This is a genomic window from Photobacterium carnosum, assembly GCF_021236965.1.
GTDB classification, from domain to species: Bacteria; Pseudomonadota; Gammaproteobacteria; order Enterobacterales; family Vibrionaceae; genus Photobacterium; species Photobacterium carnosum.
In genome coordinates this window covers 1-57,671 of sequence record NZ_WMDN01000015.1, presented here as the reverse complement: position 1 = coordinate 57,671, position 57,671 = coordinate 1, and the positions used below count along the sequence as shown (strand labels likewise).

61 protein-coding genes are annotated in these 57,671 nt (G+C 35.7%); 24 read left to right on the top strand and 37 right to left on the bottom strand.

The window, feature by feature from the left end; all coding sequences use genetic code 11:
* The first annotated feature begins 144 nt into the window (after positions 1-144).
* Positions 145-1,452: an EAL domain-containing protein gene (locus GLP24_RS14000; RefSeq protein ID WP_101767463.1), complete on the top strand. Its 1,308-nt coding sequence runs from the start codon at positions 145-147 to the stop codon at positions 1,450-1,452.
* Between the two features lie 139 nt (positions 1,453-1,591).
* Here GLP24_RS14000 and GLP24_RS13995 read toward each other — a convergent pair whose 3' ends face one another.
* From GLP24_RS13995 to GLP24_RS13970, 6 genes are all read right to left on the bottom strand, one after another.
* Positions 1,592-2,740 (bottom strand): hypothetical protein, encoded by a 1,149-nt coding sequence (locus tag GLP24_RS13995; RefSeq protein ID WP_101767462.1) that lies wholly within the window; start codon positions 2,738-2,740, stop codon positions 1,592-1,594.
* Positions 2,740-3,870, bottom strand: a complete 1,131-nt coding sequence (locus GLP24_RS13990; RefSeq protein ID WP_232616178.1) for a hypothetical protein — start codon at positions 3,868-3,870, stop codon at positions 2,740-2,742. The genes GLP24_RS13995 and GLP24_RS13990 overlap by 1 nt, the downstream gene beginning before the upstream one ends.
* 151 nt (positions 3,871-4,021) lie before the next feature.
* Positions 4,022-4,903, bottom strand: coding sequence for a hypothetical protein (locus GLP24_RS13985; RefSeq protein WP_101767460.1), 882 nt, complete (start codon positions 4,901-4,903; stop codon positions 4,022-4,024).
* A 126-nt stretch (positions 4,904-5,029) separates the two neighbouring features.
* Positions 5,030-5,782 carry a hypothetical protein gene (locus GLP24_RS13980; RefSeq protein WP_101767459.1) on the bottom strand — a complete coding sequence of 251 codons (753 nt, stop codon included), beginning with the start codon at positions 5,780-5,782 and terminating at the stop codon, positions 5,030-5,032.
* A gap of 552 nt (positions 5,783-6,334) precedes the next feature.
* On the bottom strand, positions 6,335-6,727 hold the full coding sequence (locus GLP24_RS13975; protein ID WP_101767458.1) for a hypothetical protein: 393 nt from the start codon (positions 6,725-6,727) through the stop codon (positions 6,335-6,337).
* A 143-nt stretch (positions 6,728-6,870) separates the two neighbouring features.
* Positions 6,871-7,512, bottom strand: coding sequence for a hypothetical protein (locus tag GLP24_RS13970; protein ID WP_101767457.1), 642 nt, complete (start codon positions 7,510-7,512; stop codon positions 6,871-6,873).
* Between the two features lie 1,719 nt (positions 7,513-9,231).
* Here GLP24_RS13970 and GLP24_RS13965 point away from each other — a divergent pair.
* On the top strand, positions 9,232-10,812 hold the full coding sequence (locus tag GLP24_RS13965) for a hypothetical protein (RefSeq protein ID WP_101767456.1): 1,581 nt from the start codon (positions 9,232-9,234) through the stop codon (positions 10,810-10,812).
* A gap of 298 nt (positions 10,813-11,110) precedes the next feature.
* On the opposite strand, the gene GLP24_RS13960 is transcribed toward GLP24_RS13965, so the two are convergent.
* The 6 genes from GLP24_RS13960 to GLP24_RS13935 all read right to left on the bottom strand — a co-directional run bounded on the left by GLP24_RS13960 (position 11,111) and on the right by GLP24_RS13935 (position 16,461).
* Complete coding sequence (locus GLP24_RS13960; protein WP_101767455.1) at positions 11,111-11,365, bottom strand: hypothetical protein; 255 nt, start codon at positions 11,363-11,365, stop codon at positions 11,111-11,113.
* 233 nt (positions 11,366-11,598) lie between these two features.
* Positions 11,599-11,844, bottom strand: a complete 246-nt coding sequence (locus tag GLP24_RS13955; protein WP_101767454.1) for a hypothetical protein — start codon at positions 11,842-11,844, stop codon at positions 11,599-11,601.
* 105 nt (positions 11,845-11,949) lie between these two features.
* Positions 11,950-12,408, bottom strand: a complete 459-nt coding sequence (locus GLP24_RS13950; protein ID WP_101767453.1) for a hypothetical protein — start codon at positions 12,406-12,408, stop codon at positions 11,950-11,952.
* Positions 12,409-12,589: 181 nt separating this feature from the next.
* Complete coding sequence (locus GLP24_RS13945) at positions 12,590-13,108, bottom strand: hypothetical protein (protein ID WP_101767452.1); 519 nt, start codon at positions 13,106-13,108, stop codon at positions 12,590-12,592.
* Between the two features lie 44 nt (positions 13,109-13,152).
* On the bottom strand, positions 13,153-13,587 hold the full coding sequence (locus GLP24_RS13940; protein WP_101767451.1) for a hypothetical protein: 435 nt from the start codon (positions 13,585-13,587) through the stop codon (positions 13,153-13,155).
* A gap of 348 nt (positions 13,588-13,935) precedes the next feature.
* Positions 13,936-16,461: a competence protein CoiA family protein gene (locus tag GLP24_RS13935; protein ID WP_232582799.1), complete on the bottom strand. Its 2,526-nt coding sequence runs from the start codon at positions 16,459-16,461 to the stop codon at positions 13,936-13,938.
* Positions 16,462-16,934: 473 nt separating this feature from the next.
* On the opposite strand from GLP24_RS13935, the gene GLP24_RS13930 reads away from it, so the two are divergent.
* The 3 genes from GLP24_RS13930 (at position 16,935) to GLP24_RS13920 (ending at position 19,633) form a co-directional block, all read left to right on the top strand.
* Positions 16,935-17,372, top strand: a complete 438-nt coding sequence (locus tag GLP24_RS13930; protein ID WP_144043135.1) for a hypothetical protein — start codon at positions 16,935-16,937, stop codon at positions 17,370-17,372.
* Between the two features lie 249 nt (positions 17,373-17,621).
* Positions 17,622-17,948, top strand: coding sequence for a hypothetical protein (locus tag GLP24_RS13925; RefSeq protein WP_232577718.1), 327 nt, complete (start codon positions 17,622-17,624; stop codon positions 17,946-17,948).
* Positions 17,949-18,454: 506 nt separating this feature from the next.
* Positions 18,455-19,633, top strand: a complete 1,179-nt coding sequence (locus GLP24_RS13920) for a tyrosine-type recombinase/integrase (protein ID WP_101767446.1) — start codon at positions 18,455-18,457, stop codon at positions 19,631-19,633.
* Between the two features lie 79 nt (positions 19,634-19,712).
* On the opposite strand, the gene GLP24_RS13915 is transcribed toward GLP24_RS13920, so the two are convergent.
* A complete protein-coding gene (locus GLP24_RS13915; RefSeq protein ID WP_101767445.1) occupies positions 19,713-19,907 on the bottom strand; it encodes a hypothetical protein in 195 nt (64 codons plus the stop codon).
* Positions 19,908-20,198: 291 nt separating this feature from the next.
* Between GLP24_RS13915 and GLP24_RS13910 the strand changes: the two genes are divergently transcribed.
* The gene (locus GLP24_RS13910; protein WP_101767444.1) at positions 20,199-21,023 is read left to right on the top strand and encodes a hypothetical protein; all 825 of its coding nucleotides are present in this window, start codon (positions 20,199-20,201) and stop codon (positions 21,021-21,023) included.
* A 79-nt stretch (positions 21,024-21,102) separates the two neighbouring features.
* On the opposite strand, the gene GLP24_RS13905 is transcribed toward GLP24_RS13910, so the two are convergent.
* Together GLP24_RS13905 and GLP24_RS13900 are read right to left on the bottom strand one after the other, a co-directional pair.
* A complete protein-coding gene (locus GLP24_RS13905; protein ID WP_101767443.1) occupies positions 21,103-21,528 on the bottom strand; it encodes a hypothetical protein in 426 nt (141 codons plus the stop codon).
* A 106-nt stretch (positions 21,529-21,634) separates the two neighbouring features.
* A complete protein-coding gene (locus GLP24_RS13900; protein ID WP_232582798.1) occupies positions 21,635-22,567 on the bottom strand; it encodes a hypothetical protein in 933 nt (310 codons plus the stop codon).
* 319 nt (positions 22,568-22,886) lie between these two features.
* Between GLP24_RS13900 and GLP24_RS13895 the strand changes: the two genes are divergently transcribed.
* Positions 22,887-23,354 carry a hypothetical protein gene (locus tag GLP24_RS13895; protein ID WP_101767441.1) on the top strand — a complete coding sequence of 156 codons (468 nt, stop codon included), beginning with the start codon at positions 22,887-22,889 and terminating at the stop codon, positions 23,352-23,354.
* Here the strand turns inward: GLP24_RS13895 and GLP24_RS13890 are convergent.
* From GLP24_RS13890 to GLP24_RS13875, 4 genes are all read right to left on the bottom strand, one after another.
* Positions 23,351-24,664, bottom strand: coding sequence for a tyrosine-type recombinase/integrase (locus GLP24_RS13890; RefSeq protein ID WP_232577720.1), 1,314 nt, complete (start codon positions 24,662-24,664; stop codon positions 23,351-23,353). The two genes, GLP24_RS13895 and GLP24_RS13890, sit on opposite strands and share 4 nt — an antisense overlap.
* Positions 24,665-24,666: 2 nt before the next feature.
* The gene (locus GLP24_RS13885; protein WP_101767440.1) at positions 24,667-25,503 is read right to left on the bottom strand and encodes a DNA adenine methylase; all 837 of its coding nucleotides are present in this window, start codon (positions 25,501-25,503) and stop codon (positions 24,667-24,669) included.
* Positions 25,504-25,615: 112 nt separating this feature from the next.
* Entirely contained in the window at positions 25,616-26,581 is a 966-nt protein-coding gene (locus GLP24_RS13880; RefSeq protein WP_232567734.1) for a LytTR family DNA-binding domain-containing protein, read from the bottom strand.
* Positions 26,582-26,594: 13 nt separating this feature from the next.
* Positions 26,595-27,716, bottom strand: coding sequence for a hypothetical protein (locus GLP24_RS13875; protein ID WP_101767438.1), 1,122 nt, complete (start codon positions 27,714-27,716; stop codon positions 26,595-26,597).
* Between the two features lie 315 nt (positions 27,717-28,031).
* On the opposite strand from GLP24_RS13875, the gene GLP24_RS13870 reads away from it, so the two are divergent.
* Together GLP24_RS13870 and GLP24_RS13865 are read left to right on the top strand one after the other, a co-directional pair.
* A complete protein-coding gene (locus GLP24_RS13870; RefSeq protein WP_144043134.1) occupies positions 28,032-28,511 on the top strand; it encodes a hypothetical protein in 480 nt (159 codons plus the stop codon).
* Between the two features lie 107 nt (positions 28,512-28,618).
* A complete protein-coding gene (locus tag GLP24_RS13865; protein WP_101767436.1) occupies positions 28,619-29,626 on the top strand; it encodes a RecA family protein in 1,008 nt (335 codons plus the stop codon).
* A 107-nt stretch (positions 29,627-29,733) separates the two neighbouring features.
* Here GLP24_RS13865 and GLP24_RS13860 read toward each other — a convergent pair whose 3' ends face one another.
* Positions 29,734-30,246 carry a hypothetical protein gene (locus GLP24_RS13860; protein WP_144043133.1) on the bottom strand — a complete coding sequence of 171 codons (513 nt, stop codon included), beginning with the start codon at positions 30,244-30,246 and terminating at the stop codon, positions 29,734-29,736.
* 301 nt (positions 30,247-30,547) lie between these two features.
* Between GLP24_RS13860 and GLP24_RS13855 the strand changes: the two genes are divergently transcribed.
* A complete protein-coding gene (locus tag GLP24_RS13855; protein WP_101767434.1) occupies positions 30,548-31,057 on the top strand; it encodes a hypothetical protein in 510 nt (169 codons plus the stop codon).
* Between the two features lie 454 nt (positions 31,058-31,511).
* On the opposite strand, the gene GLP24_RS13850 is transcribed toward GLP24_RS13855, so the two are convergent.
* Together GLP24_RS13850 and GLP24_RS13845 are read right to left on the bottom strand one after the other, a co-directional pair.
* A complete protein-coding gene (locus tag GLP24_RS13850; protein WP_101767432.1) occupies positions 31,512-31,949 on the bottom strand; it encodes a hypothetical protein in 438 nt (145 codons plus the stop codon).
* Between the two features lie 78 nt (positions 31,950-32,027).
* A complete protein-coding gene (locus GLP24_RS13845; RefSeq protein WP_101767431.1) occupies positions 32,028-32,426 on the bottom strand; it encodes a Ter macrodomain-binding protein MatP in 399 nt (132 codons plus the stop codon).
* Between the two features lie 138 nt (positions 32,427-32,564).
* On the opposite strand from GLP24_RS13845, the gene GLP24_RS13840 reads away from it, so the two are divergent.
* Positions 32,565-33,527, top strand: coding sequence for a hypothetical protein (locus GLP24_RS13840; RefSeq protein WP_101767430.1), 963 nt, complete (start codon positions 32,565-32,567; stop codon positions 33,525-33,527).
* 114 nt (positions 33,528-33,641) lie between these two features.
* Here the strand turns inward: GLP24_RS13840 and GLP24_RS13835 are convergent, their stop codons facing one another.
* From GLP24_RS13835 to GLP24_RS13820, 4 genes are all read right to left on the bottom strand, one after another.
* The gene (locus tag GLP24_RS13835) at positions 33,642-35,246 is read right to left on the bottom strand and encodes a hypothetical protein (protein WP_101767429.1); all 1,605 of its coding nucleotides are present in this window, start codon (positions 35,244-35,246) and stop codon (positions 33,642-33,644) included.
* Positions 35,243-35,779, bottom strand: coding sequence for a hypothetical protein (locus GLP24_RS13830; protein ID WP_101767428.1), 537 nt, complete (start codon positions 35,777-35,779; stop codon positions 35,243-35,245). Before GLP24_RS13830 ends, GLP24_RS13835 begins: the two co-directional genes overlap by 4 nt.
* Positions 35,780-35,907: 128 nt before the next feature.
* Positions 35,908-37,944, bottom strand: a complete 2,037-nt coding sequence (gene dinG, locus GLP24_RS13825) for an ATP-dependent DNA helicase DinG (protein ID WP_232577721.1) — start codon at positions 37,942-37,944, stop codon at positions 35,908-35,910.
* 378 nt (positions 37,945-38,322) lie between these two features.
* Positions 38,323-38,715 carry a hypothetical protein gene (locus GLP24_RS13820; RefSeq protein ID WP_101767426.1) on the bottom strand — a complete coding sequence of 131 codons (393 nt, stop codon included), beginning with the start codon at positions 38,713-38,715 and terminating at the stop codon, positions 38,323-38,325.
* 129 nt (positions 38,716-38,844) lie between these two features.
* On the opposite strand from GLP24_RS13820, the gene GLP24_RS13815 reads away from it, so the two are divergent.
* On the top strand, positions 38,845-39,219 hold the full coding sequence (locus GLP24_RS13815) for a hypothetical protein (RefSeq protein WP_101767425.1): 375 nt from the start codon (positions 38,845-38,847) through the stop codon (positions 39,217-39,219).
* Between the two features lie 64 nt (positions 39,220-39,283).
* Here GLP24_RS13815 and GLP24_RS13810 read toward each other — a convergent pair whose 3' ends face one another.
* The 4 genes from GLP24_RS13810 to GLP24_RS13795 all read right to left on the bottom strand — a co-directional run bounded on the left by GLP24_RS13810 (position 39,284) and on the right by GLP24_RS13795 (position 42,744).
* Entirely contained in the window at positions 39,284-39,715 is a 432-nt protein-coding gene (locus GLP24_RS13810; RefSeq protein WP_144043132.1) for a hypothetical protein, read from the bottom strand.
* A gap of 718 nt (positions 39,716-40,433) precedes the next feature.
* On the bottom strand, positions 40,434-41,852 hold the full coding sequence (locus GLP24_RS13805; protein ID WP_101767422.1) for a hypothetical protein: 1,419 nt from the start codon (positions 41,850-41,852) through the stop codon (positions 40,434-40,436).
* Positions 41,839-42,150, bottom strand: a complete 312-nt coding sequence (locus GLP24_RS13800; protein ID WP_232577722.1) for a hypothetical protein — start codon at positions 42,148-42,150, stop codon at positions 41,839-41,841. Before GLP24_RS13800 ends, GLP24_RS13805 begins: the two co-directional genes overlap by 14 nt.
* Positions 42,151-42,213: 63 nt before the next feature.
* Positions 42,214-42,744 (bottom strand): hypothetical protein, encoded by a 531-nt coding sequence (locus tag GLP24_RS13795; RefSeq protein WP_101767420.1) that lies wholly within the window; start codon positions 42,742-42,744, stop codon positions 42,214-42,216.
* Between the two features lie 169 nt (positions 42,745-42,913).
* On the opposite strand from GLP24_RS13795, the gene GLP24_RS13790 reads away from it, so the two are divergent.
* Positions 42,914-44,347 carry a DUF945 family protein gene (locus GLP24_RS13790; RefSeq protein ID WP_232616177.1) on the top strand — a complete coding sequence of 478 codons (1,434 nt, stop codon included), beginning with the start codon at positions 42,914-42,916 and terminating at the stop codon, positions 44,345-44,347.
* 52 nt (positions 44,348-44,399) lie between these two features.
* On the opposite strand, the gene GLP24_RS13785 is transcribed toward GLP24_RS13790, so the two are convergent.
* Positions 44,400-45,122, bottom strand: coding sequence for a hypothetical protein (locus GLP24_RS13785; protein WP_101767418.1), 723 nt, complete (start codon positions 45,120-45,122; stop codon positions 44,400-44,402).
* A 63-nt stretch (positions 45,123-45,185) separates the two neighbouring features.
* Between GLP24_RS13785 and GLP24_RS13780 the strand changes: the two genes are divergently transcribed.
* The 5 genes from GLP24_RS13780 (at position 45,186) to GLP24_RS13760 (ending at position 47,685) form a co-directional block, all read left to right on the top strand.
* Positions 45,186-45,581 (top strand): hypothetical protein, encoded by a 396-nt coding sequence (locus tag GLP24_RS13780; RefSeq protein WP_101767417.1) that lies wholly within the window; start codon positions 45,186-45,188, stop codon positions 45,579-45,581.
* On the top strand, positions 45,581-46,063 hold the full coding sequence (locus GLP24_RS13775; protein ID WP_101767416.1) for a lytic transglycosylase domain-containing protein: 483 nt from the start codon (positions 45,581-45,583) through the stop codon (positions 46,061-46,063). Before GLP24_RS13780 ends, GLP24_RS13775 begins: the two co-directional genes overlap by 1 nt.
* Positions 46,060-46,392: a hypothetical protein gene (locus GLP24_RS13770; RefSeq protein WP_101767415.1), complete on the top strand. Its 333-nt coding sequence runs from the start codon at positions 46,060-46,062 to the stop codon at positions 46,390-46,392. Before GLP24_RS13775 ends, GLP24_RS13770 begins: the two co-directional genes overlap by 4 nt.
* A gap of 118 nt (positions 46,393-46,510) precedes the next feature.
* Complete coding sequence (locus GLP24_RS13765) at positions 46,511-46,810, top strand: H-NS family histone-like protein (RefSeq protein WP_101767414.1); 300 nt, start codon at positions 46,511-46,513, stop codon at positions 46,808-46,810.
* 77 nt (positions 46,811-46,887) lie between these two features.
* Positions 46,888-47,685, top strand: coding sequence for a hypothetical protein (locus GLP24_RS13760; protein ID WP_101767413.1), 798 nt, complete (start codon positions 46,888-46,890; stop codon positions 47,683-47,685).
* Positions 47,686-47,780: 95 nt separating this feature from the next.
* Here the strand turns inward: GLP24_RS13760 and GLP24_RS13755 are convergent, their stop codons facing one another.
* The 6 genes from GLP24_RS13755 to GLP24_RS13730 all read right to left on the bottom strand — a co-directional run bounded on the left by GLP24_RS13755 (position 47,781) and on the right by GLP24_RS13730 (position 52,661).
* A complete protein-coding gene (locus tag GLP24_RS13755; RefSeq protein WP_167388497.1) occupies positions 47,781-48,395 on the bottom strand; it encodes an Lcl C-terminal domain-containing protein in 615 nt (204 codons plus the stop codon).
* Positions 48,388-50,283, bottom strand: coding sequence for an Lcl domain-containing protein (locus tag GLP24_RS13750; RefSeq protein WP_101767411.1), 1,896 nt, complete (start codon positions 50,281-50,283; stop codon positions 48,388-48,390). The genes GLP24_RS13755 and GLP24_RS13750 overlap by 8 nt, the downstream gene beginning before the upstream one ends.
* A 307-nt stretch (positions 50,284-50,590) precedes the next feature.
* Positions 50,591-50,869 carry an HU family DNA-binding protein gene (locus GLP24_RS13745; RefSeq protein ID WP_101767410.1) on the bottom strand — a complete coding sequence of 93 codons (279 nt, stop codon included), beginning with the start codon at positions 50,867-50,869 and terminating at the stop codon, positions 50,591-50,593.
* Positions 50,866-51,423: a hypothetical protein gene (locus tag GLP24_RS13740; RefSeq protein ID WP_101767409.1), complete on the bottom strand. Its 558-nt coding sequence runs from the start codon at positions 51,421-51,423 to the stop codon at positions 50,866-50,868. Before GLP24_RS13740 ends, GLP24_RS13745 begins: the two co-directional genes overlap by 4 nt.
* Positions 51,423-51,956 (bottom strand): metal-dependent hydrolase, encoded by a 534-nt coding sequence (locus tag GLP24_RS13735; protein WP_101767408.1) that lies wholly within the window; start codon positions 51,954-51,956, stop codon positions 51,423-51,425. Before GLP24_RS13735 ends, GLP24_RS13740 begins: the two co-directional genes overlap by 1 nt.
* A 51-nt stretch (positions 51,957-52,007) precedes the next feature.
* Entirely contained in the window at positions 52,008-52,661 is a 654-nt protein-coding gene (locus GLP24_RS13730; protein ID WP_101767407.1) for a hypothetical protein, read from the bottom strand.
* Between the two features lie 512 nt (positions 52,662-53,173).
* On the opposite strand from GLP24_RS13730, the gene GLP24_RS13725 reads away from it, so the two are divergent.
* From GLP24_RS13725 to GLP24_RS13700, 6 genes are all read left to right on the top strand, one after another.
* Positions 53,174-53,953: a recombinase RecT gene (locus GLP24_RS13725; RefSeq protein WP_101767406.1), complete on the top strand. Its 780-nt coding sequence runs from the start codon at positions 53,174-53,176 to the stop codon at positions 53,951-53,953.
* Between the two features lie 21 nt (positions 53,954-53,974).
* Positions 53,975-55,063, top strand: coding sequence for a recombinase RecT (locus tag GLP24_RS13720; RefSeq protein ID WP_101767405.1), 1,089 nt, complete (start codon positions 53,975-53,977; stop codon positions 55,061-55,063).
* 87 nt (positions 55,064-55,150) lie between these two features.
* Positions 55,151-56,131, top strand: a complete 981-nt coding sequence (locus GLP24_RS13715) for a recombinase RecT (RefSeq protein WP_101767404.1) — start codon at positions 55,151-55,153, stop codon at positions 56,129-56,131.
* A 77-nt stretch (positions 56,132-56,208) separates the two neighbouring features.
* The gene (locus tag GLP24_RS13710) at positions 56,209-56,505 is read left to right on the top strand and encodes a hypothetical protein (RefSeq protein WP_101767403.1); all 297 of its coding nucleotides are present in this window, start codon (positions 56,209-56,211) and stop codon (positions 56,503-56,505) included.
* Positions 56,506-56,577: 72 nt separating this feature from the next.
* The gene (locus GLP24_RS13705; protein WP_101767402.1) at positions 56,578-57,147 is read left to right on the top strand and encodes a hypothetical protein; all 570 of its coding nucleotides are present in this window, start codon (positions 56,578-56,580) and stop codon (positions 57,145-57,147) included.
* Positions 57,148-57,217: 70 nt separating this feature from the next.
* Positions 57,218-57,671: DUF2913 family protein (locus GLP24_RS13700; protein WP_232577723.1), on the top strand; the 454-nt coding region annotated here is incomplete at its 3' end.

Sequence of the window (57,671 nt, the reverse complement as noted above, 5' to 3'; positions counted from 1 at the left end):
AAAGATAGTATATGGCTCAAAAATCCGACTTCAAGCGTTTTCCTCTTACAATTTTAAAAAAAATGTAGTCTCTTTTAAGACATACTTTATTAAGTATATATACTGCATAAAACCCCATTAACACTTTTAAGGAGCTTTATTATAGTGGTTCTTCAAAAATTCAAGCTTTACGAAGAGTTAACGGCGCGAATAGATAAAGGAAAAGAGTTTTATTTGGTCATTGTAGACGTTATTGATGCTCATCTTCATAAAGATATATTAGGCGATCTTGTTTTTACATCAGTTATGAATGATGTGGCATTGTGGGTTTTACAGTTGGCTCATAAATCTATGAAAAATAAAAACATCATGGCATTTGAGTATGGTTATAGTCAAATTGCACTTATTTGTTCTGGTCAAACGAACCCACACATCAGAGCTAAATTTCAAACGTTATTAGAATATGGTTATTGTCATTCAACTACGACAATATCTCATTTATTTAATGTGTCATATAAAGTTGCTATTTTTAATGAACAGAGTGATATAAGCGCCCAGGAATTACTTGAAGATGTAGAGCCACCGAAGCCATGTAACTCAACGGATGAAGAATTTAATAGTGAGAAATATACCTTCTCAAAATTAGACTTACTTAATGCCATGAAAAATAATGAGTTAGAGCTTTGGTTTCAAACGAAAGTAGATCTAAAAACGAACAAAGAAATGGGGGTTGAATCATTACTCAGATGGCGGCATCCAGATTATGGGGTTCTCTCTCCTGTAGATTTTTTATATTGGTTTAAATTTTACACACTTCAATGCGATTTAGATAAGTGGGTTATAACTACGGCTTTTAATCATTCGCAGACATGGGTAGCAAAGGGGGAAATGACACAGATTGCTGTAAATATTGATGGATCATCGTTAAACCAACGTCACTGTAATTTAGTTGATTTTATACGTGAGAGCGCCGCAATTTTCAAGATAAGACCTGAACTCATTGAATTCGAGATTGTTGAAACTCAGGTTATAGAGAAAAATTCTAAAATTCATCATGCGTTGATGGATATATCATCACAAGGTTTTAGTATTGCTATCGATGATTTTGGTACTGGGACATCCAATATTAATTATTTGATGTATCTACCCATTAACACCATCAAATTAGACCGATTTTTCTGCACTAATCTTAATTATCAAGATTTAGATATACGATCAATTTTAAAATTAGAATCTAGAAAAAGCATTCCTAGAGTCATAATAAAAAAAGCACTTGCCGCCCATAAATCCATGAATCAAACGTCATTATCAACGTTAACCCGCTCGACTGTGGATTTATTGCTTTGTACGGACCATAAAATCGTAGCTGAGGGGATAGAAACTCATGAACAAGCAGTGATCATGCATTCTCTTGGCTGTGATATTGGGCAAGGGTATTACTTTGGTTATCCGGAGCCAAGAATAAAAGGATAGCCATTATATATTAATGGTCTAATGCTATTGCCATTCGTGGATGGGGTAGCTGCCAATTAACTTACAATAAACATATATTAATTATGTTTATTGTAAGCGAATGACTACATTGTTATTCAGATACACCAAAAATAGACATCTAATCAAGCAAAGATTGCTTCTTACCTGAGTTATCAATTAGACCATCAGAATTATTGTTCTTACCTTCTCGATAACTCCATTGGTTATTGCATTCATTAGCCAAGTAAGGGAACGTGCGAGCTATCCGTCTCATTACTAGATCAAAATAATCATCATGCAGACGTTTAGCTAATGCTCTGTCATTTAACTGATATGCCTGACTATAACCTGGGATATTGTGCCTAATAAAGTTTGTGAGTAGCCTTTTTTGTCGAGACACGGACATCGCTGACCAATCTTCACCGTTATCCATATAAAATTGTTTTGCCAATATTTTCCAAAAGCTTAGGTCTTCAATGGGCAACGGTTTATCTAACATATTAAGAATTTCACATAAGTCTGACTCTACAAGCTGGTGATCACTGCTCTCATGATTAATATATTCCAGCATGAACTCATCAACGAGTTTTGTTGGTATATCCCAAAACACTTTTATAACATCACCCGTATTATCGTATGTTACTGGTAATTCTCTATTTTTGTGTTTCGTATTTTTAGGTAAGTAGAGTGGTGTGGACTGATTATATATCGCTAAATTTTCGTAAAATGCTTTGGCGTCCTTTTCGGGATAATTGTAATATTTAATTAAATTTTTTACGTTAAATCGAACGACTTCACACGCTTGGAATAAAAATACAGAACTTTCTTTCACCACGTTTTTAGCTTTAAATGCTGGCAGTTCTAATTCGAGGATGAGTTTACTAATAACGCAAGGTAACTCTAACCGCTTATTAACCCCTCTAAAAATGCGCAAGGTAAAATCATCAACGATCCAATCGCTTGTTTCTTTACAACATCTAAGTTCGTTTATATGCTGTGATATATTTAGCACTCGGTGTTGATTGTCAATATTGGCGACTGGCTGAGTTAAAAATAGACCATACATACATTCCGATATAGATGTTGCAACAGAATGACGTTGTGAATAATCTATAATTTCTGGAGAGCTTTCCGCTTGGTGTTTTTCCATCATGAACAAAACACTCTTAGCGGTTACAGGTAAACCCATATCTTCTAACAATTCTCTCTCTCTATCAGTACACAGTTTATCTTGTACTGATTGCAATATTTTATCTTGATACTTTTGTCTTTGTCTTATTTTAGCCATTAATAATAGACCTCATCAAAGCGGTGGTTCAACTGACGTACACACTCACCAGAGAGGTATGGGAAGGTGCGGCCGATCCTTCTTAGTAACGCGTCAAATGCGATGTCATGTAACTCAGCGGCTAATTCACGGTCTTGAAGGGTGTAGATCTGAGTGTAACCACAGTAACTATGTCGGATAAAATTAACTATATGCCGTTTTTGAGTGTCAGCGTTTAACTCATGCCATTTGAAATTATTATTTTGACGGTTGTACCACTCTCCGCACATTGCACGCCATAATGATAATTTACTAACTGGTAATGGGCGGCTAATGACATTTTGGATTAATTCAATCAAATCATTTTTATCTAACAAATCATGATTAATCATCTTCAATTCGTCGGGTACATCCCAACAGACACTTTTTATACTTCCATTTTCTTTGTTTTGAAGATAAGTGATCGGTGTGACCTCATGAGGGGGCATACCAGTATAATTAGTATCATCGACAGGCATATATAATTTGATATTTGGGAGGCATAAATTTCGATATAAATTAACCGCATCTTTTTTAGGGTAGTGATAGTATCGAATTATATTTTTGGGGGTGAATGGTATTACATCATCTTGGTCATAAAGATTAACGAAAAGGTGTACGTTCTGACCACATTCACTACGTACCAGCTTGAATTCTGACTCGCTTATTAACTTACCAGTTAGAGGTGTTAGAAGCGTGGGTAGCGGTAAGCATTTATTGACGCCATGGAACATTTTTTTAACTGTCTTTTTTGCGGTACGTTGACAGCTAATGTCGTTATGTTCTCTGTAATGATTTTCGGAAACCTCGATAAAATCTTTGATCGTTAACATAGGAGCGATTCCATCATCGTCTCTTTGTTCCGAGGATAACACCCAAAATCTGGAGTACATTCGTTTTATAATGGAGGCGTCTAAACTATTTTTATCATTATAATCATCAAAAAATTCCTGTGAGTATTTACTTCTATCCTGTAATTCCATGATCTTTCGATTTATATGGGATTGTTGGCACATATTCCATACATCACCCCCAGGTTGATGTAAGTGGATCTCATCTTTAAAAATTTTTTTTTCTAGTAAGGTTATTTTAACTATCGTTTGAGTAAGCATTATTATGGTCTCTGTTATTAAGTCACGAGACAATTATACTTACAAAGATAAATAACGCTAGACGTTGAAAGCGTAGTAAGTGTTGGTTTTATTGTTAGGGATCAAGGGTTCACGCGAATTGATGACGCCTTGATCACTAAATAATCGTCAGTTAAATACGTAAAGTAAACGATGCTTTATTCATGACTTCTTCAATATGGATTATATTATTAGGATTAAAGGTGATCATTCTACCGTTTGTTTCATCGACAATGGGTATACTTTCAGTAGATTCATCCATGTTGAACTTAATCGACAGTCCTAACTCTGGTAAGAAAAAGTCAGTATTGGGGAATGGATTGCGAGAATTAATAATATGTGTGATGCCGTGGAACAGCAGCCAGTTATCAATGATGCAATGGTAAATAGAATTTACAATGTGACCATCTACCGCCATTGTTTGAACACACTCGACAGTTCCGGTATATAACCCAATATTATTTAATTCTAAATGCTTAAATATCTCGACGCAGTTATTAAATTTGTCATAAGTTAGGATGTTATGGGGAAACAGCAAATAAGCCATATTATATTTGGACGAATAACCATGGCTTATGCCTTCTTTTAAACCAAGATTAGTCGAGAGGTAACCGTTCACCTTGCTCGCTTTGCTCGCCCAACCAAGAACGCAAGCAATATCATTAAGGTAATTAGCATCAAGATTAAGCCGCTTTGCTAAAGTTCTACTTGAAATGTTTTTTGTATTTGCATTACGATTGTTGGAGGTTTGCGGTACCGATTTAGTGTTTTGAGTAGGGGTTTTAAGTTCAACATCTACATTTAAGCCTTCTGGCCATTGGATAAAAGGACCGTATTTATCCGAAGACCCCATTTTAGCCCCTGCAGCAATACCTTCATCTGTAAGCACAAGCTTTCGATCTGCACCTCTCATAACATATTGTGATAAAAGTAAGGCACGAACTAAATCTGAATATTCCACACCTAGTCTCTTTGCTAATGATGAAGCCGAATAGAACTTTTTATCTTCAGACATGATTTTTACTTAATTATTAAAATTATTGAAAATCATACCCTGATATTTAAATCTATTGTCTTATGAAAACGACTAAAATTGACTTTAATAGAAAGAATATTGGTTCACGCCCATTCCCGATAAGGCTCAACTAAGCATGTTATCGATATAGGATCGAATATCATCCTTATATTCAATAGCGTAGTCATCCAAAACAAATCCAGCTTCATGGCTACGAAGATTGAAATCTTTTACCATATCAGGCGAAATGTATGTTACGACCTTCCAATCGGCTTCGGAGTAATCCAGTACACTCGGATCAGGGATAATAATAATTGCAATACCATCGTTAATAGTCTTGATATTACGCTCTGTATGCCCAGTAGGACATAGACCTGTTTGAGCGCAGTGAGAGGCAAGTTCTTGGGCGCAATCGACTAAAGCCATTCCTAGCTCAACAATAGCAGCCTTAACATCTAGTGTATTGTTACGTTCAAGATAGCGCACAACCGCATGGGTACTAATAGTTTGTGGAGTAACAAGAAAAGTTAGCTGAGTTTCAGGAGGGGCACAATTAAACCTTAAAAATAACGATTGATTGAAAAGTGTAAATTCATTATTTACAACTCCGATCGACATATAATTAACATTTGAAACTTTAATTTGTTGCTCATGATTATAAAGTATTGAAACAATATCGCTGTAACGCTCTATACGCTGCTTTAGCCGTTCAATGGTACTATTAATTTCGATTATTTCGCGTTTACGACTCCGGCTTGTACAGACTTGAAAGCGATTCTTAGTCGTTTGAAAGTAACGTTCAAATTTCTCACCCTGACTATAACGATAATCCATTACTGCTTTGATAATATCAGGCTTAACTTTATTATTATTGTTCATTTGCTTTAAAAACCTTATTTTTCTACTTATTAAAGGATAGATTTTTCTAACATTTGTGACCAGTATTATTTCATCTGGATCAGGAGCCAGCCATCAACCGCGCCTGTTGCCTTGCGTTCGAAAGCTAATTGTCATGCTCTATATGTAAAAATAAACAAAGAACTTACTGTAGACCAAAGACATAGAATGGTTAAGTTTAGTGAAAAGCTTATTGAGTAAGTATGTGATGAGAACATGATATCGAGAGATGAAGCCACATTATTAATCGCAAAAAACGCGCTAGATAAGGCTGTTGTGAGTAGAACTGGTAGACAAGAATGTTATAACCGACCGTTCAAGGCTTAGCATGAAATCGCACTTCGTGATGCATCCTTGCACCCGATCGATAGCTTCTTCCAAATTGTTAGACGTAGGTTGTCCATGCTAGAAAGACCGATAAGTACCACATCTAATCATGGAAGAGTTCAAAAGATGGTAAGACTCCTGCTGAACGACTTGGGTTGGCGAAAGGAAGCGTTGAAATTAGAAAGATCTTATACCCAATTTAATTCACTATGAGATTTTTAATCCCCAGTGAGCCTCTGCTAGATCTCTCAAGTTACCTGAATTGCCACGCGTCTCCTCAAGCCTCTTGATGTTCTGAGATAGAGTTTTCAGTTTTGAAAAACCTTCAACTTTCGGTATGAGCGTATACCCCGTTATGTAGCCACTATTATTGATTTTATCGATATAATCAAGGTTGCACCCAAGCTCCACAAAGGTAATAAAGTCGCTTAAAGGCACTTGCCGCCCTTCCACGGTTGATAACCAACCAGATGGCATAGGGTTGCCAATTACCTCATCGTCAAAAAATACAGCTATTTGAGCGTTGGTGAATGCACCTCTTGCGGTTCTGGCTTTGTTTAACCTTGTCTTTGTTAGTGTAACGAGTGACTGTGGCTGCATCGTAATTATCTCTTCGTATCAAGACCATTTGAGGACAAAATAGCACATAAAAACAAGGAGAGCATAGCTCCCCTTGTTAGCACCACGAAGCGCAATGGCTTGGACCGATGCCCACCTTTTTAAATTTTATCTGGTTACGATGATCAACTATCACCATAAATAGCCGTTAAATTTTCAGATAATAGCAAGTTATTCATAAAGATGCGGTGATTATTGAAGTTAATTGTGCCATTGATATAAATGGCATATTGCCAAACGTATTGTTTTATCGCATCGTTGATTGTGTAGTTTAAATTCAAACGTAACAGATCATAAAAAAAATGAATTGTTTTAAATTGTTTCCAAGATTCAAGGTCTTCCAGTTGATAATTATCAAAATCACTCATTGAGTTACTTTGAGCTAATTTAAATATATATGCCTTATGTGCAGCAATACTATCTAAATATTCTGTCTTATTGATACGAAGATGCTCCATAACTTCCGTAATTGATAAGTTACGGTGGCAATCGATGTATTCACCATACTCAACAAGTTCAACCTCACATAATTCGTCTTTAAATTCTGCTTTGACGATGTTCGTTAGGCGCCGATAAACAGTATGGAAAGGGGAGTGCTTCTTGATAAAATCTTGAGCTGTCTCTAATGATGTTAAAATATCATCGACAGGAATCATCAAATTTAAATCATTATAAATACGCATCGCGTATATTTTTTGCTTGTATGTAGGGGGATGGTTATTGTAGTACAAAATTTTAATCTCACAATTATCTGCAATAGTTAACACACCGACATAACTTAAAAGTGAATATAAAATCGCACTTTATTCACTTATATTTGGTATATTCCCGAAGATACGTTAACTAACAGTGAATTAATATTCATTGCCTGAATTATATTTTTACTGGTAGTTATGAGTAATTTTTAAATTAATCCCTATTTATAATTGATCTTGTACTCATTATTACATCACAGATAGAACGTGCCACTGCGAGCGATTTCACCTTGCTTCGGTAATGGTACTACGGCTATTTTAAAAAGTATCAAAACTAAGCAAAAAGTACCTGTACGAATTAATCCAATCAACGATACCCACATCTCCATTTTAAACAGTAGCTACAGATAAAGCATGAACACTATATGCTATCTTGGCATACTAGCGATATATTGTTATCACTTTTAAAAAAGATTTAGCGGCGTTATTTTGCGTGTACTAAATTTAAAATCTATCCAATAACCGCAGCCGAAATTACATTTCATTAAAGTGTTACCGTGTCACTGAATTGAAACGGTGACACTTAACGTTACAGTGTCACGATGTAATAAAATATTTAACAGAGTAACTTTGCTGGATGGACTAATAAATATCCCATACAAGAGAATTAATCCTCTTTATGGTTGTTAGCATTGAAAATTACACGAGAACTCAACGTGCATTGAAAATTAGCAACCCAAAGTAACCGGTACTAAAGTGGCGCCACCAAAACTACACGAGGCTAGTATTCTTCATTATACTGGTGACACCGTAACTTGTACTATATATGACCTGTTTTAGTACATTATTTAATCATGGTGGTTAGATGAACTCTAATTCATTGAACCACCATGATTAAATATTGAGCGATACTTTTAATTTGAGTGTTTTTACTTAATAAAGCTTGTTTAGCAACCATAGTTATGGGTGATTTCATTGATTACGTGACGCTGTAACTATAGGGAGGGAGGCGTTATATTGTGACACTGTAACTAGGTGGGCGATAGGGAATAAGGGTGACACCGTAACGCTTTAATGGTAATAATTATTACGCATAACTTTAGCTAGATTTTAAATTTAATAGCAGCTTTTTATTGCTCTGAATATTATTGAAAAGTACATGCAATAAATGGTTATTACGCAATGAAGCAGCAATAACCATTCATTACCATTACAAGTTAAAACGGTTCAACTCAAACATTAAAGAACAGTTGATGAGCTGAAAAGTTGGTAATTTTTATTTTTTATGAATTTATTTTATGTTTTTTTTGAATATAGGGCAGACCAAAAAGCGATTATTAATATAAATCAAACGGTTAACTTTTTAATTTGTTACCTAATAATCAGCACCGTAAGTATAGAGGTAACAGAATTAGTAAAAAAATAGGACACCTTGTGCGTTGTTGGTTATGGGCTTTCACCATTTCTTATAGGATGTAAATAAGAACTCAACAACATGATAATTAGTAAGCCATAATCCATTTATTTAATTTCCACTCAACGAATATGGCGAACAATATCAAATTGTCACTTAACCTTTGACCACCAGCATAATTACATATTTATTCAATGAAGATCGATGTTTACCCCGATAATTTACCAAACAAGTGAATGGTTAATTACATTTTATTCATTTATTCCGTTCGATGCCAATTCAGTAATTGCGGCTATACTTTATAGTAATGCGTTTGTAAATTACGTTGTATGGCAATGCTATACCAATATTTATATTAATCATCGAGGAATTTAATTTTGACCATTGTGGATTTAAAGAAACAACGCCGGTTAGATATCCTTGCCGCAATTAATACTTTTGATAAACCTCAATTATCAACATTATTGTCCAGTTATGCTAAATATGTCTGTCTATTGATGGATAAGCATCCAAAATTAGTGATGGGGCTATCTTCAGGTTTTGTTTTAACTAAGAAGAATAAGAATAACCTACATTCAATAGTCTCGGAATATGCTGGACTTGTTCTTACCAAGATCCTAATTGGGTGGGAGATAGTTGACGCTGAAAAATTTGCTACCAAACAGATAGCGAGAGCTAAAGCTAAAGAAGAAAAACGTTCCGCTAAAAGATTGGCAAAAAAAAACTTTTATGCTGTTAATGGTAACTTTTTTGACGGAATGGAATACAGCTTAATAAACAATTTATTCAACACACTTACTCACCAGAATCTCGCTCACAGAAAAGATATACCTCAACTTGTTTTCAATGATATAGCTGAAGATTTTAATTACCTAATATCTATTGATTTTCACATTCAGTTAGCAGCTATTTTTGGACGCAGACTTGATGATATTAATCTAAGTTCTAATAAGGGTATGATGTTATACGTTAACTCAACCCCCAAAGCTCAACACCTACAATTATCACTTGATCCCAGTATATCTTTAAAGGCTAATTTAGAAGCTGCTGATAACGCCCGTATCCCCGCTTTTTTTGATTTTATGCGTAGAAATTGTATAAGTGGTAATGTGGAGACAGTAATATCTCACTCTCAAATTGTTGACCAACAATCTTATAATGATACTGTCGCAACAAATCTGGCACTTGTAAAAATAACAGAAGATCATCAACTCCGAAAAAATAACAATGGCTTTTTGCCTGAGAAATTGGAGTCTGATATTTTTAATGTTAATTATCCGTATTATTTATCATTATTTAATCGACATATAAAAGAAGGTCTAACATATAAAGATAAAGAAGTGCTGTACAAGATAAAGCATCACATAATTAAAGAGGCTATAAAGTTAAAACTGGCTAAAGTGATATCAAAGGAACAGTTTGATAATCCATTTTTTTGTGATTTTACCCTCGATGATGATTGTATTACTGAACTAGAATATATTTTTAATACGATTGCATGTTTAGTTTCCGATGAGGATAATCAGTGTGACGCACCGATTATCGACCGATTTAGCCAGTTTTTCAGCCAATATGAAATTGAAAATCAAGTGTTTGATAACATCGATAAAGTGATAAATTTTTTCACAGACGAACTGAAATTATACAAAACAGATTTAACGCCTTATTACCATTTCCCTAATGATTTTTTCATACGCGTTATTGCTGCCGATTATTATGATGTCTACTTGATTGATTTTCAGGGATATAAATTTCACATTCCAACTAACAAACTAGATTTTTTTGACGTACCTATATCTAAAGCCATTAGTTTAGATGATCGCAATTACGGACGACCATTAACTGATCACGAGAGAGAAAAATACAATCTACCCGACATTTTGAATTTATTAGGTGTTATTCCACGATTTCCCAACAATTTAAAAACTAAAACAGAGTGCAGCAAGTTATATTTTTAGTTTAGTTGGATGCTGTTCACCAGCATCCATATTTAGATTAAGCCTAAATTCTTTCGCTTGTATGTTTTATTCTGACGCGACAAACATAATCGTAAGCTACATACAATAATTACGTGCGCCTGTTAACCATCAGTCAATATATTGAATAACGTCACACAAGTTCTTGCATAACAACACCTGTCCAGCCCGTAGAGGCACCTTGGAATGAACTTGCACACCATCGTCGCACTAACCAATAAAAATGCCACCAGTATCTTTGCAGCATCGTCTCAATGAGTGCTAAACAAGATGTTATCGCTTAATTAAATGACCGTCTAACAATCTTAGCTTTTGTCTGCACTAAACATTCAAGCACTCTATCCGAAATTTTAATATTTGAGAGTGTTTCATTATTATAACTCACCTGCAGGTAGCCGTTGAGTTCTCCAGCTTTATCCTCACCGACGATCAGCTTCAGATCGGCCTGAGAAGTCATCAAGCCATCCTTCATCGTTACGTATTTCACAGATGCCATCAAGTCTTCGATATTAGAGATTACACTTTCATTCTTCATTTTTTGTTTCAATACCTTATGTGTAGGTTTTGGCTGAACCTACATGTTCTTTGCCGCACTGTATTGTTTTTTTTTAATAATTAGAGAAAAAATTTAACGGGGGGTGGTTGACGTGATTAATGTACTAAGTTGATCACTAATCATAAGGTGTTGTAAGGCTATTACGACAAAATTAGATATCGACAGGAGGAAATGGTAAGCCTATTAGGTAAACAGGCTTACCATAAATATAATTAGTGGGATTTTCTTTTTTCAGCCTTACCTTTGATCATATCCTTAAGCTCGTCACTCAATAAAATATTTCCGAATGATTGATCGCCATAACTTATGCGCACAAACCACCCTGAAAGACCACATTTCAATTCTCCACGAATCAATTGTAATTCTGCTTGAGAGGGGAGAAAGCCCGCATTCATTGCGATATGACCAATTAAATCATGCAGTTCTTTTGCGTCTGAAATTGCAGCGATATTTCCCATTTATTGATAATCCTTATATGTAACTTGTACAATTATTTATATATTGTTTAATCAAGGCTCATTTAAAAGCGGTATAAATCTTTCAAATGAGCTAATGGAGTTGGCTTAATGGCTATCAATAATAATAGTTGATACCTTTTTCATAAAAATACTTGATGCCTGACATACAGCTTCATACTCACCAAGCATTGCACTTTGAATACCGAGGTTATCTATACTTACTATATAAAGAGAGGCATGAGCCAAACCGATTGAATCTAGTTTTTTCTTCAAATTATCAACAAGTAATGCTTGTTCTTTATCTAGGTTATCATGCCCGTTTTCAAAATCATTTTTGGCGAAATCTAAAAACGCATCAACATCGATCATGGCTAGATTGATCACTAAATCAGCCACCCCTGAAACGTTTTTAATATGAGTAATAAATTCATCAGTAAAATCTAAAACTGCGCTCACATCCCCAAGGGCAGGGACTAAGTGATGATTTAATAGCTCTTTCAGTATTGAGATTGTTAAAGCATCTTTTTCAAAAATATGAATAAGAAATTCAGGTTTGCTTCCCATTTTAGTGTCCAATTTAATTTAAATGTATTCGTGTGCAAATATTTTCGCATGGGAATTAATACGCGCAAGCCGCTATGATTGATAAATATTATTGTTGTTAACTTACTAAAAAAACCGATTCACCCCCCTGTAAAGGATAAACTAAATTTTATCCTTTACAGGGGATGATTGGCGTTACCACTTAATGTATCGTGTGTTTTTCATCTTGGCCTAGCATCGAATGTAGATTTTGATAAGCATCATATTCACAGACAAAAGCGCCGATCACTATTGGCGGAATTTGTTTGTTATTTTCGATAGGTACAAGTGCAATTAAATATGGCTTAGAAAACTCAAGAGTTTTGAATAAAGTCTTGTATTCTTCAATTCTTCCTAATGCACAATTAAGTTTAACTTGGTCGTCGTTTAAGAACTTAATGGCATCTTTACGCGCATCACTCATACAAAGTGAGAGATCAATAGGAGCGATTGAAAAAGAGGTGCCTGGATTATAGTATTGAACCATTTCTGCCGAAGCCGTTCTAAGTAGGTTTTCTAACTCAGAAGTTTCAGTAGATTGGTCAACACATAAAATAAATTCCTCTTGAGCTGATACAAGTAGATGATTTAGCACATCTAGCGGGTGCGGATAAGGGGACTCTTTATCTGTAAACATTAGAACCGCTTTTTGTGACATCCCGATATTTTCATTTCTAAACATGATGTTACAAATCTCCATAAATCAATCGTAGTTGCGTTACTATTTTATTGGTCTTTTAAACCTAACTTCAAATCAGCGAACCGAACTAAACCAGCATGACCAGATATGAGCTTCGCGTTAATAGGTAGTTTGTAGTTAACAGTGGCCAAGTAATCTTGCATCTGCTTAACATTAAGCATCATTGTGAGACGGGGATAACATGAAGAAAAGCCAAGCATAAACATAATATCGTGTTTATCTTCTTTAAACGTTATTAACGTTAGAAACAACTCATCATCTATATTTTTCTCTTGATAATTATCAAAATGGGTATCGAGAACAGTCCACAAATCATACTCAGAATTAAATGTATATTTAGGACTGAGGTTTTGAACTATAAAGTGAATACCTTTTTGAGAAATAATATCGTTTAATGATTCTCTATACGTAATAGTTAAAGCACTAAGCAAGTCGTCATCATCACTGTTGTTATTCATCATAAATATCACCATGCCTGTAATTGTAGTTGTAAATATACTACGATTTCAACGTATAACGTTATTCTATACGTATATTGGTTTTAATTGGCTGAGAATTGATCGGTATTTATGTTTTATCGCTGAAATGAGGTTTTTTTGTTATGTTATTTTTGTAATCAACTTACGATATAAAATATTACTGTTTGAATGTAATTTTTATTGGTAGGATAGTGATGTTAACAGAACTCATATCTCTATTGAGCGCTATAACACTAACGGCATAGGCTTTCCAATCTTCGACCTATGCCGTTTTTATATCACTTTTTATGAAGAATTCTCGTCTTGAGTTTTTTCTTACATGATGGTGAATTAAACAGGTTGGTTATGGTTCTCAATTCTGTCATTACAAGATTGTCTCGCATTTAGACATTTAGTTGTAGTCTCGTTTACAACCTTATCGATAACCCTCTTACTCGTGGTGTTTAAATGTTCCTTATTAAGAGATTTAACACTGATCTTAAACTGACCAAATATACCATTTAAATTTAATCTGATTCCTTTTAGCTTGCTTGCAGTTGTCTTGCTATCATCAATAGCGTTACACAGTGCTCTGATTTTATTTTGCTCAACACGAATCATCTTGAGGACTGTAGCGTTATGGCTCCGTGTCACTCTGTGCGTACGTTTAAATGTATTGATACTAACGCCACGATTAGTCTCGATTGATTCACTAGAAGCCCATATAGGGTTAAGTAGCCTGTATGCCTCGGTGTAAGCAGTGTCCCACTTAAAACGATTCTGTTTAAATAGCGATGATAGATATTCATCATTTTTTAGATAGCCTTCGATAATGCTGTATTTATCATGAAGATTAGTTAAATCGGATCTGTCACAATCTCCTGAACGGATTTTAACAATTAACGTATCAAGGTTATTGTTAAGATCATTAAAATCAGTTAACAGTATCTTTTCAGCATCACTTCTTATAACGCTAAATGCGTTCCACCAGTCACGTATTAATTCCTCACAACCAGTTTTAGTTTCATTAAAATCAGTTAAATCACGCGATGAAATAATTGCAGCATCATCATTAGTCACTACGTATTTATAAATATAGATTTCGAGGTCAGTTACTTCTTTGGTATATAGGCGAGCTAATCCATATTCTTTTAATAACGGGTGGTTTTGTTTGAGAATCTTGTCAAGATCATTCAAAAGGGCATCTACTTGTAACTTTGCGGTGACCATTCCTTTTTTATGTTCGTAAAAATCAGATATTCGTAACTTTTTCGCTGCATCATGACGCTTGGTTTTTAAAATAATACTATCAATTTCACTATTTTTTGTTGCAATAATTCTTCCCGTTTGTGGGGAGACCAAGAAAAAGTCAAAGCCACGTCTTATCTCATAAACTTTAGGTAAATGTTCCATTGGGAACAAGTCATATGATCGCATTCGATTATATAACTTCCTAAATTTAACTAACGACAAGGCTTCTTTTTTTCGATGTGATTGTTGTTGTTGGTACAACTCAAATCTTACGGCCAGGTCACGTTGAAAATTGCTAATGTTATTGTAGGTTACTGACGATATACCTCTGGTACTCGTTAAATAGCAAAACTTATCGAGGGCGTGAACTTCTTCTTTATCAACTTTTCGGAGAGGTTTATTTTTTAAGGTCCGATACGACACATAAGCTGATTTTAATAATTTTGCAGTAACGTTACGATATTCATGATTTGATGATCCCGAACGCTGGATGTAACTAAGCAAACGAAGAATATAACGGTTAATTGTTTTTTCCATTCCAGTTGCTAAATCAACACCGTTTACATTGCTCACAACCTGTTCTAACGAGCTTAAAACACTAGGTGATACGTCACTATAAGTAAGATGGGTTTTGCAGTAGTGATAAGCCTTACGTAACTGAATTAAACGCTTAACGATATCATTCCTGTATTGAGTGTAATTTGATGTTGTATCAACAGCCCATGGCAACCGATGTTCTGGGGCGAGAGACATTGTTGATATTAAAACTTCTTTAGTGAAGAATTCTACTTCAGCCTGATTATTATCAACAATTGAAATCTTAGGGTATCGAGCAGATACCGTTAGTTCATTATTCTGAATTGTTGACCGCAGTTCTTTCTCGCCAAAATAAAACACGTTATTGGCAGGTCTATTATTATTACGAATTGATAAATAGGCATTATTAGAACCAAACATGACATAATCGGCAATTGATTCACTATTAAAATTATTTTCAACAGGGAATAACCACAGTAGATTAATGGATTGATCCCTAAAAAATAACTCACGACTGTAAACAACTTCCGTTGTAATCCAACTACGATAAAATTCAATAGCCCATTTATTACCACTTAAATCTTCAAAATAGATATCTGGCTTCCGTCTTGTATTGCGATCATTATCTTTTGAAAAGATGAAGTGGCTATTAACAATACTTTCCAATGAAATTAATGGACTACGTTCTAACACTTCAATGACATTATATTTATTACTTGTTCGCCATTCATTCTCAACATCAGAGCAGTAATCTTTGTAAAGGTCATTAGCAACACCCGTATAATATGGACAGGATAAGACCTTTTCTAGTTGATCCTCTGTAGGAGTATGGTGACAAAAGTAGTATGTAAACATGTTGGGCTGTTGTGGGTTTCTACGTCCGTACAAGCTAGAATTACAATAGCAACAACGAAGATAATGGGTGTCATTATCGTGCTTTGCTTTATGAATTTTAGCTTTCGTTTCTTGATACAAAACGTCAACCGGCTTAAATGGGTTAGTTAGCAATCGACCGACGGTAGTTACTTTATTTTGTTCACCAACGAAAACCTCCCATAAGGGACGACTGATAATATAATTATTCTTCATTTCTCAATTTCTCGATTGTGACCTTGCCTTAACAACACAATACCATTGACCCAAAAAGCTAACAGCATTGTATAAAACTGAGGTTTTTAACGATTATTTCACGCGTTTTGATACGCGCAATTGCTCACGCGGCAGTTGAGTTAACACTTTCAGCCGTAAGAGGCAATCATCAGCTCTTGGTAAGTGTTGAACCATTTCCCATCAAAATTTTCATTAATGCCCGCACTCAACGTTAATTATCGTAAGTAACCAACACGATAGTAACGGATATTGTTTGTTACTTACGATAATTAACGGATTTTTATAGTTATTTACGTGTTTTTTTTAACTGTCGTATTCCAATAACAGCAAGATTTCTTCTAATATAGTCCTGAAATGTAAATCTGACATTAATGAGTACCATGGTTATGCCACAACAATGCCTCGAAGATAAATTCATATACGACACTGTTCCCAATAAGTTAAGTATTCGAATGCCAAAACCAAATGGTAAAGTTTACTCCGCAACTATTGGAAAAAAGAAGATAGGGCACGACGCAGCTATGGAAATAGCCATTACTAAAGTACGTGAGGTGGGTAGTGAAATGTGGGCCGAGTTTTGGAGTGACATTTTAAATAATCCTACTCTACTTAAAGAATTACCTCATTCCGTTGAGCCAACATTAACACAAGAAAAAGACAGGCATGGAAAAACGGTAATTATCTATAGAGCTATATGGACGGTCGAAAGCAACGGCAAAAGAAAGCGTGTATGTAAGAAGACCAGAGTTAACACGCATGGCTATGAGGAAAGTTATAGAATTAGTAAGCAGCAAATTCTAACAGCTTACGACCAATGGTTGCCGCTTATTCGATTTCTCAAAGAGAATGACAATCCTAGATTTGTAAATAGTCAACTCGAACTACGTTAACCGGTAGTGGCCGTAGCCTAATTGATAAATATATATATCAATATTTCTTTATGTGGCGTTTAATATTCGCACTGTTAAAATTTAAAGGAACAAACAGTGCATCATTTACAGAATACGTCACCGGACACTATTGATTGTGTAATATCGTTCGCACGACAACCGAACAGGCTTATTGATTATCTGAGCGACTTTGACGCTTGCACTAAAACTGCAGCAACCGACGATGGGGCGAAATTCATAGAGAAGATGATGGAACACGAAATCGAGGATGATGTTGTATTACAACCAGAAATTCATCTTTTCGATGTGACTGTTGCTGTTGATTCGGCTCCTAACCCGATAATTCGAGGGTTACTTGAAACCACACCAACACTAACGTTGTGCCTAATCAAGCTCAACTGTGGGGTTCTTCCTGTGTTTGTTGATGCCTTTTTCTGTAGTCGAAATACCGCGTTTGTCATGATTAAAAATCTCAAACACAATCTTGATCAACAACATCGTTCTTATCACATCGAATATCACGGTATTCCACACAACGAAATGCTGCATTCACTTCACGATGAAGTTACCCGTTAAGTCGCATCAACTTCTCCAACCATATTGTGCACTCGGTTGGAGAAGTTAATGGTAATCAGGTTTCTTCGTCAATTTTGGGAGTGCCATTAATCAACTCTACTCGATTAAGTCCTAACGAGATCCCCTTTTTGCTATATATCGGTATTGATCTAAAAAGACCATGATCCTTAGCTAAATCATAACGCAACACTTCGCCATCACGTTTTCTAATCTTTATAGCCTCACTTAAACTAGACTTACGATTTATCAATAACAAATAGAAAGATAATGAGAGATCGTTTCGCTTTGCCTTCCCAATAAGGAATGTCACTTTTTTCTTATATTTACGGCTGTAATAGCGCATTTTTTTAGTTTTCTCACGATTTTTTGTAATGTAACAACAATATTAATCGGACTAGCGCACTTCAAAAACTACGATACCTTATCTGTTTCCGTGGTGAACAATAATAACATTGACACGCCAACGAAATATCGCATGATAATGGGAACTTGGAGCATTATTAACCATGAATATCAGTATACATAATCAGCCAGATAAGTTTGAGACTGAAAAAAAATTAAGAGAGAATTATGGTTTATCACCATTCCAACTTAAAGATTTAAGGTTAGACCCTGATGCCCTCGAAGTAGAGAATATCACTAAAGCGGTAGAACGAGCCAACGAGATTGGTATTCCGTTGTACGACATACCTTACATGATTGAAGCTGTATCTGTATTACTCAATGATTTTTTGAATAATGGTATCAATCACCGTCAACGATCTTTAGAACGCCTTAATAGGGCTTGGCGCTCATTTGAAAAGTACGTAATTAGTAAGCACCCGTCTGAAACTTATATACCATCCAAACCTAAATTGGTATGTGATTTTATTAATGACAGACACAAGCAAGGTATCCATAGAAACACTCTAAAACTTGAGTTGTGGGCTATTCGTTCTGTTCATAGAGCAACGGGAATGCCAGATCCAACGGTGGCAAAATCAGTGGAAAAGGCTATCGGGAGAGTCATTAACGATCAAGTTAACAATGAAATATTCATTAAGCAAGCAACGCCTCTTGGTTACGACGCCATCACTGTGCTGTTAAAGCAATGGCGGCTATCAGGAGATCTTTCAACTAGCAGAGATTTAGCGTATATAGTTGCTGGTTATGAAGGGTTACTTCGTCATTCAGAGATTGCAAACATTAGAATGCGTCATATTACACCTCTTGAAAATGGTACTTTGCGTATTGTTTTGCCCATAACCAAAACAAACCATAGTGGTGATGCAGATGTAATTATCATTTCAAAAAACTCTCGAGCAATCATTGAGGAATATATGACCCTCGCGGGGATTGTATTCGATTTTAAAAAGACAACACAAGATTATCTATTTAAACCTACTTTAGCTTGGGGAGAGGGTATTAAAGAGACAGGGAAACCACTTAGTCATAACGCTGTAATGAAAATATTGGGTAAAGCATTTAATGTGGTATATAACGGCATTGAAGACGAAGAACGCCCTAAAAAATATACGGCTCACTCTATGAGAGTCGGAGCTGCACAGGATATGTTTAAGCGGGGCGTTGAATTATCGCGGATCATGAAAGCGGGGCGATGGTCATCTTCAGATATGCCAATGCGCTATGGTCGTGGACATGTAGATGATGGTGCCGCTAGTGAAATCCTAAATGATGCATTCTAGTTGTAGATACCTTATTTAGTGAATTTCAAATAATTAACTTGTTGTTATGTTCGATTAAAACGTAACAACAAGTTCAGGTTTAAGCAGCGATCACACAATGTTCGAAAGGTTGCAATGTAAATAATACCGTTTTGTGGTCGGCTGATAGTTTGGCCTTAGTAACTCGCACCTTTCTACCATTATACGTTGTCGAATGACGACGCTGATATTTTTCAGCTAAATGCTCAGTAAATTCTTCTTTAATACCAAGTCTAATATTAATTTCAGTCTTCATTTTTATTATTTCCTGCCCGTACTAAAGTTAAATAATTATATATAATCCACATAACGCTTTCAATTAAACTTGAAGTAGCACTGTAGTTAACAACCATTAAAACATTCTTTTTAATATGCGCAACACATAGGATGTTGTCATTAAACTACGATTAAATTATCAGGATCACACCATACAATACGAGAGCGGAATCGAGAGCGGTATAATTATTTGAAGTTTTAACCGAAATTGATTCAAACATCTTGAATCAAACCTATACTCATTTATACGCGGAGTTCCAAAGGGGAAGGTATGGAAATCGAAGTTTGCATTCTTAAAATTGGTAAAAAAAGAATGGTGAAACGTGATCTTAATTCATTGCCGTTATTGACTTACGATGACAAAAATATAAATAACGCAATAGCACGATTTAGTCTCTCTACATTTTTATCTGTGGTGATATATCATGAAAAAATATATGGTTCATATCATATATATCATAACCTTAATTTCCCAAAAAGCTGGTATTCAACTATACCCACACAAATTTCAGGTGATCTAGTATCTGAATTTTTGGTAAATAACACCGCTTTTGGCATCATTGTGGATTTAAATGGCACACCATCAATTTCTTTCGCTGAAAAGCTAAGCTACGACGATACCAAAATCAAAAATCTAATAAAGACAATCACTGACTTGGTGAACAATCCTAGTGACGACAGTTATAGCTCATTATTGGCCGTTCTTATAGATAACAGGCAAGTGTTGTATGCTGCGGTTATTTCACTATTGAAAAAACAGAGTGATGATAGTGATTATCATCGAATTATATTCGAATTCATATCAACATTATTAATAGATGACAGCGAAATTTTTAGGGATGATATTGACAATTATCCCAAGAAAAAACGATCGATAGGGTACGTTAAAAAATCATTACAGGACTGTTTCTCATTTGTTTTCGCCTTGTCTGGTTTAGACGTTGAGAAGTTAACAATAAAACAAGAACATACCGTAATCATAAAAGATATTGCTGTAATTGCATTACAGCAACTATCTGAGGAAATGGATCAAACAAAAAGACAAATAGAAGAAACAAATAAAGCTATCGATAACCTTCCATTCATATGTATATAATTTCTGATATCAATTCACTATTCCAATGCGAGCATGACAGAAGTTGAATACACTCCCCAGGGGGGGTATTCAACAATTATCAAGAGCTAATCCAACTAATAACTTCTTTGGCTGCTTGCTCTTTATCTATTCCACCAGCAACCAATGCCTCGATAGTCTGACGTTGATTTCGTTTAGTGATCTCTAGCCGAGGGCTAACATCCCAAAAAGGTCCACCCTCAGAACTCGAATTTATATAAAAGAGGGTGTAGTCACCTGACTCATAGACATCCATCGCATGATTGAAGTCGTCGAAGATAAGTAACTCATTATCCCATGTGAATTTAATTGATGTATCAGGTCTATACGATTTAATCTCTTTACGCTCTATCGGTTTAATTTCTAATTCAACCTCTTTTTTTTGATTGAACATTCCAAGAAATCGGCGTTTAAACTTATGCGCCATGATAACTAAAGAGATCTTTTTTATGCTTGTCTTTTTACTTTCTGCGTTACTACTATTCATCACCAGTACCAATTAAAGTTAATTAAAGTTCTATTGCATGAAAAATAATTCAAAAATAACCATCTTTCCTCTAAACGTAGTTATTAGGTATTCAGTAAAAACCACATTAAGACTCACCTATACTAAAAATTTCATCTTCGGTTAATTTGTACGTCTTTAATGGATTACATGGACACTGAAACATTAATTCATTATCAAGCTTAGGACGCACCCTCTGATACTCTCCAAAACTCGTAATACGATTACGTCTAATCCATGCCAAAAATTCTAACTTGCTAAACTGTTGTGGCAGATCAGCATCAATAATACATTTCCACAATAAACCATAAGCGATAGTCGGACGATGATATAAAAAACACCTTTCTGATTTTTTTGTGCTTTTCATATAATCATAATAGTCAGATAGGCGATATATCCCTTGTGCTTTTAACCACTCACGGAATTCGGCTATATTGTAATGTGTAATTACTGGCCATATCATATGGTAGAAACTTGAAGGGTGCGATGGTAGGTAATTTTTATACGGACTTTCCTTGCGACATTTTCGATAAGATTTTAAAGAAAGATCTTTGTTCATTTCATCCAAACCATAAGTTTTTAACCATACGTTAAATTCATCAAACGAAAACCAACCCTCATCGCGCAAATCGTGCCAGCTTGCCCCCATCAATGAGCTAACGTGATATCCTATTGGTAAAAATGGCCGAGCGGGTGAACTGACGTAATGCCGGCAATACTGAATACTTAGTTGAACATCATTATCACAAATGTACCGTACAAAAACCTCACGACTAAACGAAGGTGTTCGATATTGGTATCGCATCGCTTGAATATTAAGATGATTTCTATCATCTAAAAGCCCAAGTTCTTCAAGTGTTGCACCATAAGTAGCTGTTGGATTTAAAGGTAAGTAAATGGTGTCTCCATGACTAGCGAAATATTTAAAATAGTTCGTTATCGTCTTTATCTTATTGCTATGTAGCCAATCTATAAATTTATCTTGGCTTATGAACCTTATATTTAACATGATAATAGTCAATTACTGTAACTTACTTACAATATTAACATTCGTTGTTTGATAGCTAAAATGTTTTTAGAAAACATTTTTTTGCTTGCTTAAGTAATCACTAATAAGTAATATCTAATCAAGTTGATAAACGAATTAAATAAGATTATCAACTGGCTAATTGAAACAGCTCGGTATCAATAGCAATTCTCTGTACTGTGATATTAAAGTCTAAAAAGCACGATAATGAAGTTGCCATCTTACATTATCAAAATAAATGTTCTACTGATTTTAGGTCCTGTCATACCTTTCCAGCAGTAGAACCTTTACCTCGCCACTTGTACTATTGACCATGAAAAAACCTCGAATTTTATCGTTAGCACTTTCTCTTATTACTACATTCTCTGTACTGTCTAGTCCGTATATCCAAATCCAAGAAAATACACACATATCATCCGTAGAGGACGTTAATCAGGATGGGATCAAGGATTCGATCAATACTTTTATCACCTCAATTTCAAATAAGAGAAACAAAGCGGCATTAACGCTATATGCTATTGCTCTACAACATTCATTATCAGTTGTAACTAAAGATGAAGCTGCAATTGTAAATAATCAGCTTATCACCGCTTCTCGTTGTATATTGCTTACAACAAAATCAAAGGGTGACATGAATTATCAACCTTATGAAATGGGTGAAATAAAAGTGATGACGATCAATACAGGTCATAAACAGCATGATTATGCGAGATTTATGTCGTTATGCTACGAGATGGAACAGTCAGTAAACTTTACTGACTGTAATAAAATGAAGATCTAACAATCTAGCGGGTTTAATTTTCTTTCAGCAGACGACTCATGCCTTTCTGCTCTTGACGTATGGACATACAACGAAGTGACATCTAATGATTCATGGCCAGCATCAGCTTGAACGTGCTGTAACGGTCTTCCTCGGGCAATATCGTTTGATATTCCTGTATGACGAATTGAATGCACCGTCATTAACCTAACTTCCGCTGCATCCAGACCAAAGCTATCCTTAACCAATAGCTCTGCAGCTCTATCAAACACCTCCTGAACGATTTCTCGCACATAACGAGTGCCAATGCTACTTCTAATCATCTTTGCGTCTCTACCATGCTGCGCAGCTCGATGGCGGATAAAAATCGGTTCACTTTCGTTGGGTAGAGGGAGATCACTTAACCCTCTAAATTTTCGATAGCGGGTCAGGGCTGCGAGCAGCTCATTTGGTACTGATACGGTTCTACGTTTACCGCCCTTGGATTGAGGTACTAAAAACCCCCAATAACCCGTTTTCTTATCTCGACGAAATTGGCTCATGATCGGTTCATAGCCAGGTCTCGCACTAATCTCTGATATTCGGCAGTAAGTTCCATAGAGTAGTTTAATAATAAACAATGTTCGCTCATGAGTTTCTGGAGCCTCTTTAGCCATTAGCTCGGCAGCATCAATTACGTACGACCATTGTAACGGTGAGAAAAACTTTAATTCATCATCATCGTCACCACTCTGGCTGCGGATTGGTTTGAATTTGGACATCTTTAAAAGGATAGCTGCGGGATTACACTCACAGTGCTCTATGCAATTTAGATATTGATAGAAGCTCGATAAAATAGATAATTTTGTTTGAATGGCTGTATCCGATAAACGATAAACTAACTCATTATTCATTAATGGGTCAGATCCTTTTACTCTACGTTTAGTAAAAGGACGCCATTTTTCATTCGGAATCTTACACTCATAATCTACATGCTTTACAAACTGAGCGTAATTACAAGTACCTTGCAAATTCAGAGGCGGATTGCGACACCACTCAATAAATTCTCTTAGTGTTTTTCTATCTAAATCAGCAACAGACAAGCCAGCGACGTTCCAACACCAATACAAAAACGAGGTTAGTTCACTACGATACGACTTGAAGTTATTAACGTTTTCTGTTTGCTCAGATAGCCAATCCAGTGAATGTTCATAAACCACCCCCGCATCATCAACCTTGTGAATAGTAATTTCAGCAATATATTGATTGATAAACAAGTTGGATTCATTCAACTCATTAATTGACGGGTAGAGGGGCATTGCTGGTGGAAGGACTACGTTTTTATTAATCATTATCAAATTCGCCATACTTTAATACTGGGGACTAATTGTAAGAATCGACGACCATGCCCAAATCCACGAAATGCGATCATTTCTGGCACTTTTTTTCTACCGTCGCCATTACGTGATATTGATCGTTGAACTTCTGTAATATAAACGGCATAGCCTCTATTTTTATATTCTTTTGCCAGAGTACGATTGGCCGTATTGCAAATGATTTGAGGTATATCAAAATTGGCGAACCAATCAGCTACCTCTTGTTGCAACGGCAGGCTACTGAAGCCGCTCCCACCTTTAGAGTAGTTGGAGAAAGTATCAATATACGGTGGATCGCCAAGCAACAGCTCAACACCTCGCATATCTAAATCAACATATGAGCCATTAACGAATTTCCACCGTCGGCATCCATGATAAAAATCATTAACACCATCAGGGGGCGCTATCGTTTTATAGTATCCAAATGGAACATTAAATTGCCCTTTTTTATTCACTCGCATTAAACCATTGTAACAAGCGTGATTTAACCACCATAAATCTTGAGCTGCCTCTTGATCATAAACGCCATTCGTTAATTTACTATTTAAGCGTTCACGAATGGCGTAATAATTAATATCGTCATTTAAATGGATATTTGCACTTGGTACAAAACCAGATTGTACATGTCTATAAAAATTAATAGAAAACGGGTTTAAATCATTTGCTATTACTCGATCAAACTTATGCCCACAACTAAAGTTTAGTCCACCAGCAAAAGGTTCAGCCACTAACTTTGGATTAACTTCTTTAACGATTCTTTCCGTCATTGGTACTAGCCAAGATTTTCCACCAGCCCATTTTAGTATAGCCTTCACATCTAACGCCTACTGCAAGTTTAATAGATAACGTTATTGTACAGCTATAGTGTAATCGCGCTACATACAAAAAATTGTCAGCGACAAACGATTAGACTTGTCTGGTCTGGTGTTAAATAACATAGTTAGTTTTTCGTAACTGAATATGGTCTGATAATTCAATACGACCTTTTTCATTCGTGATATCAAACTCTTTTTTTCTATTTTTAAGAGACACAATTAACTTAACTTTATTTCCACATGATGATTCAATTTTACCGCACTTACTTATTTGATATTTATTTACCAATACATTCCGTTTTATCCTAACAAAATAGTTGTAAATACAACCTTCAATTTCAGAAAGTGACACACGGAGCATTATCGTTTTTCCGTTAACGTAATGGATCGTAGAATATGCATTTTTGTATTCCACATACACAACATCATCATTTAAAGGAAAATATTTTTTATTACCACCACTAGCACTATTATTAATCATATATAAGGTTTGAGATACTCGGCAAACAATATCTTCGTAATCCTTTTTACACCGTCTTTCATTGAGCCTAATATTTTTATTAACAATAACATAAGGACTAAGATAGAAGTAAATCAGCAAGGCGCATATAAAACTAGAAAAAACAAATAGCACATAAATTATAATGTAATTAATAGATAAAAAATCACAGTCGTCAACTATCCGCCAAGTTAGGTGTCCAAATATTTTATCACCCAATTTAATTGGGTAGCTGTATGTTCGTGGCTGTTTATTTAAAATAATTTCGTAATCATCATCACCGGAACAACGAATGTAATTATATGGTTCGACATCCATTTTTGTTAGTGAGATCTCTCCACATATCGATTCCAGGTGGTTATCGTACTTAATTGATTCGATGATATAAGCCAATTCATCATTCAAACCAGCAGTATCATTCAGATATAAATCTTCTTTAACAATTACAGAATTGTTAAAGAGATATGCCATTTTATCTAAAAAATCCTTTTCTAAGGAATGCCCTTGTTCAAACAGATAGATGGTAAACCCTACACACGAAAAAATCACAATAGAATATAGTAATACAATTAAACCCAATGACACCTTGCTCTTAAATCGCATAAATATTCTCTGTTAAGCCATTGTTTTTCATACAGTTACAGTCTTCGTGGTCACATTCACAATCACCATCATGGCTAATGAAGTGTTTTTCGCCACAAGCACACTTTAAGATCATGTTACGAATAATGGTTTTATTAATACGGATACCTCCTTCATTAAATGTCAAAGGTTCTCGTGAAAATCCCGTTGGATACTTAATAAAGTTTACAGCATCGATGAAAGGCATCTGTATAAGTAGTTCGTTTTTTAAAATTTCGTATGAAATATCAAGCATTTCGAATAGCATCATTCCATAATTGCTTTTTCTCTCATTAGCACAATATGTATTCATAAAATCTAAATATGGCTGACTAAAAATAGCGGCACCATTAGATACTAAGAACAAATTCACATTAGACGGATTCCCAAGCAACAACTGCCCAAAGGAACTGTCAGTGATCCCTAAATCAGAATGAATTAATGTGACATGCTTTTTTGTTTTAACCAAATTACGGTAAAAAACTGCGGACATAGGTTCAGAGAGAAGGCTAATAAAATAATCACCATCCTTAACTTCATAATATGGCAGCTCGTTAGCATAACGTATTCGTAAGATGCTGATGTCATTATTATATTCTGATTGGAATGTATGCTGAATTTCAGCGCCTAAGCGTTTAGCGTATTCATAAGACTCATTTAGCATTAATATTACGGTTGTTTTTTTCTTATTCTGTTTTTTTAAATCTTGCTTAATAAATGAATATATAGACTTCGCTTGATTAGCATATAAATTTGTTATCGAAAGAGTTGAAGCGTTCCCATTTCGGAGCTGAATCGGAGCTATCCCATCACGAGAAATCACAGGAATGTGACTATGATAAAGTAAATTTAGTGTCTGATGTCTTTTACGATAGACGTCTGGGAAAATTATCATGTCTGGTTTTTCGTGCACAACCTTTGGCATCGAATGGAATAATTTTGACGAAGAATTAACAAAGTTAATGTCAATATTAACTAATCCTTTTGTATAATCATTAAAGCCATTAATGATACATGAGCCATTTTTTGAACGCTTTATTACTTCAACATGATATGTTGGTGCGGCATGTGAAATAGAAGCAAAAAATAACATGAAAAAACAAACTGAATAGTAATAAAACACAACCAGATAGCCCACAAGAATAAAAAAACCTAAAAAACCATAATTAAATAGACATATTCAATTACAAATACAATAGTTGGTGAAACAAATGCATAGTATTAAACGATTGAATTAAAAGGTTAATATCATACTTTTATATAGTATTATCAATCATTCGACGACAAAAATTTGCATTATTAACAAAAAATGCAAATTATATGTCATGGCTAGGGTGAACAATTAGCCATTAGGACAATACCGCTAAAGATTTTATTATACTAATTAGTGCCAAAGGATATTGATACTGTGACGACTATGACCAGAACGATTGTAAACTCTGAATCCGATGCTTTTAATTCAACACATAAGCTACGAAAACAAGTTTTAGTTGATAGTACAGAAGGATTATTTGCTGAATTAACGAGTAGTTATGATGCCCAATTCTCTAGCACATTGTTTGCAGATGGAATTATTATAAATATAATCGCCCCAACTTTTGAGCAACGTTATGACGTTACATATAATGAAAAAGATCATTTATTAATTAACGCAGTAGTTACTGAGGCTAAGGACTCATCTAGTAGTCGAATTAACGCACTATCAGAAAGTATTTCATTTATTGGTAACTCTTATGTGGATTTTTCAACTAATAATAAAAATGACATAGTGGCCACCATCAAATCGCCCCTTGATTTAGATATCCCAATGGGGACCGACCATAACATTGATAGCCTTGATGCAATATATAGTTTAATTAAATTCGTTATCGACGAACGATTCTTTTAATAATTGTAATTAGCATACAATTTTACCTTATTCATAAATCGCACTAGCGCATATCAAAATACATGAGAACCTATTTGTATCTTCTACAAATCATATAAGTAGGTTTCATGTCCACTTCATTAAATACAGCAAAACAATCTGAAGTATTAAATACAGCAAAACAATCTGAAGTATTAAATACAGTAAAACTATATGGAACATCAACAGGGAATACATCCCTTGATCTTGCTCTTTGTGGTAAATGTAGCCTTGAATTTTCGTCACTATCTGAAATAAGCGGTGAGAATGGCGTAGGCAAGACGACACTCGCTTTACACTCCATCGTTAACTGTCAGCGTACTAATGGCGTAGCTGCCTTTATAGAAACGGAACAATCCATTGATCCCGCCTATATGAAAAAAATAGGTGTTGATATGGATAACGTTATTTTTTCACAACCAACGACGATGGATGATGCTTTTAAGATCGCATTTGAACTTATTAAAAGTGGCACTGTAAATCTTATCGTTTTTGATTCAATTGCATCAATGCTACCTAAAAACGAAGTGGTTAACGGGTTGCTTACAGAAAATGCAGCATTAGAGTTTTCACGAGAGCTTGCTAAGAATTTAGAAAAAATAAAAGCGATGATCGCTGATTCCCTTTGTTCTGTTATCTTCATTAATCAATTACGACAAAATCCCAATACTAGCGAATGGTACTCAGTTGGTGGAAAACCACTTGAGAGATATATTGATACTCGTATTCGCTTAAAAAAAGGAAAGGTTATTCTTTCTAAAAAAGATAGTACGGTAAAAATGGGGCATCACGTAATTGCCACCGTATTAAAAAATACCTACGGGAAAAGTGGGAGTATTGCGACCTTTAGTGTGCATTATCAAAAAGGGATCAATAGTGTTCTCGATACATTAAAGAATGCGGTAGAACACAATATCATCACAACTGATGATAGCGGTTATACAATAAATCACGCCTGCGCTAAGAATCAATCAATGGGCAATGATCGTGCTGAGGCATTAAATATCTTAGCTCAATATCCTAAATTTAGAACGCAAATTGATATCTTTACAATTTATGAGCACTTACGAAGAGCGAAAAATCAGCTTAATCACTAAGAAAAATCTAATTTATGCGCACCCATTGCGTCGGGCGGTATTAATCTTCACCATTAAGATAATACCGCCACACTTCACATATTATAACTAGAATCACCAAAGCTAATTTACAAGAAACCAAACAGGGAAAATACTGCGGCAAATATTGGATAGTACATCAACATCGAGAGGCGATCACCACTGGTGGTTTGCAGGCTTGTAACTGTACGCGCATTTCCTCCATCATTGTTCAGTGATGTAACCCCATTACTATAAATTAACGTCTCGACCTGATCATGATGCTGTAATCCAAATGATTCTAACTTAGCTTTGCTGTTATTAAGCAACATCAAGCTATCTTCCTCTGAAATAATCCATCGACGCTTATCATCATTAATATCTCGCACAACCGAACTGATAATAGGGTTCAATGCTTTATATCCAATTATTACTCGATAAAATTCAACTTGTAGCTGTCCAACTTGAGACGACGCCTTAACATCTGCAGCAGCATCTCTTGTGTTAGTTGGCCTTATAAAATGACCACCATCATTATAGTCAATGAGATACCACGTTGATGGTAGGTCAATAACCGTACCGTTAATTGGGAAAATATACGAGTTATCCTCAAATGACCACATCCGTATACCAAACAATAAGCTGATCAGTACCAACCAAAAAAAACACCATCTAGATTTATTTTTTATTGTTATAAATACAATTACACCTAAAAAGGGTATAGCAAAAAAGTATCTAGTACATCCAACGTTGAGTAAACCACCTAAAATGAACAATATAGACACGAAAAACGTAGCCAAGTAAAATTTCTTACCTTGTTCTACTATCCAATCTTTTAGGTCGGAAAGGTCTAAACCTAACATTATTAACACTCATTAATATAATTTGTATATTATAAGCTATCACAGTTCAACGAGTAGCGTTATGTTTGGTAAATACGACAAATTAATCATTGGTGGTATTCTTGTTATCACAGGGGGGAATGCATCAGCTCAGCAACTAGAATTACCTAGAGAGCCTGAATACAAAACAACACTTGGTGTATGTTCGCCCAAAAATATTGAGGATAAAACATTATGTACATTTATTAACAACATCACTACTAACCCAGTAGAAACAGCTGCACTCATGAATTACGCTAACGAAGTAAATTCAATAAGTGGACTGAAATTATTAAATGTTCAAAATGTATTGCTTTATGAAACAGATATTCAAATATCAGCAGATTGCTACCATAAAGTTTATAGAGGTGACGATATTAAGTATGGGAAAATTATTGACTTCGTAAGGCGTAATGCACTTACAACGGCTATTGATAAAATCACATATGCCAAATATACGTCAATTTTATCACCATTAACCATTACATATATGGAACCAACAGCGAAAGAATGCGCCATTCGTATCAAAAACAGCAGAAAAAATTACATCTAAAAACTTAATAAGTAATTTCGGATACTAGATGAATTGCAAACCATCTAGTTCCTTTTTTAAATTATCGTTATCCAACTACTCACTGATTTTTCTACGGAAGAAGCCAAATTTACGACCTTTTTTATAAATTAAGCGCATAAACAAAAAGGCGACGAGGGCACACGAACTCAATCCTATGTAGTCCACATACAATGAGTAGTGATTATAATCACCATGGTCAAATGAGTACGCACACACAAAAACACAGCATAACGAAGCTGGAATTGCGGCCAATATATTTTCTTTGGCAATTGTAAAATTTACACCTATGGGAATAACTGCCAAGATTATAAATAAATATGAGCTTCCATATTTAAAGAAAAGCAGGTCCGTTAATCGTCCTGTAAGAAAAACAGATAGCAGATAGGCAGCTAAATAAATATAGTAGGCTTTAATTTTCTCTAAAAAGTTCACGTTAAACACCTGGTGGGATCATATGGAACAACCGGTAAAGACCTGTCCCAGAAAGAAAACATAGGCAATACAAATTAACAATCATGAAGTAGAGCAAAGTTAACTTGCTCACAACCATGTTAAACATATCTAAACCGCCATCATGAGCACCACAAGCTCTCATTATGCTGTATATCCCAAATGATATGCCCATCATTAACAAAATCAAAGCCTGATACGACAATGCCTTAATTAGTAAGCGGGTTACATTAAATAAATGCAGACTCCCAATATCATACTCATTACGTCGTTTTGCACATACGACGATTAAAAGAAGTGCCATTACAAAATTTAAAACAAATACAACTAACGTTAAATTCTGGTTGCCAATATTCATCAAACCTAAAATAAAGCTCGACACATAAGCAGCAATGATGCTGTTCCTTAAATAACTTGTCACAGTTAATCTCGTTCAATAACCTGATAACGTAATATGTTAACATTGTAAGCGAATTAAAATAAATATCAGGAATTAAAACTATAGCGAACCGGTATCTTTATCTTCTATAAGTAATTCTATGGTTTCTGATAGGGTAGCACCAAGGCTTTGCGATCTTTCGCTCAGTTTTTGCCAAACAGCATAATCCAAATCAACTGATTTTTTCTTTGTGTGCCGTTGTTCAGCATTGAAATGTCGTTTTCTCTTGGCTCGTATGGCTTGATTTAGCTTTCGTTCATGCTCTTGATTTAGATTACCTATAATCCAATCTAGAACATTGACAGGCTCGCTCTCCATTGCCTTTAATTTTGCTACTGAAGATTCAATCTCACTGCTATCAATCCATTTAGTAACATTACACCCAGTAAGTATCTTATTGGTCAAATAATTCCATTTCCAACCACATTCTAAATTTTCTAATTGTTGATATTTACTCATACCATTCTCGATAAACTTTTATAAAAACACAAAAAAGCACAAAAAAGCATCAAACAGTCATGTACATACAATAACTATAATTGAGCTACTACAATATTAATATATATTGTTTAGTTCAACATGGACTTTGAGTTAATTATGCATCGATATATAAACATCCTTAAAAAAACTAAGACGATCATGATCACGGCCCCGATGCCGAACGTTAAAAATTATCGTGATAACAGAATTTCTTGTGTTGATATCAAAACATCACTTAAATCAGCAATCGAAGATGCTCGTATTCGCTTTAATGAGATAGGGCTAGAACGATGGACTAAAGACGAATGGGAGATGGTCTCGACCAATCGTGTAGAACATGCTCAACAATTAAAAACCCATCGATGTATAACGGAAATACAAACAATAAACAAAACTAACGAATATCTTTGCTATATTCAACATCCAGACACTCATCACACATCACGCGTCGTTTCTACTTATGAAGCTGCAGAGACGTTTTGTAATAAGGTTCTTGAAAGTGAATGGGGCGCATTTCTCGCGCAACATTATAGATGTTATACGTTAAGTTTCAAAAATCACGAGGCAATTAAACCATATATACCGAGTGAATTAGATCTAAGCGACGAATATCGCATAGTAAACTCTAAACCAACAGGTAGTGTGCGAGTCACTATCCCTTTGCCCGGTGGTCATCATCTTTCTCGACAATTCAACTCAAATAAATATGGTGAACATACACTTGATGAAGCAAAATATTGGCAATTTATTAATGCCATCGATTCCTGGGGAATTAAACGATGGGACTTAGTAAAGAGAGGGAAAATAAACGCATTTCGTCGAAGCGATAAGTTTGGGGTATATTGTCATGCGCAAAATCATACTTATATAACTAAAAATCAGCAAAAAAAAACGTACCCGACTTACGCTGTTTTTTGGACCGACGATACTGGTGGCCATTCGAAATGTTTTTCACTGAGTAATTACCACGATCTACAAAAAACCAAAACGGCTGCTGAGATTTTTGCTGCGATTAAACGGGCGGATCTTACTGGAGGGGAGCTAAATTTACCGCCAGAAATCCTTCGTCATCTTACTTAGGCAGGGCGGGTTAGAGGGGGTTTTAGATTGGTAGTGTGTAAATTCGATATAAATCAACAACTTAATACCCGATAACCCCAATTATCGGGTATTCCATCGTAAGGTAAAAACAACCTATTTAATCGATAATTGCTTAGTCCTTTCCATTTCATTAGTAAGAAGATCTTCTAAAGCATTGGTTACAAAATCTTGCTTTTTGTTATTGGTAACTTTGAAAAAATCAGCTTTATCGATTATGTACACTACTAAGCAAGACGTAATGGCTATCAACGCGCCAATTATTATTGTCGATATTAATTCAGAACCATACGGTAACACCGCCTTAAAATACGTCTCTAACATGTTTTGAACTAAAATACCTGATGCTGCAATCATTCCTGCTGCAAATATTTTTGTCGCCTCATGAGTAGCCTCAATAAGCGTCATACCTTCAGGTGGAGAAAGGATCAACTTTAGTGCACGTAATAGAGAAAATCCGCCCTCTCGAATTAACGTTACCGTTCGTTTTGTTGTGGTTGCAAAGGTATTAATGAAAATAGTCGCTAATTCAGAAAAGAAGCCGGAGGCTGCGGCTCCTAAGCCTACACCTATAATTGATTTCCATTCCAAAGTACATTGATTAACAATGCGTCCAATACGAACCCTAAGTTCTTTGATATTTGAGTCAGTTTCTTTACCATTTTTCCAACAGTCGATAACTTCATCAATAAGGCCACTCATAAACAAAGTTAAAACTCGGCCTAAAGCTGCAGTCACACCCGCTCTTTTTGCTGTGTTTGTAGCAGCGGCTATACTGTTTTTACGAAACTTATCTGATTTATAGTATGTTTCATCAACCTTGTTATCAATAGCTTCCTGAGCTTCCTTTTCGGCTTCTAACATACGTTGTTTATTAATTTTTCCATTATCTTCTACGTAAACTTTAGCATTGGCCAATTCACGTTGTTCTTGATCTGATAAGGTATCTTTTGCTTCTAACCGACTTATACGCACCTCTTTTTCTTTTATTTTCTTATCGATGTTAGCAACATATTCTGCATTAGATTGAGCATTTTTTGTCGAGTTGACCTTTGGGTTTATGAACTGAAGATTCTCATCAGTATTTGCAAGATCCACGGTATCCATTTCAGCTAAATTAGCGGCACGATCATCATGTATTGTTGACGCTGGTATAGTATGATCAAGTGATTTATGGATTTTCCCATCTTTCCCTCGTTCAAATAACTGCCCCGTCGATTCATCAATTAATGTACAATTATCGGCTTCAGCATTACCAACTCTTTGTTTTTTATTGTATTTTTTACTGCGATTATGATAGTCATCAGAATCATATTTCTCTCTCTGGTCATACGCTTTTTCTGCGTCTTCAGTAGCGTAAATCTTTTTCCTGACATTATATGTTGTATCTACATTACCACCGAGCTGATCATGTTTAGCCAACTTAGACCCCATGCCTAGCGGTACAATTGAAGCAATTACATCACGCTTAACGTCTATAAATAATTGTTCTAATCGTTGACCATTAAACTGATCTGATAACATTGTAATTAGTAATTTTGAATCGTTGACGCCATGAGTGATCTCAATTGGCTTAATCAATTCTATCTGCGAATTATCACGCAATGAATCTTCATGCAAAGAATCAATACTTGCTTGAGAAACAACAGAACGTTTATCAGCCCATTGTTTACGACACTGTTTTCTCTCTAAATAATTCATGCAACCTTGCTCCATTCATTACGAAACGCATATTGCTTATCATTTGGCTTACCATCAATTGACATTGCAACTTCAATCATTTCAATGCACTGACTTTTTGATAGCCCTGCACGATTCGCCACTGATATTGCGCTACGTATTGATACTGGACGCTTCATTAATGACTCAGCCTTTTTTCTTGTCTCTTGTGATGCATTAGAGACAGAAAGCCCACCAGCTGCCTGAGATATATCAGTGAATATATTTGTAGGGATTGGAATTTGTTTACAACCAGCTACAGCCGTTCCAATAGTGATCAATGCTATAATTTGGTTTTGATGATAAACGTACTCTTCGTTTGCCTTTATTGCCTTATCTGCATTATCGTTAGCTGTTTTTACACTATTTATGTTTTCGGCTTTTCCGTTGTTATAACCTGATTTATAATCTGATCGTTCTTCTTCTTTTTTAAACTTTTCGCCACCAAAACAATAACCAATTCCCGTCGCAGCTAATAATGCGACCGCTCCTGCTGCTAACTTCCCATAAGACATAACATAACCCTATTAATAATATTATAGATATGTGTTGTAGCATTTACTTATAAGTGACCTACAACCTCACTAAATTAGACGACTGATTGCATAAAAAGTCTATAGCATATGGGCAAAAAAATCCTTGCCTAACCGCGCTTAAACGGAGGTAACGATTTAATAATTTGCTTACCATAGGCTTTAGTATTCAATCTGGAATCAAGAATTGTGACTGTCCCACTGTCCATTTCTGTTCTAATTAACCGTCCGACAGCCTGAACAAGAGCCCTGCTAGCTTGTGGTAGCGTAAGTTCAAAGAACGGATTTCTCCCCCGAGATTTCAGAATTTCAGAATGCCTAATTGCAACGATATCGGTAGGAGAAGAAAATGGAATTTTTGTGATGATTAAGTTCGTTAATAGGTCACCAGCCAAATCTAGACCGAACGAGAAACTGCTTGTACCAAATAAGACGCTCTTCTTACCTTCCTTTAATAACTTCGAGTGCTTATCTAGCATTGTTTGCTTAGGAGAATTACCTTGTTGCTGCAGGATAAAGCCTTTCTTCTTAGCTTTACGCTTAACCCCATCAAAGACTTTATTCATCTGCCAATACGATGAGAATAGGACGAGGTTTGCGGCTTGATCTGTTATGTACTTTTCGAATAAATTATCAATGAGATATTGGGTATATTCTTCTTGGTCACCTGGTTCAACCTCTATTACAGGAATGCATAAAGTGCTTTTCGAATAATCAAATGGCGAATCTACTCTGAATACTTTTGCGTGATCAGGATAGCCTGACTCTGATTTAAATAACTGGAAAGATCCGACGCTACTTAATGTAGCCGAGCACAGAAGCACATCCGAGGTATAATCCCACAATAGATTTTGTAATATTCCTCTTGCCTCTATCGGTACGACAGATAGCGTATAGGTATCACCGCGACCTTTGCTATCAATCCACTTAGCCATTTCATCAAAATTATCTTTACCTAACATAGTAAACAACACATATTCAGCAGTTTTTATCCAATTAATATGGAATGTATAATCGCCATAGATAGTTTCTTGATTTGGGGTCAACGGATCACCATCATCAATTATTTTTTTATAGACATTGATTATTTCATTAACCAATTTTTTTAATCGTCTAAAATCCTTTAGGGCGTTGTCTATAAACGAGGCTAGATTTTCACAGAATGCACGAAGAACATAAATGTTATCTTTAAAAAAAGTATCGTGATTGGCTTGAAGATATGCTTTTAAGGACGTTACGCTATCGACGCAACTACTGGTAAGGTCGAAAATTTTATTGAATTTATCGTTTAGCCGAAGTTGCGATTCATTTATTGAATGCCTTTTAGCTGCTTTAACTAACGATTCAGCAAGACTTGTAAAGGACGCAATGGAAAACACCCCTTCTGATGCTGAACGAGCAATATCAGGAAGGTCGTGAGCCTCATCGATAACTAATACGCACTCACTAATTGACGGCAAAATAACGCCCCCACCGCAACTTAGATTTAGGTCACTCAGCAGTAGGTTATGATTCACAAGGATTACAGTCTTATCCTTCATTCCACGTCTCGCCTTATGAAACGGGCATTCACGATGACTTTCAAACCTTGATTGACATTTATGCTTATCGCTAACTATTGTGGCCCATACTTCACTAGGTATCGTATTTGAATATGATTCTTTTTCACCGTTCCAAAGACCGCTATTGTAGTCCCTATGCATTTTTTCTAACATTTGCGATTCTTCGCTATCATTTGAAAATAAGAAGCTTTGGGTACCACCCTTACCTATCGCGTCAGAAAGTTTATCAAGACAAACGTATTGGGCTCGACCTTGTGCTAACGCATAGCTAAATTTTTTGTTGTAAAGGCGAGAAAGTAGCGGAATATCTTTCTTTAATAATTGTTTTTGGAGGGCGATAGTACCGGTACTGATAATAACCGTCTTTTTATTATTTACGGCATAGGTTATTGCTGCTGCTAGATATGCTAATGACTTCCCTGTTCCAGTTCCAGCTTCACAAATAGTTACAGTCTCATGTGGTTCATTCAACTGCTTTACAAACTCAAAGCACATACGTTTTTGCCCAGCACGAGGTCGATAGTTATCGAAGATATCTTCACACTTATTGAACACTTGCTTTAAGTCTTTCAATTGTTCTTGCATAAAAAATTATCCTATAAATTAAATATTACAAGTAACTCTAAGTGATACCTGAATGTAGTTAGAGTTACTTCACGTTTCAATTAGAGTAACTCAACGATTTTGCTGCGCGACTATCATCTTTGGTCTCGTTAGCATTAGCGGTATTAATTATTGAATTTAGATGGGTATATTAATAATAACATCTATCAAATCAACAATCTGCATATTAAGCTAAATGTCATTTATCCCATTTAATCAAATTGGTTGATGTCTAATTTTTGTCGTATTTTACTTACAATGTAGTCATTTCCTTACGATATTTATCGTTGTTAGGCGTATGTGAAAACTTGTTGTGGCCATCACCTAAAATATGAATTCATAATCCACCAGCAAAAAAGATTAAATATTTTCTGTACAGGCTGAAGTCACGATATAACAAACGCTTGCCCCTTCTATTACTTCGATAGTAATAGGCTCATCGAGCATTGGTGCACACATGATTTTTTTTAGGTAATCAGGATGGTATTTGCTAATTTTTTTGATTTTTTCAAGTGCAGCTTTAAACGGCTCTGATGAACATGCGTATTTTTTGGCGTTATCAAGTAACAACGGTAATTCATCACGACAGATGATCCTTCGCATTAACTGGTATTCTCGATGATTTCCCTTAACCCCCATTCCTCGAATAATCGTTAATATGGCATAGCCCCAATCTTCAGCGACTTTACAAACAGGTGAATTTTTATAGCGTTCTAAATCGCCTTGTTGTTCTAACCATAACCCATAGTTCATTATTTCAAACATCCAATAGTATTTAACCTACCAGCAATATTACCACACTATCAATGCTTAACGTTTATTGCGCAGGTAAATACCCATAGTACGATGGATGCATCATATAACCTCCATTATGGGCTTCTAATGCTAATACCAATTAATGCTGGAGATCAGTTCGTTACTCTCAGCAAATCAATTACATCACCATTTCCAAAGCTATCTAAACGAATAACTAAACGTGAAAAGGCAAAGCTTAATGACTGGCTACAAACCAATGCCATACTAGAGGCTGTTCGACAGGGTAATGATTTTGCTAAGGGTATGTTTGAGTGTTTAGATGTTCGTAATTGGAGTACAGCAGACGGTGAAAGTGTTCATCAATTTTTATTTGGTGCTAAATATGTAAATGGGCATATTGGGGATTTAAAGTACATGGGAAGTGTCGTAAGTGAGCTACAATTAAATGCTAACTCTAACACCACAGAACTAGATCCGCTTATAGCATGGGCTTTTACTTAAGGTTGGTAGCTATACCATCAAAGAAGCGACGCTATATAACTTCAATATATCGTCGCTAACCCAACTATTGAAACGAGGGATCACAGTGGCCATGTTGACAAAGTTGAGTGAGAATGTGTGACGATAATCTTAATTTTGAAATATCAATCATCGACACCTGAATGATATTATCAATCAGGTGTTCAATATCATCATCACTGAAATTAATGTGTGAATATCGCTTTGCGACGTACACTTCAACTAACTTCGAAAGCGCACTTTCTTTATTGTTAAATTTATCAAAATAAACAACTCTTGCTCCCACCTGAAACAGACTGTTAGCAACCTCAACAAAGCCAATAAGTGTGCGTTCTACATCTAATAGAGCCTGTTTACGCTCAAGCGATTCAGGGTTAAGTGTGGTGCTACAAGGAGACACTACATCTGGATCCTTCCCCTCTTTAATGGGCGCATCCAACATATCCAACTTTCTGTTAACAACAATTAAATCGTCCACTAAAACACCAAACGTTAAACATTTATTACGTAAGATACCATTAATATTGTTTGTTAATAACAATTAAAACTATGATTTCAAAATCAGTTATTAAACATAAAAACTGTAAGGTAACATTACGAAGCTCACATGTAAGCACAGGCTTTATCATTTCCCGCTTACAATAAAAATATTCCATTCAGATATTGCTAATAATTTTTATTTTGACGTTAAGCAACAGCTTTCTGCATGGCTTTTAGTTCTCCTTGCTTACTCTTTAACGCATCACTTCCTAATGAACGCACATCCCAAACGAACCTTGCACATTTATCGGTGTCCACATAACCACAGCACTCATGCTTATAAATACGGTTAATATGGCTATTCAAATTAAAGAATGTAACTCTAGATGCAGTAGTTAGGCACCACTCAATAGCATCTATGATTAAATAACGCTCGTCCGACCTATTGCATTGATAGTACGTGGATTTATACACTTTTTGATCTGTGCTTTTAGATACCCTTTCGTGTCTATTAGCTCTCTTACTTTTCATAGATTCAAAGATGGAAAATGTTAAATCATTCATAACATTAAGATAAACCCGCATTCAAATTAAAAAACACATATTAACCACTACTAACTTCACTTTCAACGATCAGCGTTATCTATATAAATAAAAAATCACGACACCAATTTGGCTATCGTGATTTCGTAGTCGCATTACAGCAAGGCACCTCGTTAAGATATATATTTGCTAATATTATAAATTGGTCTGCTTAAATCTGATTGATAATAAGGAACACTTAAACTTGCTGACCATGTAGGGGTCTTTGATAATTTTCCATTCTTATCTAACTTAAATAACCTTGCTTTCCATGGCGTGTTTGAGTTACCTGAAATTCCGACTATAACGACACCTTTACCATTAAGTGCATGATTAGGTACTACCACCGAGCCATCACTTTGAACTTTTGCAGGTCTAGCATCTGCAGCTGCCGCCATTGATAATTTATTATCAACCGCAACGATGATATTAGCCCGTTCAGCAAACGTTACTAACTGCTTATTAGAGACGCCCATCTTAGCCAAGTATGCTTGCCACTTATTTGAAATTAAATAGCTCGGCTTGAACTCTATTTGTTCAGTAGTAACATCGTAAACACCACCCGTATTATCTCGGATGGTTGCTTTGATGATTTTTAAGTCACTTTTCAATTCAACAGGATATTTACCATAACGAACTTTTGCCTCATCAAAAAACGAGGACATCTGTTCACGTTGCATCTGCAAATCTAATTCACTGGCCTTATAATTCACAATTTCTTTATTATGCTGTGCTAAAAAATCGGTGACTAAAGGTTTTGCAATAGATAATTCATTTTTATTGTCAGTAACGAACAACTTACCAGTATCATTAATCTTTAAATATGGCAGTTCAATTATTACCCCACGATGGTACTCTGACTTTATACTTAACGATAACTGGGTTAGAAAACTGGTAACGTTCAATATATTCCGTTGTTTAATACCGTTCGCGGATAAGCGATCATTGATCTTATCGTTGAGTGTATTAATCAGTTTATCAATCTTAATACCATCATGGTCATGCCTTGATGTAGCTTCAGCTAATAGCTTATGCTTGGCATCACGACGTGCCTTATAATCACTCAGTTGATTAGTGATTTTCTTATAGCGACGAATATCGTCAGCATTAGTTAATTCAATCTCGTGCTTTAAGGCCATTTGAAATTTAGGAAATTCTTGTTTTCTTAGCTCAAGAGCCTTAATTAGCCAATCGATATTTTTTACAACATCACTATCAGCGGATAAAACCCCACGCTTTATCACTGCTTGTTTTACCGCTTGGAAACGCTGAATTGAATTACTTTCAAGATAAATTTGGGCATTATCATTAAATGCTACTGACAGAGCACGATTAAACTGTTCAACCTCGTGAGTTTGAATAGCCCTCAATAAAGTTTGGTCAAAAATACTATACCCATGAACAGGGATCGTAAACGCTTTTGCTTCCAAGCCATTTGTCGGCAAAGAACCAAAAAAAGGTACTGCGTTCGGTTGATTTAAATATAAAACCATGCCACCAGCAAGTAACGTAACAGCAGCCACACCAGCCAAGTGTTTTTTATTTATTATCATTTTTTCTTAACTTTTTTTGATATTCAATTTCGGTTAGTGATACTTCATCCTTATCAAACAGTCCCTTAGTTCGAAAACCATCACACCCAGTTTTTCTGTAATCGACACATCCCCAAAACGGTTTACCTATATGTTTACCTTGCTTGGCTACTTTCGTAATCATTGGCTTTTTACATTTAGGACATTTAGGTAAGTGCTCGCCTTTTACCCGCACCATCAATTCATCATACAGTAATTTGATAACGGCAAGAGCACAGATAGAAAAGGTGATTGGGTGCCCCGTAATAATATAAAGCATTATTTTATCCCTAATGTAATAAATAAAAGCTTACCCACACAACATGGATAAGCTTTAGATGTATTACTTATTAGCAACTACCGTAGTTTTAGTATTTTCTTTTAATAGATTATCAGCAGTTACATCTTTCACAGGGTTAGCAATTACAGAGCCATCTTTAGCAATGATAATTTTACCTTGCGTCATTTCACCTAATGGTTTTAATGGAACCTTACCTTGGTCGATGATCATTTCATTTGCTAACTTATAAGTATTAGCAATCATTTCAATCGGTACAATTCGTGGTAAATTGTTGGTTTTTTTAATGCGAACAGGTAGGTACGCTTCAAAATAGGTACGACACGAACCGATATCAATTGAGTCGCCATTCATAGAGCCGGAACAACGTACATAGGCACCCACACCACGGGCATCCATATTTAGTTCTACTGATGGACGTTGCATGTATACGCCAAATGCTGAGATAGCGATCAAAAGACCGAGCATATATTTACCTTTGCTAACATTCCACTTGTACCAAGGTTGCACTGCATTATTTTCAGGTAATTCTAATACTGTTTTCTTTTGAGTTTCTTGTTCTTTATTGTTTGACACTTCGTCTATTCCTATATGATTAATATCGTAATTGCATTACAGAAAACCATACTATAACGCTATACGTTAATATTGTAGTATGATTATTTATATAATTTGTAATGCATGAACAAAAAATGGATTAAATCATGGAAAATAAGCAGCAAAAAGATAACAGTAATAAAAAAAAATGTCTACAGCACAAATTTTTATGCGCACAGCTGTTAGCTGTTTTATCTCAGGCGCTATCGTTGTCGGTGGAACATCACTTTTTATCAGTCACCAAGTAAACAAATGGATGGATGAGAACCTAACAAACATTAATGGCGTTAACATTGAAAAGGTTTCTAGCGCTTACGGTTTAGCTTCAGTTGAAATCAAATCCAAAATAGTGATCGCAACAAATAAGTTCCCAGAAATTAGTGCTAATATTCCAAACGTCCCACCTTATATCACAGCTATTGCTACCACTAAATTCGGCACTTCATCTGCGGATACGCACTTACAATTACTGGGGGATAGTGCAAAACTGCTAAGTGATTACATTCAACGTAATCAGCTTAAATTCAAAAATGGCGCACCATCAAATTACGAACGTAACGCTACTGATGGCAGTTTAGACTTACCCATTGCCATTCATACAACTTATTCAGATTCGGACCATTCAAGTAACGCTGTTCAAATAAAGTATGATACTAAGATCGTATTCAGCGATACCATTTCTAATACAGGGGCGATCATCAATGGGTTGACGTATGATTTTGGTGGCTATGATGGGAAAATAACACACACCCTCACTCAACTAAAACAAATTCGGGTACCCACACCTCATAATAAAGATGGATCTTTACTAAACATTGAAAATGTAAAATTTAGTCGTATTTATGTTCCTGATGGATTAATACAAACGACGACACCCATTGAATCTATTGATAGTGGACGTCTTGATGTTGATACTATTACCCTAGCCACAGAGACTAATGATTACCGCATACTTCCTGTTATTGATTTGCAGAAATTATTAGTAACATACAACTTAGGTAATGAGCCCAAAACAGTAAGTGACATTGATGATGTCAAGAAAGATAAGCAGGTAAATTATCCTCTATCATTAACCGGTTCACTTACTGCTGAAAAATTCTTAATGGTAGATACGAATAATAAAAACATTAATGCTGAAATATCATTATCTGGAATTTCAGGGCTAAAATTAAAAGAATTGTTATCCGCTTACGATCAGTCTATCAATACTACTGCTGCAGACCAGGCGCGTTTAAAACAATCTGCGACTGAATTAGTTAAAGCGGGAATGAATGTTGATAATCTTTCATTACATTTAGATAATGATGACGGTGAAATTAGCAGTAAACTAACAATGCAGATAAATCCATCAGCAGCCCAGTTAATCACCAAAGATCCATTAGCGGCTATTGCGGGAGTTGATATTCATTTTACAGCATCACTTCCTGCGAATTTTGTGCAAAAAACAGCAATCATCCCGCAACCAGTAATAAGTAAACTTATCCAGATGGACTTTATTAAAGTAGTTAATAATCGTCTTGATACGGATATTCACTTAGATAACAATCAACTGATCGTTAACGGTGAACACCGAACCTTGTAAATAACACAAAAACGCCAGTTATTAGAATTTCAATTCTCTGGCGTTTTTGTTATCACTGTTTGTAATACAGATAGTAATCAGCAGGTGTTAGTATTTGATTGATATCTGGAGGGAGAGCAATCAATTTAGCTCCTATCAACACCTTAGGATCTCGACCATCACAGGTCAGAACTAAAATATAATTATCATCAACAACCCCGCCAGTAGATCTTAACAACCCCCCTTCAGTGCTCAATCGACAATAGTTATCCGCATACGACGTCCCTTCTTCAAACCCAAACGCCGCAGTAAAGCGTAGAGCATCAAGTTTGTAACGAGTAATAGAATCAAAGACCAAAGGGGTCAAATCCTCTTTGGGTAAATCTTTATATTTACTACTGTATGCTATGTACGTTCGGTCAAAAACTCCAATAGGGTCGGTTGACATGGTTGGCTGTCCACCAGCCATTAACTCGTATGATTGTACTTTGATCCATCGATAAACATGAACTACATCATCCATACGAATTATAGTCACAAGACCAAACAGTAATGTAACCCATATACCCACATGAACTCGCTTTAATTTATTCTTTAGCTCACCTACAAAAGTTCTCTTCTCTAGGTTTTTATTCGCAGTTGGTTTTAAGTTAACTTCCTTATGAGTACGCAGGCTTATTCGTACTCTCTTATTTTCGTTTTTACGCCCTCGTGGGTTTAAAAGCTCTATTACTGCTGATACTTGAGCTATGAATAACTTAGCGAGGGTTTTTCTCTCGTTTTTATCATTCATCATTTTCACGCTAAATGTTAATATTGTAAGACTTGAACAATAATACATTAATGCCGGAGAAAAGTTATGGAAATAAAAGAAACTAACACTGGAATAAAAAAAAGAAATGTCATTTTTGGCATTGAAACCAGTATAGCACTGGCAATTTCTTATATTATCGCTGCCATAACACATACACCATTTGCTTTTCTATATATTTCCATAGCAGGACTACATTGCATCCTACTCTCTGGAATTCTACGTAGTCGTAGTTTTTCGACTGGTCAAACGGCCGTTGTTTGCATATTGGTTTATATAGTCAGCTTTATCGCATCGAATCTCAACGGCTTTGATAATGAAACAATCCTTTCTAGTATTCAAACAAACCTTCTTGCATGGATAGCTCTATGTCCAATGCCATTCTTTATTTATTCTATCGTTATCCGAGTACACGGCGTTAAATACGTAGAGATAGATCGCTAATGGCATACTACGTCGATATACCTCAACAATATGAAACTGCAGGGCACCCAATATCTCAAGTTCAAATAGAAAAGTACGTTGATGCAGCTGCTTTAAAACATCATATCGACAAGTATTTATTACTTGCGATTCTTGATGTTGAACATGGCAATGAGGGTATGGTTAAAAAAAATAACGGCCAAAGTTGGGATCTTGGTGTTGCACAGATTAATACTATTCAATTTAATGAAGTCTTCTTTAAGCAAGAGTACCAAGACGTTAATTGGATGAAACTCGCCAACAATACCAGTCTAAATATTGATGTAGCAGCTAGAATTCTTGAGCTAAGAATTTCAGAACTAAAAACAGGCGAATCGATAATTAACGCTGTTGGCCATTACCATTCAAAAACACCCTCACATAAAATGAAGTATTTACAAACGTTAATGCATAAATACTATCAGAGGGCAAAAAAATCAGGCACAGGATTCAATTTAAAATGAGCCAACCGCCAAAAAATAAGAACATACATCATACCCTTACTGCAATTGAACAGTTTGAACGTGATAGAATAGCTTTTGCAATTGTCGCAAAAGAAACTGGAATGTTTGATTTTATAGTTAAACTTGCAAACACGTTTGGCAGAATACCGTCGGCATCAATCACAACAAATGATGGGGTAACAACATCATATAAAACACCGCAAAATATCACTATGCCGAAACTTCACAGTACAAAACAACCTGATATCATTCCAAAAGAAAAACCCGCGCCAACAAAAAAAATAATCTCAAATAATTACTCTCGCTCTAAGATGACAAGATTTAAATGATCATTTATTTGAGATTGCTTGATAAACGGTTACCATTTAATATACCAAATTAAACCAAAATGATAATTGTGTTTTTGGTTGTTAAATCTGTTCAAATACAAATAAAGGCAAATAATTCATGACAAATAAGAAAGATGATTTACCTATTAAAATCACCGCTGAAACCCTAACAAAAATGCGCGCATTACGTCTGTTTTTTGCTGGTTCTTCCGCTGATGAATTAGCCAAGATAATAAAAGGCCTATCAACAATTCTTGAAGAACAAAAAAAAGCTGAAGCGATACTTGAAAAAGAGAAGAATGCTAAAGATCAAAAACTTAAAGATATTTTAGAATTAATTAAAAGTGAAGGTGTTTCTGTTAACGATCTTACTAATTTCATTGATGAAGTTCAGCCATTACGTAAAAAAAACAAATAATCTATAATTATCTTCATTAATGTTAATGATAAAAAGGAATTGTACAATTTCGTGCAATTCCTTTCAGGATATAAAAATTGAAATCATTACATCTACTATTACTGACCATTACAGCCTTACCAATCCCCTCTTACGCCTCATTTAATAACGAACAAATAGCTGCATGGCAAAATGAATTTTCATCACCAATTCAAACTTCTGATGCAGATATTGCCACACTAAAGCAACGTCAACTCGCTCAAAAACAATTGCAGAAGTTAAATCAAGGACATCCTCTTACTCCTGAAAATCTCATTTTCGACCAAAATCGAATAGCGGTCATTAAGTCAAATGCTATGCGAAAAATTAATGATCCTACATACTACGAATCAACACACGTATACCAACACTGCGCAACTGATATTAGACTATACTGTGCTCTACATAATCAAGATTTCCCTACAGTAAAGCTCTGTTTAGAAAAAAATACTCACAAAATTAGCACCGAGTGTCACCAATCGCTAACACATCCACACTCAGGTAATAAAACTATTGGTACGTTGTTATTTCATGATATTCAAATACCAGAAGGAAGTGTTTTCTATCGGGTTAATCAAAAAATTGGAGTGTCATTATCAAGACCAACACAAGCTATGGGGATTACAATTAAAAGAGATTTAGTCTTTTGGCCTAACGGGGCTATTGCTTCTTTTACGCCAGCATCGATTATCACTCTAAATGGCTTTACTCTTTCTTCAAATTTGCCCGTGTCATTGTTTAATGACGGAAAAATACAATCGTTCTACTCTCCTACTACTATGGTCCTTAATAAAAACGCAATTCCACCTGAAACGCGCATTTATCGTAAGTCCATTACGGATGAGTGGCGATTCTAATTAATACAATACTTATCCACAGAAAATGTGCATAAAAAAAGCATTACCATTGTAAGTGGTAATGCTTTTTGTTTTATTGGCTGCAACCAATTCTTTTAATCGGGGATCTTTTTAACCATACGAAGCGCAATTTGCTCCATATTGATATTAGTTAATACTTCAGATCCATCCGTAAAATTAATAATTCTTAACCGACCTTCGCTATTGCCATCTTTGTCAGTAAAAAAAGCGATATCATTAACAAAGCTCTGGTCATAGGCTGACACGTCAGGGGTATTAGTCATAAATGGTAGCGATGGAGTGTCTTTAAACACTTCACCAACTGCAGGGCTGTAACACTTACGCTCGATAAGCGTTGATAATTCCTTGATATTAGGAATTCGCCAACACACATCACCAATATTACTGCAATCATCTTGGGGGTAAGTAATACCAAATTTAATAGCTGCCGACGTAGCTTGTTTTAGCGTATGGAATGCCTCAGACACACCAGAACATGAATTTGATTCTTTGTTATACTTTTGCCCAACGGCACACTTTGCCCAACGCAACTTATTCGTCACATCGTCTACTGTACCATCATAGTTATCGATGAATTGGCTCTCACCATACGATGCCACTAAATTAGGATTACATTCTAATGCAAACGCATTGCCTGATAACGCAACCATTCCCATAATCATTGCAAGTTTTAACTGATCACTAATCATTTGTAATATCATCCGAAACTAAAATAACACTATGAGCTTCTTTCTTCTTGCACATCTTAACTTCGCCAGTTAATGCGCCCATGCACCACACTGAACCTGGAGCATTCGCTACCGTTGACGAACTTAAATAAAGAGCCTCTCGTTGCTTGTTACTTACTGACGGATCTAAATTAATAACATCCTGATTTTCAATATTTCCATCTTTAATAACAGGATTAACTAAAAGCACATTATTGCCAAAATGATCGACAACGCCATTATTACTCTCATTCTTATTAATCGGATAATTAGGAATGGATGTTGGTACTACTGCGCTGTAATTGTGATGATTTATCAGTTCACTGATCGTTGGTAGTCGCCAACTCTTTGCACCACAGAGGTTGTAATGGGTGGCATACTCGGCCTTAGCCTGTGCTGTACACGCAGTTACATTGGCTGTTGGGATAGTAAGTTTATTTTCATGTATATTTGATGGGAACGTACACATATTATTGGCTTTAAAACCGTTTACTTTTTTAAGAGTTGCGACACTTAGTAATTCTCCCGGTTCTCCACCATTAGTTTTAGCATTCCCATCATGCCATAAATATTGGTAACTCTTTGATTGCCAATTTAAGCCATCATTAAATAACTTTTCATCTGCAGCATTAACTTTTTGACTCGCTTGTTCTTTGTCTTCAGGAGTTTTTCCGTATCGCTGTTCATTCAGTGCTTCGTCTATACCTGCAACATGACTAGATAGTAATGTTGTTTCACCAAGCCGCTCCCACAAAAGTCCCGTTACATTGTCTCGAACACAACGAGGCACTTCATCCATGCCTGCAATGTTACCGCTACTATCAATAGCGTCGAGTTGATACCCTGCCCATCCATCCTGATTGTTAGGTTGTTCTGCATCTCGCCCAAAATCAGCGTCGTTATAGCCATACGATGATTGCCCATACGATTCTTGATAATTAGAATTTGGCAGTTCATCAACTCCGCGCTCAACAAAAAAAGTTGTCACGCCGGTATCATTAAGTGCTTTATCTGAAGCTATAGTTATATTCTTCGTATTAGCCTTACGATTAATGGTTGCTTCAGTTGCGCTGATCAGTTCGAGTTTTAATGATTCTTTATCTTCTAATGTAAAATCCTTTAGCACATGGATTTTAATAAGGGCAGATGTATCACCATTATCACCGAAGATTATTGGACTCGATGTTAAGATCTCATAGTCCTTATGGATTGCCGCATCACCAGTCAAAGAAAAATACAGTTTAACCCCACGAGCACTTGGAGAAGACATAGATACCGGGATGTTAATTGTATTACCTTCAGCTATTAAGGTGTCCTTTGTATCACCAATAGAAATTACCGGTTCTTTATCGACATCAGCGATCACAACTTCGCCCTGATCATGACCCTTATAGAATTTAGCATTAGAAAGTTCAGTGATTTTTAAGGCAAATGATTCAGGGCGTTCGTGAACGGTATCAGCCATTACAACAAATGGGATACTAAAAAACTGCTCGCCTTTTTTGATCGTGCCAGAACCCACAACTCGAACATAATCAAGATTTTCTTCATTGCGATTAATATCAGAAATGTGTTTATTTATATATTGATTTTCCAGTAAACGGTGACTAGCTGATACATCAAACGATTCATATTTAAACGTTACGTCTTTAATTGCGGGTTTAGTCAGAGAGATTTTAAAATTAAAAGTTGATGTCCCTTCTTTTGGTTCTGATACCTTTAAATTCGCCATTTTCAACAACGGCAATTCAATCTGAGGCTTTGGTTTTACGATATTACTGCCACTAGATGATTTACCCTCATCACCACCACCACCACAGCCCGTTAATAGTGCTGCGATAACGGCAAGTGATAAAACTTTCATTTTCATAATTCACTGCCTAAAAATCAATGATAATTCAATAAAAGGCATTATATACAGCATCCGTTGAAAGCGCAGTAGTAAGATCAAAAGATAATAAATAAAACATCAAATCAGCAAATAACACTTATAAAAAAACCTCATTATTTACCGAACTGGTAATTAACAAGGGCTTCGTGATATTTCGTCATAACCTAACCGCAAAAATTATAGGCTAATTTATTAAGCGCAAAAAAAATAGCCGAGACTGGCTCGACTATTTTCGTGGCTTTGGTAGCATCAAATATTAACTAAAATTAATCAGTTACATTCAAAACTAAACTGACTTTACGCGATCTTTTAATGTTTTACCAGCAGAAAATGCAGGAATGTTCGCTTCAGAAATTTGAAGCGGCTCACCTGTTTTGGGGTTACGGCCTACACGTGCAGCGCGATGATTAACCTTAAACGTACCAAAACCAATAAGCGCAACCGAATCACCATTCTTTAAGGTTTCGGTTACCGTTTCAATAAAACAATCCAAAACTCGTGATGCCGCAGTCTTTGATACATCTGCATCATGTGCGATTTTTTCTACCAATTCCAATTTGTTCATTTTTTTATACTCTTAGACTGTTCTGAATTAAGTGTTTTTACTACATTTATATAATAAACAATAACATCCATGACATTTAATGCCATAACACCATGTGTAATGTATAAATCGCATTCAATGGCAAGATAATCACCACTGACATAAAATCTACAACCCTCAAAGGTTCTATTAAGCTCATTAGCTAAATAATATGGTATACAATCACAAGGTAATGAACTATCAACAATTATCATTGATTTTGCAATTACTTTATTTAATTTAACCCTAGACTTTATAATAAATGATGTTGACGGGTCGGCTCTAGTCCACTTTTCATTTTCAATACTAACCACCAAAAATGTAACTCCAACGCCTCCAATATCTATCATTAAATGCGAATCGGTAGTATTAAAAAAAAACTTCACGCCATCATCTGAAAACTCGTTGCTTACTGAGCTAAATAGGTGAACGATATCAACTGGTAGGCAACTAACCAACATACTGTCAGTATCGTATTCAAACGACGACATAAGACAAGGTATTACGCCCGTAAAATTGTTAGAGTCTAGTTCCACTAAATAAATCCCAAATAATATAATACACCGAGCAATGACAGCGAATACGTCATTAGATACTCAGATATTGTTCCAGTGTTAAAATAAAATGGTGTTCTTATCCTTAACGGAATGGGCCAAAAAAGCCTAACACCACTTGTTGTAAACGCATCACCTAGTAAATGTGAACATGCTCCAAATGTTACGGCAAGCACCATTATTGACACGCTCACTATTGAACAATTCAAATTTAAAAACAACATATAAGCCACCAGCCACACCCATACAGTATGTGTGATCCCTCGACTATGCCTAAACGCCTGACCGTGTGATAAATCGCCTTGCATTGATGCTAATAATTTCGATACCCTTGGCAACTTACGTCCTATTATTGAATTAGGGCAGTCAACATCAGGAAGTAAAGAACCGATAGCAACGAACGCAAACGAAAAAGCACCTGTTGTTGTCTGAATATCAGGGACATAGTTAGGAATCAACTTGGATGCAACAAGCCACCCTGTACATCCAAAAATTATATGGTTTCTACCTAGCATAACTCGCTGCCTTTATCCGTATTGTTTAGCTCATTACGCTTCTGTAACCTGTTACTCTTGCATCGCCAAATTCTGGCGTAACGTTGCCTGTTTAGATTTCGCCTCTTCAATTTTAGCCTCTTTACGTTGTGCAGCTTCTTTCTTCACATCTTGATAAGCATGAGAAGCACTAATTGCTGTTAAGTCCACGCCTTTTGATTTAAGCATTTGACGCTGCTGATTTACGTCAAGATTCAATAACGTATATACAATGTATTTACCGTCGGAGTATTGAACTTTATTTTTTACGGTATGCACACCTACAATATCTGTCGGATCAACAAATTTTGTAATTACGTTATCACCGTCCATTTGTACATTACCATCCGTACCTTGGTGCATGTATTGACGTTCACGACCTGTAATTTCTTGGTTTAAAGCCTTTGCTAAACCAAATTCAGCATTCAACTTTGCTTGGTTTAGTGAGTATTGCAAATTATTAGTATTTGCAGTGCCGACCGCATAAATACTATCAGTTGTATTAGCTGGCACATTTAGAAACCAATCAGGGATATCGTCAAAACGTTGTTGCTCAACTTCGACAGCACGCTCATGTTGTTGTTTTTGAGCTTTAACGTAATCATCAACACCATTAGAAGCGCAACCTACAAGTAGAAGGCTAATCATTGTTGCCGCAATAACATTTTTAGAAGTATGTAATTTCATTATTATATCTCCAATTATTATGGTCATTGTTAATTTGATTAATTAACAAACATTAACAACTATCTTAGTTTAAATCACAAAGCGTTGTTGTTGAGACTATTATTTCATATTTTCTTATATGCGCTACCCCATTTTTTACATAAATACCGAACTTATTTTTATTGTCATTACATTACGATAACTGATAACAATGTTTTTTATATACGTAAGTTGTATTTATTGTTAACAAAAAACACAATGATGGTTAAAAATAAATAATCACACCAAAAAGGAACATAGATAAATAGTAAATTCGGCCAACAATAGCTATAAATGGAATGATTTAATCGTGGGAAATTGATCCTATATAAAAGGCCGATTGGTAATATTTACCAATCGGCCTTGTCGTTACTTAACTACGATAAAAAAATTGTCACTTACACACAGTGATCATTTGAGCTTTAATTTTTAAGGGGTAGCGCATACAAAAAACCATGTAAAACTGGATACAGATATTTACAGGGCATATAAAAATGGCACATACAGAAATACAATCTCTGATTAACGGGTTCATTGAACCGTTACGTAAAGAGCAATGCTACACCAATGAAAAAACATTGGCTCACGAACTCTTTGAATTAGAAAAGGCTTTAACCAAAAGCGTAGCTAAAGGCTCGTTACTTCATAAGGCTACAGAAAATAGCTTATTCAAATGCGTAGTTAATACCGCAAAACTCAAACTAAGCCTACGGGCATCACTTAACGAAGTTAAGATCGTTGGTATTAATGATCGCATCACTAATAGCGTTGAAGCTAAGTTGATGGTTTCAGCGACAGGCATGGCTCGGGCATTAAACCGTTCTAATGCAGGATTTACGATTGAAGCATTAAAAATCGTTTTTAGTGATGAAGAAGTTAGCTGGAATGGCTGTACTGAGGAATCTATTTTAGCCGAACGTTATACATTGCCAACCTCGCAACTCAAAGGAAGCGTTATGGGCAGCGTGGCTGTTATTGCTAGTGAAAACACAAAAATGGTTATCACTGTCACAGCGGAAGAAATTTTAGAACTGGCTCGATTAAACGGTATGACCGGGAATCAGATTAATACTGAGTTTTTCCTTGTTCACACATTAAAACGAGTGCTTAAAAACTTAGTTACTAATAATGAATCAGTACAACTTCTTGCTGAAATAGCGGGAGAGCTTGATGAATTTTTATTCCAGAATAAGAATTCTTCTAAGTATTCTTCTAAGTATTTCAAAACAGAAAGTATTGACCAATCACGTCAACACATCATTGATAATCAATAATATTACAACGAGATAGCAAAAATGACCTCACAGCTAATTTTTAATCAGTCAGCAGAAAAAGTTAAAGCAGATTTTAATGAAATCGTAGCAAATCATCATCATAACTTAGACTTTGACCGCGAATGCGAACACCTAAAGCGTATCATCATTAGTTCAGCACAAGATCATGAACAAGTATCACTTTATGAGGTTGATACAGACCAACTTTGTACTATTTTGTTAGAGACAGCGGCACTTGGCTTAACTCTTTCCCCTGCACTTGGCCATGTACTTGTAAAAGGTGAGCTTAACGACTTTATCCCAACGGCAAAAATATATGTTACTTATAAGGGGATGCAACAACTCTCATTTAGCACAGGGAACCTATTAGCTATTAATGCTTGGGTTGTACACGAAAATGATCGGGTAAAGGTTACAAATACATCCGAAGAACCAATTATTGAAATCGATAACCTATTCATGGGGAGAGGTGACGTTGTAGGAGCATTTTGTACTCTAAAATTAATAGATGGCACTTGTTTAACTTCTAATATGACAATAGCCGAGCTAGATGCTATTGCTGAAATGAGTGGTAATGAGGGTTGGTTTGGTCCATTTAAAAATGAGTACCGTCGTAAACAAGTGATCAAGCGGGCTCTATCGACATTCTATTCACAATATTGTGACTATATCATTGATGCAGATAAATATTTTTCAGAATACGAAGACAAAATAAATATTGATAAAGCAGATAATGCCGATCATAGGACGCCAGCAGAAATAGCAATGAATTGGAATAGTTCTAAGCGTACAGAATCTAATAACGAGGCTTTGCCAACAGTCGTCATCGAAGATGCTGTAGTAACCGAAGATGCTGTAGTAACCGAAGATGCTGTAGTCATCGAAGATGCTGTAGTAACCGAAGATGCTGTAGTAACCGAAGATGCTGTAGTCATCGAAGATGCTGTAGTAACCGAAGATGCTGTAGTAACCGAAGATGCTGTAGAACGATTAGCTCAAGAACAACAAGAAGCTATGCGACCACTTACTGAAAATGAACCTGACGATTTCAAAGTTATTAAACCTGAATCTATTCAAGTTGTTGATTCATTCTATGATTTTGATGAGTAGTAGTAAGCCAATAACGACAAGTGTGCGGTTGCGCGACTCAAGACTCATGTAACAATAAACCTATAGTTAATTAGCGAGATATTACTTATGAATCCGTTTGAACGTGAAGTTAGTTACATGAGAGTCAAAACCCCATTATGGTCAGCCTCTAATACACAACCAAAACAATCTGATCTAGAAAAAGAAAAGGCAGCTAAATACACAAATAAAAGCAGCTCAGTACAAAGTCCTATTCAGCAGCAGCGCCCTATTCAGCAACAGCAACAGCAACGCCCTATTCAGCAACAGCAACGCCCTATTCAGCAACAGCAGCGCCCTAAGCAGCAACAAGTACCATTAGTATCCCCATTCTTGGCTCCGTTTGACGCGATAGAACAATCACAGGAAATATTTACTGCTCATAATCAGCAATATAAGAGTATTAATGGATCAGCTTTAACATTCAAAGAAGAAGCTCTATATGCCAGAAACATCATTCTTGATAATTACAATAGCGCATCCGACAAAAAATATGCCCTTGCGTCAGCCACAGTCGATAGTGTTCAACGGGCACTGTATATGGCGGCTACCGTTGGATTATCACTTAATCCAATAAAAAAACATGCGTATCTTGTACCTCGATTCAATAAAAACAGTGGACGATTAGAGTGCCACCTTGAGCCTTCATATCGCGGGTTAGAATACATTGCTTTTCGAGCCGGCATTCTCAAAAAAGTACATTGTGTGCTTGTTTACGCAAAAGATAAATTCGAATGGATTAATGAATGTGAACGTCCTCGTCACGAATTTAATCCCTTCCATGGGCAAAAGGAACGCGGTCAATTTGTTGGTGGTTATTGTATTGCCGACTTTAACGATCAGACGCAACACATATCATTTGCTACAGCAGGAACAATATCTCTTTGCCAAAGCGTTAGTCTATACGATGGTATATGGAACAAATGGCAAGATAAAATGAGAGAAAAAACAATTATTAAGCAAGCTTTTGGTGAATGGCCTTTGTTTGATCCTTGCGTCACAGCATTAAGTTCATATTTTAATGCGTGTGATGAAGAAGTTTTAAATTAACAATTTTATTTTTACGCTGGCAGTTTATCGGGTATAAATTGTCAGCCACTTACGATTTATTTAGGGACACATGAAAAATGGTTACACCAGAAAATGCGAGTAAAATCATTGCAGAACATCTACGTGATATATTAGTAAAATGCAATTATAAATCCAACAACGATGCTGAACTTATATTGGCACTCGTAATAAAAGAAACAAGTCGTGCATTAAGAGTAGCGGTCGGTGATGATAGTGCCGACAAAGCCATCTCAATAGCGATTGATGCTTCCAAGAGGTCATCAGAGAAAGATAACCCCTACTCTCTTACAAATTTAAAGAGAAGAGGATTCACTGAAGCTCAAATTTTAAATGCACCAGAAATAATTCAATAAATCGTCATTGCATTACAAATAATATAATATGCTTCAATTATTTTAGTTAATGTACAGGCTTATCATCTAATTATGATTCATGATTTATTTACGTCATTATTTCTAATTCTAGTCGTGTTGTTTGTTATTGATATAGGTATTCGTATTAGCCATATTATCGTAGCTAAACAACAACAAAAGCTACTCATTAAAGAAGACATTAAGGTAGCCACAAATAAAACATTTGAAAAAGATTACCTAAAAAAACCAGTTTATGACTGTGAGGCTACCTGGCACCTTTTCAACGGAATAATTGCGCAGATGGGTGCTACATACAACATCCAGTTTGGTACAGCTCTATCATCGATGGTAAAACGTACAGATAATAAGGACATTGAAGATAGTGTGCTGGACATTTGTATTATCGACCCACGAACACTAAAAGTAGTTGCTGTTATTGTTATATCACAATCAGGGATTTATTCGACCACCAGCAAGAAAGAACGTCGAATCATTGAATTACTTAACTTCGTTAACATCCCTGCGCTAACGATCAAAAAGCAAGATTTCTATTCTATAAATGAAATATGCGCAGAAGTTATGGACGCCATTGATATTATGTCGTCATTAAACAACGATAAAAATGACCAATCATTCTACTAGCCTCTTGCGCGTTCGATAATTACTGTACAATAGGATCTATCATGTTTATTTACGTACTATCAGGTTTAATATGACCACCATCAATTACAGTGATGCTATCAGCCATTGTGCATTTTGCGGCTTAGTCGCCTTATCTACAGCTCGCCAAGATAATAAAATTAAAAATCGTATTGCCGCTAATAAATTTTTATCAAACTGGGCGCACAGAGCCATCAAGGAACGTCGATTTCCCAGTATTATTACACCAGAACTCACCTCGATTGCGGCAACAGGACACAGAAATGCAGTAGTGGCTAATGTTGAGCGTGTATTACAAAACATCTGGAATGGTTTTAACTCTGAAGAAAAACGGATAGATAACCTTCCCCAGAAGATGAACGACCGAATATCTAATGCCTTCAATGAATTAAAAATATCAGATTGGTCTGCGACTTATGCCTACGAACAAGATTGGTCTAAAGGTGGTTTTAAGCCCAACGGATTAAAAAATGTTTTTATCATTAAAGATCATGCAGAACTCTTTG

Coding starts and splice junctions, on each gene's coding strand:
- GLP24_RS13995 (WP_101767462.1), bottom strand. CDS start 2,740: ATGGCTAAAATAAGACAAAGACAAAAGTATCAAGATAAAATATTGCAA.
- GLP24_RS13990 (WP_232616178.1), bottom strand. CDS start 3,870: ATGCTTACTCAAACGATAGTTAAAATAACCTTACTAGAAAAAAAAATT.
- GLP24_RS13985 (WP_101767460.1), bottom strand. CDS start 4,903: ATGTCTGAAGATAAAAAGTTCTATTCGGCTTCATCATTAGCAAAGAGA.
- GLP24_RS13980 (WP_101767459.1), bottom strand. CDS start 5,782: ATGAACAATAATAATAAAGTTAAGCCTGATATTATCAAAGCAGTAATG.
- GLP24_RS13975 (WP_101767458.1), bottom strand. CDS start 6,727: ATGCAGCCACAGTCACTCGTTACACTAACAAAGACAAGGTTAAACAAA.
- GLP24_RS13960 (WP_101767455.1), bottom strand. CDS start 11,365: ATGAAGAATGAAAGTGTAATCTCTAATATCGAAGACTTGATGGCATCT.
- GLP24_RS13955 (WP_101767454.1), bottom strand. CDS start 11,844: ATGGGAAATATCGCTGCAATTTCAGACGCAAAAGAACTGCATGATTTA.
- GLP24_RS13950 (WP_101767453.1), bottom strand. CDS start 12,408: ATGGGAAGCAAACCTGAATTTCTTATTCATATTTTTGAAAAAGATGCT.
- GLP24_RS13945 (WP_101767452.1), bottom strand. CDS start 13,108: ATGTTTAGAAATGAAAATATCGGGATGTCACAAAAAGCGGTTCTAATG.
- GLP24_RS13940 (WP_101767451.1), bottom strand. CDS start 13,587: ATGATGAATAACAACAGTGATGATGACGACTTGCTTAGTGCTTTAACT.
- GLP24_RS13935 (WP_232582799.1), bottom strand. CDS start 16,461: ATGAAGAATAATTATATTATCAGTCGTCCCTTATGGGAGGTTTTCGTT.
- GLP24_RS13930 (WP_144043135.1), top strand. CDS start 16,935: ATGCCAAAACCAAATGGTAAAGTTTACTCCGCAACTATTGGAAAAAAG.
- GLP24_RS13925 (WP_232577718.1), top strand. CDS start 17,622: ATGGAACACGAAATCGAGGATGATGTTGTATTACAACCAGAAATTCAT.
- GLP24_RS13920 (WP_101767446.1), top strand. CDS start 18,455: ATGAATATCAGTATACATAATCAGCCAGATAAGTTTGAGACTGAAAAA.
- GLP24_RS13915 (WP_101767445.1), bottom strand. CDS start 19,907: ATGAAGACTGAAATTAATATTAGACTTGGTATTAAAGAAGAATTTACT.
- GLP24_RS13910 (WP_101767444.1), top strand. CDS start 20,199: ATGGAAATCGAAGTTTGCATTCTTAAAATTGGTAAAAAAAGAATGGTG.
- GLP24_RS13905 (WP_101767443.1), bottom strand. CDS start 21,528: ATGAATAGTAGTAACGCAGAAAGTAAAAAGACAAGCATAAAAAAGATC.
- GLP24_RS13895 (WP_101767441.1), top strand. CDS start 22,887: ATGAAAAAACCTCGAATTTTATCGTTAGCACTTTCTCTTATTACTACA.
- GLP24_RS13890 (WP_232577720.1), bottom strand. CDS start 24,664: ATGATTAATAAAAACGTAGTCCTTCCACCAGCAATGCCCCTCTACCCG.
- GLP24_RS13875 (WP_101767438.1), bottom strand. CDS start 27,716: ATGTTATTTTTTGCTTCTATTTCACATGCCGCACCAACATATCATGTT.
- GLP24_RS13865 (WP_101767436.1), top strand. CDS start 28,619: ATGTCCACTTCATTAAATACAGCAAAACAATCTGAAGTATTAAATACA.
- GLP24_RS13860 (WP_144043133.1), bottom strand. CDS start 30,246: ATGTGGTCATTTGAGGATAACTCGTATATTTTCCCAATTAACGGTACG.
- GLP24_RS13855 (WP_101767434.1), top strand. CDS start 30,548: ATGTTTGGTAAATACGACAAATTAATCATTGGTGGTATTCTTGTTATC.
- GLP24_RS13845 (WP_101767431.1), bottom strand. CDS start 32,426: ATGAGTAAATATCAACAATTAGAAAATTTAGAATGTGGTTGGAAATGG.
- GLP24_RS13840 (WP_101767430.1), top strand. CDS start 32,565: ATGCATCGATATATAAACATCCTTAAAAAAACTAAGACGATCATGATC.
- GLP24_RS13835 (WP_101767429.1), bottom strand. CDS start 35,246: ATGAATTATTTAGAGAGAAAACAGTGTCGTAAACAATGGGCTGATAAA.
- GLP24_RS13830 (WP_101767428.1), bottom strand. CDS start 35,779: ATGTCTTATGGGAAGTTAGCAGCAGGAGCGGTCGCATTATTAGCTGCG.
- dinG (WP_232577721.1), bottom strand. CDS start 37,944: ATGCAAGAACAATTGAAAGACTTAAAGCAAGTGTTCAATAAGTGTGAA.
- GLP24_RS13820 (WP_101767426.1), bottom strand. CDS start 38,715: ATGAACTATGGGTTATGGTTAGAACAACAAGGCGATTTAGAACGCTAT.
- GLP24_RS13815 (WP_101767425.1), top strand. CDS start 38,845: ATGCTAATACCAATTAATGCTGGAGATCAGTTCGTTACTCTCAGCAAA.
- GLP24_RS13805 (WP_101767422.1), bottom strand. CDS start 41,852: ATGATAATAAATAAAAAACACTTGGCTGGTGTGGCTGCTGTTACGTTA.
- GLP24_RS13800 (WP_232577722.1), bottom strand. CDS start 42,150: ATGCTTTATATTATTACGGGGCACCCAATCACCTTTTCTATCTGTGCT.
- GLP24_RS13790 (WP_232616177.1), top strand. CDS start 42,914: ATGTCTACAGCACAAATTTTTATGCGCACAGCTGTTAGCTGTTTTATC.
- GLP24_RS13785 (WP_101767418.1), bottom strand. CDS start 45,122: ATGATGAATGATAAAAACGAGAGAAAAACCCTCGCTAAGTTATTCATA.
- GLP24_RS13780 (WP_101767417.1), top strand. CDS start 45,186: ATGGAAATAAAAGAAACTAACACTGGAATAAAAAAAAGAAATGTCATT.
- GLP24_RS13775 (WP_101767416.1), top strand. CDS start 45,581: ATGGCATACTACGTCGATATACCTCAACAATATGAAACTGCAGGGCAC.
- GLP24_RS13770 (WP_101767415.1), top strand. CDS start 46,060: ATGAGCCAACCGCCAAAAAATAAGAACATACATCATACCCTTACTGCA.
- GLP24_RS13765 (WP_101767414.1), top strand. CDS start 46,511: ATGACAAATAAGAAAGATGATTTACCTATTAAAATCACCGCTGAAACC.
- GLP24_RS13755 (WP_167388497.1), bottom strand. CDS start 48,395: ATGATTAGTGATCAGTTAAAACTTGCAATGATTATGGGAATGGTTGCG.
- GLP24_RS13750 (WP_101767411.1), bottom strand. CDS start 50,283: ATGAAAATGAAAGTTTTATCACTTGCCGTTATCGCAGCACTATTAACG.
- GLP24_RS13745 (WP_101767410.1), bottom strand. CDS start 50,869: ATGAACAAATTGGAATTGGTAGAAAAAATCGCACATGATGCAGATGTA.
- GLP24_RS13735 (WP_101767408.1), bottom strand. CDS start 51,956: ATGCTAGGTAGAAACCATATAATTTTTGGATGTACAGGGTGGCTTGTT.
- GLP24_RS13730 (WP_101767407.1), bottom strand. CDS start 52,661: ATGAAATTACATACTTCTAAAAATGTTATTGCGGCAACAATGATTAGC.
- GLP24_RS13725 (WP_101767406.1), top strand. CDS start 53,174: ATGGCACATACAGAAATACAATCTCTGATTAACGGGTTCATTGAACCG.
- GLP24_RS13720 (WP_101767405.1), top strand. CDS start 53,975: ATGACCTCACAGCTAATTTTTAATCAGTCAGCAGAAAAAGTTAAAGCA.
- GLP24_RS13715 (WP_101767404.1), top strand. CDS start 55,151: ATGAATCCGTTTGAACGTGAAGTTAGTTACATGAGAGTCAAAACCCCA.
- GLP24_RS13710 (WP_101767403.1), top strand. CDS start 56,209: ATGGTTACACCAGAAAATGCGAGTAAAATCATTGCAGAACATCTACGT.
- GLP24_RS13705 (WP_101767402.1), top strand. CDS start 56,578: ATGATTCATGATTTATTTACGTCATTATTTCTAATTCTAGTCGTGTTG.